This window comes from Bacillus sp. SRB_8, from assembly GCF_003264205.1.
Classification (GTDB): Bacteria; Bacillota; Bacilli; order Bacillales; family Bacillaceae_G; genus Bacillus_A; species Bacillus_A mycoides.
Window position 1 is genome coordinate 1 of record NZ_NADT01000042.1, and the last position, 51,396, is coordinate 51,396.

The window sequence follows — 51,396 nt, forward strand, 5'->3', positions numbered from 1 at the left end:
ATGATTCGGGGTACAGTTCAATTACTTTAGGAGGGTTCTTTTTCTTTATTAATGATTCTTTAACATCACTAACAGCTTCTCTTGGCTATACATCCATACTGTAATGATTAAACAAGCAAGAGCGACTTCTGATAACGCCATAAATCCAATTGCATAATGACCTGTTAGTTGGAATAGTAACGTTAAAATTAATGGTGGGAAGAACCCTCCTAATCCACCTAAAGCTGACACAACCCCATTTACAATCCCTGCTTGCTCAGAGAAGTACATTGGAACAAGCTTAAAGATTGTTCCATTTCCAATACCTGCACAGAATGCAACTAGTAAGCAACCAAATGTATACACGTTCATACTAGGCATGAATGATAAAACAATACCAGATAGTGTTAAGCCGATAAATACGAAGATTAATATTTTAAATGGATTAAATTTATCACCGAGCCAACCACCAATCGGGCGCATCATTGTTGCTAATACGATGAATCCAGCTGTCCGCATGCCTGCATCTACTTTCTCTAATCCGAAGTGAGATACTAAAAAGTTTGGTAAATATACTGTAAATGCAACAAATGATCCAAATGTTAAAAAGTAAAAGATACATAGAAACCAAAGTTTTTCATTTTTATATACACCTTTTATTTGTTCCATTAATGGTGTATTCACCTTTTTTTCCTTACGATCGCCTAATAAAAAGTTCATAAGTGCAAATGCTGCAAGTAAAACTAAATAACACTGTACTGTTGTTCTCCAGCCAACTGATGTCGCAATTACAGGTGCTAAAAATGAAGTAATTGCTGTTCCAGCGTTACCCACACCGTAAATACCATTTACAAAACCGTGACTCTCTTTCGGGAAGTATTTCGGTAGAGAAGTTACTCCTACAGAGAATACAGCACCACCAATCCCTACAAATAATCCACCAATAATTAAATCCATCATAGAATTGGCAACACTAATGTAAAAGACAGGGAATAATAAAAGTATAAAACTAATAAAGAACAATTTTCTTGCTCCGTAACGATTTGTCCAATAACCAATTGGAATGCGAAGAATAGAACCTAAAATAACCGGTACTGCTGTGACCATAGAAATTTGTCCCGCAGTTAATGGAATATCCGCTTTAATATATGGCATTAATGATGATAAGATAACCCATACCATAAAACCGATAACTAGATTAGAAGTTTGTAAACTTAATTGAAAATTAGGACTTTTCATCCTGTTCCCTCCTATGTATGCATAGTTATATTCATTCTCTCCAGCCTAATCACGTCCTAACATGATTAGGCTGAAAAGAATCAACCACCACTTACTGGCGGAATCATTGCTACTACATCGCCAGTTTGAATAATGTCATCCTCATTTGCATACTCTTCATTTACGGCGACCATTATCTCGTTTGAAATCGCTACGCTGTATTTCTTAATGAGAACTTCCTTTAGTTCAGCAACCGTAATATTTTCACAATCTATGTACAAGGCCGGCTTACTTGCTTCTTCTTGCAAATGTGCAAATAATAGTACTTCAATCATGTTCTCATCTCCCTTTCAGGCTCACCATTTGCATATGCTATTTTCTCTAACTGATCACCTATCCATGACTCACCATCTTCCCAAAACTCTTTCTTCCAAATCGGAACAATTTGTTTTATACGCTCCATAATATATTCGTTCGCCTCATAGGCTGCTTTCCGGTGTGGTGTTGAAACGGCGACAACAACAGCAAAATCAGAAATTTGCAATGTACCAATGCGATGTGTAATTGCTACATATGTCCCAGGCCACTTCTCTTCTACTTCATTACCAATTTTCTCAAGCTGTTTTTCCGCCATTGTTTTATATGCTACATACTCTAAATATAGCGTACGACGTCCTTTCGTAAATTCTCTGACGGTACCAATGAAAGTAGTAACCGCACCACACTCACACCGAATTACTTTGTTTGTAACTTCTTCAATTGAAATAGGTGTATCAATTACTTCATAATACGTATGTGTCATTTTGCACCTCTTACCTTTGTATAAGTTAGCAATCTATTTTTCTATTACTTGTATGATCGAAGTGGTTCTTTCCACGGCCACTCACTTCCTATGTTCGATTCCAATAATAATACCGAAACAATTATTCCTGCTTCAAATCCTCTCGTTCCTCCCGGCAGGACGATAAATGCATTCGCCTCTGCAAGTGAAGAAATTGCACTAGATTTATCTAAACCAACTGGTGTAGCTTGCAATTGGCCATCTACAATTTCTACTCTCCCTCTTACAAAACGAGTAAATGGGTTTGCTTTCGGAAAATCTTTCTGTAAAATCGCTTCTGCACGATATACATGCGGATCTTTTCTATGCAAATATGTTCCAATGACTGGCCGAACATATAATTCACATCCGACATAACAAGCTGAAGGATTACCAGATAGACCAAATAATAGTTTTCCTTCTAGCTCAGCTACAGTTGTCACACTTCCTGGTCGCATCGCTATTTTGTTGAAAAGTACATTAGCTCGTAATCTCTCATAAATAGCAGGTAAATAGTCATAGTCTCCTACTGAAACGCCACCAGTTGTAATTAAAATATCGACTTCTTTTATTGCTCTTTTTACGGTCTCATAACACGTCTCTAAATCGTCAGCAAATTGTCCATAATAGCGTACAATTCCACCTGCTCGCTCAATTTGAGCAGCAATCATATAGGAATTACTATTTCGAATCTTCCCCGGTTTAAGCTGTTCATGTACTTCTAAAAGTTCACTTCCTGTCGCTACAATTCCAATAACCGGCTGTTTTACAACATGTACGGAACTATAACCAAACGTAGCAAGAAGCGCCGCTACTCCAGGGTTAATAGAAATCCCTTTTTTCACAAGTATGGCATTTTGTTTTACATCTTCTCCTTTAAAAGAAATGTTATCACCAGCAGCGAAAGAGCGTTTTAATTTCATATAAGTCTTTTCTTTTTCTTCAAATCCTTCCGTTAGCTCTAACATAACAACCGCATTACATCCTGCTGGAATTGCAGCTCCTGTCATAATACGTACAGCTTGAAATGCTTTCACCTCTTCTCTAAAAACAGAACCTGCCCCGATCTCACCAATCACTTCAAACTGAATCGAGTTACTGCTATTTGCTTCTTTTGTATCTTCCGCTCGAATCGCAAATCCGTCGTACGGAGAGCGATCGAAATGCGGGACATCATGATCTGCAATAACATCTTCTCCAAGCATTCTACCGTAGCTGTCTATAAGAGAAACCTTTTCTATTTCACCTTGATGAGCATACTCCATTATGCGTGCAACTGCTTCTGCTACTGGAATTGGTTTACGTTTTTCTAGCATTCTTTTTTCACCTCGTTTTGATAAGGATAAACTCTCTTTCTGTTCATCCTATATATTTTGCGTATAATCGTTTTGCCATTTTTACATCATTTGTCCCATGAATAAATGCCCTACCGTCTGTAAATAAAACAAAACGATATTCATCTACTAGAAACGATAGTAAATATGGAGTTTTTTTGACACTCACGCTTTTTTGTAAGCGCTTTTGAACTTCTTCTAAATTAAGAATTCTCTTTATTCCTGGACGGATTTGAACTGTATTCCGCCCGCATAGCACTTCAGTTTTCATCTGTGATCCAAATGTTAAACTTGGGTACGTGCGTACATTCCCACAAGATGGACATGTACTTTTTTTCTGCCTGTTTACTTTTAATGAGATACATTGATTGTTCCAAATATCAAATGATAACATTGTTCCTCGCAACGCCTTATAATCGTCCACCAATATTTTCATCGCTTCTGTTACTTGGTGAGCAACTACCATTTGTACAGCTGGCTGAATAATTCCTGCTGTATCACATGTTGCACCGCCCATAGGATGATCCATTAGGCAGCGAAAGCATGGTGTTTCCCCCGGAAGAATTGTATACGTTACACCGTAACTTCCAATGCATCCACCGTATATCCAAGGTATATTTTCTTTTTGCGAAATGTCATTTATAAGTAGGCGCGTATCGAAATTGTCAGTCGCATCTAATATAAGATCCACTTCTTTTGTTAACTCTTCTATTTCTTGCATTGTGACATCCGTTACAATTGGTACAATTTCTACTTCAGAATTAATCTTTCTTAAATGTTCTGCCGCTGCAATTGCTTTTGGTTTACACTGCTGTGCATCTTCTTCTGTATATAACTGTTGTCGCTGTAAATTACTCCATTCGACGTAGTCACGGTCAGCAATTGTCAATTTCCCAATCCCCATCCTAACGAGCGCTTCCGCATTTGCAGCTCCTAGTGCACCCGCACCGATTAGGAGCACATGTTTTTTTCTTATTTTTCTTTGTCCCATTTCACCAATTCCAGAAAACAATACTTGCCTTGAATATCGCTCTTGCATAGGGAATCCGCCTTTCGCTATCCACCAATATAAGACATTTCAACTTTTGGACGTTTATTTGTACTTTCAGCCGTTCTTTCATCCGAATACCGATCTGTTCTGCACTCCCATGTATGTTGGAGAATTTTTAATAATGAAGCATCAGAAATATTTTCTCGAAGAAGCGTTCGCAAATCCGTTCCTTTCGTTCCAAATAAGCACGTAAAAAACTTACCGTCTGCCGAAATACGAGCTCTCGTACAAGAGGAACAAAAAGATTCAGAAACAGAAGTAATAAATCCAACTTCTGCATCGCTCCCTACATATCGATACAATTTCGCAACTTCTCCAAAGTAACGAGGTTTAACAGGCTCAATCGGATATACACGATTAATTTTCTCTATTAATTGTTCCTTCGTAATAACTTGTTCAAAGTTCCATCCGTTCGTACTGCCCACATCCATAAATTCGATAAAACGAAGCTGAATTTCTTGTTCTTTAAAATAACGAGCCATTAGAAGAATTTGACTATCATTCATCCCCTTTTTTACGACCATATTTACTTTTACTTCTAATCCAGCTGCTTTTGCTGCTTCAATTCCTTTCAATACAGGTTTTGTACTTACATTTCGTCCATTAATTTTTCGGAAGACATGATCTTCTATCGCATCTAAACTAATGTTTACCCGTTTTAATCCCGCTTCTTTTAATGCCCTTGCCTGTTTTGCTAAATGAATACCGTTTGTTGTGAGTCCAATATCCTTTAAGCCTTCTAGCTTTGCAAGCCTTGCAATTAACTTCGGTAAATCTTTACGCAATAAAGGTTCACCGCCAGTAAGTCTAATTTTATTAACACCCATACTTATAAATAATCTCGCTAACCTTTCTATTTCATCGAATGTTAGTAAAAACTCTTCCTGTAAAAAAGCATAATCAGGTCCGAACACTTCAGCTGGCATACAGTACGTGCACCTAAAATTACAACGGTCAATAACTGAAATACGTAAATCTTGAAGTGGCCGCTCTAAAGAATCTTTCATCTTCTCGTGCATCTATATCCCTTCTTTTCTACTGCAATCATTAGTAAGCTTTCAAATTTTTTATTTGCCTTCATTATAAAAAAGAAGCTACATATTCAATGTGACTTTTCTCACATTACTTTCCCCATTCAAAAATTCTTCACAAATCCGTTCGAATTTTGTTCACATCTCTAGTCCCATTCTCTTTACATACTAAAATTTCTTAAACTAAAAAACTTATATTCGTATAATATAAACCCTTACTATAAGTAGCTTTTTAGACATTTAGGGTCGTTTTTCCTTACGGTCATTGAAATTTTACTTTATTTTCAAAAATATCTCTTGCAATTTCATCATGATTACATCCAAAATAAGAAATATACTGCTTATAAGAAGAAAGGTGATTGCTGTGGCAAACAGTACGACATTATCCAAAGATTTAAAGGAGTTACTTTCATCTGTTGAATATAAAATGCAAATCAATAAGGGGAGTTTTATTTTTCAAGAAGGTATGGAAGCAACAGAAATTTATATCATTCACTCTGGAAAAGTGCAAATCAGTAAACTTAGTGCTGACGGACAAGAATTAACACTTCGCATTTGTTCACAAAATGATATTATTGGGGAATTAACATTGTTCACGGAAAATGCAAGGTATTTATTAAATTCAAAATGCCTTGAAGATGTTGAAGTAGGCGTTATAAAGCGTGAAGCCTTAGAAAAAGCATTACTCCAAAAACCCGCTCTTGTATTTGAATTTATGAAATGGATTAGTGAACATTTAAGAAGAATGCAAACGAAGTTCCGAGATCTAGTATTACACGGCAAAAAAGGTGCCCTATATTCTACTCTCATTCGAATGACAAATAGTTATGGTGTGTTAAAAGAAAATGGGATTCTCATCGATTTACCATTAACGAATCAAGAACTTGCAAACTTCTGTGCAACTTCGCGTGAAAGCGTAAATCGAATGTTAAATGATTTGAAAAAAAAAGGTACGATTTCTATTCATAAAGGAAAGATTACAATCCATGATTTACAATTTTTAAAATGTGAAATTGCTTGTGAAGATTGCTCTGCCTCTGTTTGTAGCATAGAGTAGCATCTTATTTAGATGCTACTCTTTTTTTCTTGCATACAGTTATTTCCTAAAAAAGACGAGGCCTTCCATTAGACCTCGTTTCATGTTAGTTGCTAACTTCTATTCGTTTACTGTGGCATTATTTTTTCAATTCATTAGGAATACGTCTTCTGTAAATCACATAACTACGGCTTAAGTATTTAATTGGGGCACTAAATACATGGACAAGTCTAGTAAATGGCCATACTGCGAATAGACCCATACCTGCAATTATATGAATTTTAAACCATACTGGTACTTCCATCATATATTCAACTTTCGGTTGGAAAATAAAGAGACTTCGGAACCACGGACTGATTGTTGTACGATAATCAAACCCTTTTGAGTCGATATTTAAAAAGGTTGAAGAAAGTCCCGCTAGCATTACGATTAATAATAAAATAAGCGCGATATAATCTCCCCTTGTACTCGTTGCAATGATGCGTTTTACTGTTACACGGCGGTACGTTAATATAATTAAACCGATGATAGAAGCAACACCTGCCGGAAGCCCGAAACTAATTGCTACTACATGATACATATGCTCAGAAATACCTATTGAACGGTATACAGACTCTGGAATTAAAATCCCCATAACATGACCACCAATGACGAACATGATCCCAAAGTGGAATAATAGACTTCCGATTCGGAGCATTTTCTTTTCTAATAGTTCACTAGATTTTGACGTCCATCCAAATTGATCATAGTTGTATCTGAAAATATGTCCACCGATAAAGATTGCAAAAATGATATAGGGAAACAATACCCATAGAAATTGATCCATCATTTTGACAACTCTCCTTTCTAATTTGCCTGTACACCCCATGTATTGATAGCGAGTAGAACAGCGGCGAGAATTGGTTCATACATACAGTTTGCTTCTTTTAATTGCCCGTGCAACGCTTGTATATTTTCCGTGTATTTACTCATAATTGGCTCGCTATCTTTTTCATTCGCGTTTGCAAGAAACTCAAGTAGAAGCGGTAAATAATCAGGTAGTTCTTTATCTGTTACGTTAAAACCAGATTTTTGATAATGCTGTTTTAACTCTAATAATTCAATTCCACGCTCTCTTTGTTCACCTGTTTTCATGTAGGTAAGATACATATTTGTCTTCTTTCCAAAGTCGAATGTATAGACGTAAGAATCAATAAGTTGATTGTCTGTTTTATTTAGCGCTTCTTTTATAAATGTTGTAAGTGATGCTCTGATTTCTTCCTGTTCAATTTCTTGAATCTCTTCCTGTAATTCTAGTAAAGCTTCCCTCCAACCTAGTTCAGGATAGGAGAGAAGAAAAGAAGAACAAGAAAAAGCTGTTTGTAAACTTTGTTTCATAGTTTTCTGCCCCCTTTTTTTTAAGAAATTGTCGTACAAGAGCCTGGCCCACCTGCGAAAGATAAACCACAACTTCCTTGCTCGCTATATAAATCTGCAACTTGTTCGCGGTGAGACGTCGGGATAACAAAGCGATCTTTATATTTCGCAATAGCAAGAAGACGATACATATCTTCTACATCTTCTTTCGTTAAACCGAGTTCTTTTAATACAGCTTTATTTGGTTCTTTATTAATTTGCAATGCTCTCATATGTGTTCGCATGACAGCCAATTTTTTCAATGTAAGACGAATATGTGATTCATCTCCTGCAGTGAGTAAATTCGCTAAATATTGAATTGGAATACGCATATTATCAATAGCAGGGAAAATCTCTTCTGCTTGCCAGTTACTACCTTTCCCCTCCACCATGTTCATAATTGGGCTAAGCGGCGGGATATACCAAACCATTGGCATTGTACGGTACTCTGGATGAAGAGGAAGAGCGATTTTCCAATCGATAATCATTTTATAGATTGGTGACTGTTGTGCCGCTTTAATCCATTCTTCAGGAATCCCTTGTTTTTTCGCTTCAGCTGCTACTTCTGGATCATTTGGATCTAGGAAAACAGTAAGCTGAGATTCATATAAATCTTTTTCATCTTCAACAGAAGCTGCTTCTTTTACTTTGTCAGCGTCATATAGCATTACCCCAATATATCGAATACGTCCTACACATGTTTCAGAACAAATTGTTGGCATACCAGCTTCAATACGAGGGAAACACATTGTACATTTTTCAGCTTTATTTGTTTGCCAGTTAAAATATACTTTTTTATACGGACAAGACGATACACAAAATCTCCATGCACGACATGCATTTTGATCCACAAGAACAATCCCATCTTCTTCACGTTTATACATCGCACCCGATGGACAAGAAGAAACGCAAGATGGATTCATACAATGTTCGCAAATACGTGGTAAATACATCATAAAGACATTTTCAAAATCCGTTTTAATTCCTTCTTCCATTTTCTTGACGTTCGGATCTTGTAACCCTGTTATATGTCCGCCTGCTAAATCATCTTCCCAGTTTGGACCCCATTCAATTTTGTCGATAAATTCACCCGTAATTGCTGATTTCGGACGAGCAACTGGTTGATGCTTACGCTGCGGGCTATTTGTTAATGTTTCATAATCATAATTCCAAGGTTCAAAGTAATCATCAATTGTTGGTTGATCTGGATTGTGAAAAATATTCATAAGACGCTTCATTTTCGAACCAGATTTCAGCTGAATTTCACCATTTTTCAATTCCCAGCCGCCTTTGTATTTCTCCTGATTTTCCCATTGTTTCGGATAACCAATTCCAGGTTTCGTTTCTACGTTATTGAAGTACATATATTCAGCACCTGGACGATTTGTCCAGGTGTTTTTGCATGTTACGCTACAAGTGTGGCAGCCGATGCATTTATCTAGGTTCATTACCATTCCTACTTGCGCTTTAATCTTCAAGCCAATCTACCTCCTTCAGTTTACGGATTACGACATTTAAGTCACGCTGGTTCCCCGTCGGACCATAGTAGTTAAATCCATAGCTTAATTGGCCATATCCACCAATCATATGTGTTGGTTTAACATGAATACGGGTTGGACTATTATGCGTTCCCCCGCGGGTGCTTGTTAATTTCGTACCAGGCACGTTAATGTGACGATCTTGCGCATGGTGCATAAATGCCATTCCTCTCGGTATACGGTGCGTTACGACAGCACGCGCTACGACAACTCCGTTACGGTTAAAGCATTCAATCCAATCATTATCAGCAACACCAGCTTCATTCGCATCATCTTTGTTCATCCAAACAGTTGGACCACCTCTAAACAGCGTTAACATCGGTAATGAATCGAAGTACATACTATGAATCGACCACTTATTATGCGGTGTTAAATAGTTTAGTGTAATTTCTTTCCCTTCTACTTCAGGTCGTGATTTACGGAACGGTTTATGTTGCAAAATTGGTTTAAATGTTGCCATCGTTTCACCAAACTCTTTCATCATGTCGTGATCTAAGTAGAAAGATTGTCGACCAGTTATCGTTCTCCACGGGATAAGACGTTCAACATTTGTTGTAAATGGTGAGTAACGGCGTCCACCTTTTTCAGAACCCGTAAAGGCTGGAGAAGTAATTACTGTTTTCGGCTGCGCTGTAATTTGTTCAAATGTGAAGCATTCTTCTTCACGTTCTTCTGCTAAGTCACGTAGTTTTAAATCGGTTTGTTTTTCAAGCGCTTCCCATGCTTTTACCGCCATATGACCGTTTGTTGTAGAAGAAAGTGTTAATACCGCCTCAGCAGCATTAATTGCTTCTTTTATGTCTGGGCACCCCTTCGCAATAGAATCCGTTCGAACAACTCCTAATCGACTCTTTAATTGCTCATATTCTTTTTCTGCCGACCAAGAAATCCCTTTCGTACCAATCGGTTGTTTTCCAGTATTTGGTCCAAGCGCTGTCATCTTGTCATAAATCGTTTTATAATCCCTTTCGACAACATGAATTTGCGGCATTGTTTTACCTGGGATCGGTTCACACTCACCTTTGCTCCAGTCTTTAATCTTGCCAAGTGGTTGCGCTAATTCTTGCGGTGTATCGTGAAGAAGTGGTGTTGCAACGACTTCTTTCATTGGTTCAAGATCGATTTTCTTCGCTAAATCTGACACAGCTTTAGAAAGAGAGGTGAAAATATCCCAGTCAGAGCGTGCTTCCCACGGTGAACCGATTGCTGGATTAAATGGATGCACAAATGGATGCATATCCGTACTGCTTAAATCATGCTTTTCATACCAAGTTGAAGCAGGTAAGACGATATCAGAATAAAGCGCCGTTCCAGCCATACGGAAATCTAAATTAATGAGTAAATCAAGCTTCCCTTCAGGTGCATCTTCATGCCACTTAATTTCTTCTGGTCGTAATGAGTCACTATCGTCATTCATTAATCCGTTTGTTGTACCTAATAAATGTTTTAAGAAATATTCGTGTCCTTTACCGGAACTTGAAATTAAGTTTGCACGCCATACGAATAAGTTACGCGGGAAGTTGTTTTTATTATCTGGGTCTTCAATCGCAAATTTCAGTTCTTTTTCTTTTAGTTTTTGTGCAACGTATTTTCCGATTTCTTCTTGTGTTGTTGCACCAGCAGCAACAGCTTCTTTATATAATTCAATTCCATTCTTCTCGAATGTTGGATAAGAAGGTAACCAGCCAAGTCGTGCTGCTAATACGTTGTAATCACCGTGATGTTGATAACGAGAGTTGCCCTCAACTGGTGATGCTAAATGTCCAACAGGTGTATCTTCATAACGCCATTGATCTGTTACGAAATAGAAGAAAGATGTACCGTTTTGTAATTTCGGTGGCCCTTGCCAATCTTTCGCCATCGCGATTGTTTGCCATCCTTCTGCTGGTCGTAATTTTTCTTGACCAACATAATGTGCCCAACCGCCGCCGTTTACACCTTGTGCTCCAACGAGAAGTACAAGATTTAAAACTGCGCGATAAATCGTATCAGAGTTAAACCAATGGTTAATACCAGCTCCCATAATAATCATCGAGCGGCCATTCGTATCAACTGCATTTTGCGCGAACTCACGAGCAATTTGAATAATAAGCTCTCGCTTTACTCCGGTCATTTTCTCTTGCCATGCAGGTGTAAACGGTACATCATCATTGAAATCTTTCGGTTCTTGCCCGCCGAGCCCTCGGTTCACACCGTAATTTGCTAACGTTAAGTCATATACAGTTGTAACGCACACTTCGCCTTCTTCTGTCATAACTTTTTTCACTGGAATTCTACGTTCTAATATTGTATTTCCATCATCAGAGAAGTACGGAATTTGCACTGTTTCAACACTATCTTCCATTCCAAGTAAAGAAAGACGTGGATCAATCGTTTCACCTGTCTGTTCATCTTCTAAACGTAAGTTCCATTTCTTTTCGTTATCCCAACGTGATCCCATTGTGCCGTGAGGTGTTGCAAAATCATTCGTATTCTCGTTCCAAATTACAGGTTTCCATTCCCCTAACTTCGTTTCGCGTCCAATATCAGAAGCATTTAAGAAACGATCAGCAACGAATTGATCTCCTTTTTCTTTCAATGTGACAAAGAAAGGAAAATCAGTATATTGCTTCGCATACTTTGTGAAGTATTCCACTTGATTATCTACGTAAAATTCTTGTAAGATCACATGCCCCATTGCCATTGCAAGTGCACCATCTGTACCTTGTTTCACACTAATCCAATCATCTGCAAACTTTGTAGACTCGGCAAAGTCAGGACTTACAGAAACGACTTTCGTTCCTTTATATCGAACCTCTGCTAAAAAGTGAGCATCTGGTGTTCTCGTCATCGGTACGTTTGAACCCCATGTCATAATGTAACCAGAGTTATACCAGTCACTACTTTCTGGTACATCAGTTTGATCACCCCAAATTTGCGGAGAAGCTGGTGGTAAATCTGCGTACCAATCATAGAAACTAAGCATTGGTCCACCCATAAGTTGCATAAAGCGGCTACCAGCTGCATGACTTAACATCGACATTGCTGGAATTGGTGAAAAACCAACATTTCGGTCTGGACCGTATTTAATTACTGTGTATAGTAATGAAGCAGAAACGAGTTGTAATACTTCATCCCAATTCGCACGAATGAATCCCCCTTTACCACGTGCCTGCTTATACGTACGTGCTTTTTCAGGGTTTTCCACAATGCTTTTCCAAGCGTCTAGTGGTGACTCGTTATTTTGTAGTTCCTCTTGCCACATACTCCATAGAACACCACGTACATACGGATATTTCACACGAAGCGGACTATAAATGTACCAAGAAAAGCTCGCTCCACGCGGACATCCTCGTGGTTCAAAATCAGGCATATCAGGACCTGTTGTTGGATAGTTAAGCTCTTGACCCTCCCATGTTACAATTCCATCTTTCACATAAATGTTCCAGCTACAAGAACCAGTACAGTTCACACCGTGTGTAGAACGGATTACTTTATCATGCTGCCAACGCTTTCTGTACACATTTTCCCATTCACGATCTTCATATGTTTCTTGTGTATGATTATCGTTATAACGATCTATTGGTGAAAAATATTTTAAACGTCTCATTAGTGCTGAAGGTTTCTTCTTCATACTGTTCACTCCTTTAATACGTCTCTCTTACATACCCTTACTATAAGAGAGGTTGTAAAATACAGATGTGACATTTCGCACAGTTCAAGAGATTGTCATAAATTCATTTGGAAATCGGTTTAAGGGGAAACATTTATAAGTAAAGATTACTTTGTTTTGTTGTGAAGATTTCGGTCAGCGGTGGGCTTATTAGGAGAATAGTATTTGGAGGATTCACCTTTTTTTGCATAAGAAAAAACGCAGGAGAAATTCCTACGTTTTTATATAAATATATTAAAAAGAGTTTTGATACTACTTCAATAACGCTATAAGGAATTTACTTTTCTGCAACGATACTATTATCAAGACATATTTTATATAAAGTGAAACTTTAATCAGCCCGCAAATAGAGGGATAAAACTACAAATCATTATTTACTGTATTGCCCTTAATTACGGAAACAATTATACTAGATGTTATCTACATTTATAATCTGAATATTCATAAAATTATGAGTAGGATTTCCTTTGGGGACATAGAAATTATAAAGTATATCACCATGATTTTTTAACATTTAAGTTTTTCCTATTTATATAAGTTCTCAATATGAACTTATATAAACCATTCCTACTTACCTCTTAGATTACTATTATACTGCATTAAAATGAAGGAACTCCTTTTCTTTAACATAAAAATGAATTAGAAACGATAATAAAATTAGGAGGATTACGATGCCCCAGCTTGATTCATTACATCCCATAGTAGAAAAAATAATCACCAATATTGAAAAATTAATGGTCGGAAAACGAAAAGAAACGATCTTAGCTTTGACAGCTCTCTTAGCTGAAGGTCACGTACTATTAGAAGATGTTCCTGGCGTTGGGAAAACAATGCTAGTACGTGCTCTTTCTAAATCAATTGATGCTGATTACAAGCGTATTCAATTCACACCTGATTTACTGCCGTCAGATGTAACAGGTGTTTCTATTTATAATCCAAAAGAACTCCAATTTGAGTTCAGGCCTGGACCGATTATGGGGAATTTTGTACTTGCTGATGAAATTAATCGTACATCTCCAAAGACACAATCTGCCTTACTTGAAAGTATGGAAGAAGGCACTATCACAATAGATGGCATTACAAGATCGTTACCAAAACCTTTCTTTGTAATGGCTACACAAAATCCGGTCGAATATGAGGGAACATATCCTTTACCAGAAGCTCAGCTCGATCGTTTCTTGTTGAAGCTAAAAATGGGATATCCTACACCAGAAGAAGAATTTGAAATTTTAAACCGGATGGAAAAAACAAATCCACTCTCTCATTTACAAGCTATTACTACAATAAAAGAATTACTTTATTTACAACAAAGCGTACGGGAAGTAAGCATGGACAAAGCAATCAAGCATTACATTGTAAAGCTTGTTAGTCAGACTCGTTCTTATAGTTCTATACAGCTAGGTGCAAGTCCACGCGGCTCAATCGCTTTAATGAAAGCTTCACAAGCTTATGCATTCATCCATGGCAGAAATTATGTTATTCCAGACGATGTTAAATTTTTAGCGCCTTACGTTTTAGCTCACAGACTCATTCTAAAAATGGAAGCAAGATTTGAAGGAATAACAGGAGAACAAGTTATCGCCAAAATCGTTGCACGAACTACCGTGCCGACTCAAAGGACGAAGAACCTTTGATGAAACGACTACTACGGGCGCTATATCACGTTACGAAGTTATTGCTAATACCTTTATGCCTAGTCTTAACATTTGTATACGCTATGCTTCAAGGAGGATTTGTAAGTTGGTTTTTGTTTTACAGTACGATTCCTATTGGCCTTTATTCACTACTACTTCCCTTCTACGCTTTACGAGACGCTGAAGTAAAACGAATAACAAACCAAAACGAATATGCAGCAGGAGAACAATTTTTAAGCACTATTACAATAAAAAGAAGATTTCCTTTCCCCTTACTTTATTTAATTATAGAAGATGAACTGCCATCACAATTTACAAATTGTAGACAAACGAAGGTGAATAAGGTAATACTCTTTCCAGGATTGAAACGAAATATTTCGTTTCAATATGCAATTGACACAATCCCTAGAGGAGAGCACACTTTTTCAAGCGTACGTGTCAAAACTGGTGATCTATTCGGTATGATGGAGAAAGAAGTAACTTTTTCAGTTCCAGATACATTTTTAATCTATCCCCAGTACGTAGATATAACGTATCGACAATTGGAAAATCATTTCGAACAAGGAGCGCTTTCAGCAAATATAAATTTAGCAAAAGACTCTACAATCTCTGTCGGTGTCAGAGACTATAAACCTGGTGACCGCTTTTCATGGATTGATTGGAAAGCAACTGCCCGAACAAACAATATTATGACGAAAGAGTTTGAACAACAGCGCAGCCATAATATCATGATATTCATGGACAGAACTGAGTCCCCTCTATTCGAATCAGTCGTAACATTTTCCGCCTCTATTGTAAGGGCTGTCTTGAAGCAAAATTCACCAGCGTCATTCGTGTCTGTCGGAAAAGAACGAACTTTTTTCCCTTTAGACAATGGAGATAGTCAGTTACAACAAATCTTTTGTCATTTAGCGAAAGTACAAGCAGACAGTGTATTCCCGCTCTCCCGGAGTGTAGAAATGGAATTAAGAAAAATTTATGAGCCCGTAACGATTATACTCGTGACAAGCGATCTTTCTCCCGATATTCAAAAGGCGGCTGACTATGCCGCTATTAAAAATAGAAAATTAATGGTGTTTGTCGTGAAAGAAAAAGCAAATCAACTCTCACATCGAGAACTAAGTATTCTAGAAACTCTACAAAAACGAAAAATATTTGTAAATGTGGTTTATGGGAACCGGTATACAAACGTGTTTTTTGAGGTGAGCAAATGATAACATTACGAACAAAATACAAATGGGATATGAGCAGATTCTTCATGCATGTATGTGCATTTCTACTTTTACTAGAATGGCTAAGACCCCTTATAGGTATTACAAACGTAGGTAGATTAGATATTTTTGTAATATTTATAGGAATTTGCTTCACTCTCTCTTTTTTTCAAACAAGGTGGCAGATTCCAATAAAGATCGTCACGATCTTATTCATCATTCATTTCCTGTATTATAAAAATGCTTTTATAAATCCATCTTGGCTAACGAAATTTTCTGCTGATATTTCTCGAAATTCCTCTCTGTTTTTCCAGGGGAATTTGCTAGATATTTCTCCCGTTTTTCCAACACTTTTATTTTTTTTATCCTTTTGGTTTTTGAGTGCTTTCATCTCTTTTTGGATGATTCATAAAAAACGTGGGTTGTTATTTCTTATATTGACTATTATTTATATCACCATTTTTCATAACTTACATTTATACAATGCAAACTACGCTATTATTCGTACTGTTGTCATCGGCTTTTTTATGCTTAGTCTTCTTCGCATAGAACGAATAAGAGAGATGGAACACTTACAAAATTTTGCTAGAGAAATCTCAAAATTACTTAGACCTCTTACAATATTTATTGTATTGTCAGCAACTATCGCATACTTTGCTCCAAAATTTGGCCCTCAATGGCCAAACCCAATGGATTTTTTAAAATTCAACACATCTGAAGCAAGTAAAGAACAAGAAGTTTCTAAAATTGGATATGGTCTAGATGACTCGCAATTAGGCGGTCCTTTTAAGCCGGATAATACAATTATTTTTACAGCACAAACGCAAAACAAACAATATTGGAGAGTAGAAACAAAAGATTTTTATACAGGAAAAGGTTGGGATGTTTCTGAAAATCGAAAAAAAGTTTCTTTTAAAAATAAAAACGACGTCGTGAGCTGGTACGAACCAAATACAAAAACGGAGATAACTGAGGCAACAATCACCATGCAAAAAAGTTATCCTCACCTTACCTATCCAGCAGGATTAGTATCAGTTGAGGCTTCTTCTGATGTATCATACAGCGTTGACCCATTTTCAGAAAAAATCTATACGATGCACGGAGACTCTTCTACTACTTTAAATTCGTATAAAGTAACATATGAGGTTCCGGAGTTTTCCATAGAAAATTTGAAATCTGTAAAAACGAATGAAGGTCATGAAACAAGTCCTTATTTCATGACAAAGTACACACAACTTCCCGAATCATTACCGCAGCGAGTAAAAGACTTGGCTGTCAATCTTACAAATGATAAAGACAACCGATATGATAAAGTATTAGCTATTGAAAATTACTTTACAGACAATTCTTTTGTATACGAAACAATGAATGTCTTATACCCTGCCAAAAACCAAGACTATGTAGATCAATTCCTTTTCGATACAAAAAGCGGTTACTGCAATAATTTTTCGACATCTATGATTGTGTTACTTCGTTCTGCTCGGATTCCTGCTCGCTGGGTAAAAGGATTTACAGAAGGAACTCTGGAGAATACACTTGCTAGTACAGAAAGTGAGAATGTTTATACAATCGCGAACAATAACGCACACTCTTGGGTCGAAGTATATTTCCCAGGATACGGATGGATTCCATTCGAACCAACAAAAGGATTTACCAATCCCTATAATTTTACAAATAATACTCCTGCTTCTACTTCACAAAATAACGAAGTAAATAATTCTAATAACGAGCCAATACACCAACGGAACAATGAAGCAAAGCTCAAAAGTTTAATAGAAAATACAGAAGAAGCCTCTACTAAAAAGATCACAAATTCCAAAAATGATTTTTCTTGGTGGTACGTATTCCTCTCTACGATACCGATTAGTATCATCGGATACATTCTCTTCACCACTAAAATGAAATGGATTACATTTTTTATTATTCTTTTCTATAAATACCGAAAAGATGATGCTGTTTATCAAAAAGCTTACGGTACACTTTTAAACCAATTTGCGAGAATCGGCATACCACGGGGTGAAAGTCAAACATTCCGAGAATACGCTCTCCACATCGATACACTTTATAACTCGGCCGATATGCAACAACTTACTTTCAGTTATGAGAACGCTATGTATCAAAAGGAACAGGCCGCAGCCGAATGGAAGACATCCGTACACTTATGGGAAGTGCTTATGAAAAAAGCAGCTTCTCTGCCTAAATCAAACGACTACGATAGAGTGATTTAATCTTGATAATGTGAGTTTAAAGAAAACACCTCAAAGAGCTACATTGTTCTTTGAGGCGTTTGTTAATAAAGTGAAACTCCTAATTATTCCCCAAGTACCTTCTCAATCTCAACCTCTAAATCCATCGGCTTCGTCTGCGGTGCAAAACGTCCTACTACTTTCCCGTCTTTTCCAATTAAAAACTTAGTAAAGTTCCATTTCACTGCTTTCATACCGAGTAAACCTGGCGCTTGTTCTGTCATGTATGTATAGAGAGGATGAGCCTTGTCACCTTTTACATCAATCTTTGCAAACATTGGGAAGTTCACACCGTAGTTCAATTCACAAAAACTAGTAATATCAGCTTCTGTGCCTGGTTCTTGTCCCCCAAATTGATTACAAGGGAAACCGAGTATTTCTAGTCCTTGGTCTTTATATTTATCATATACTTCCTGTAACCCTTTATATTGTGGTGTAAATCCACATTTACTAGCTACATTTACAATAAGAAGTGCTTTTCCTTCGTAATCTTTTAACGATTTTTCTTCTCCTGTTATTGTTTTAGCTGAAAAATCATAAACTGTCATTGTTCATACCCCTCTCTTCACTATCATTCTATGTTTATACTATACTACATTCGTGAATATACAGCTCTTATTACGTATTCACATACCGTAATGATAGCGCTTTATTTTCGTTCGAAAATTCGACACAATATACTAGACTTTTATGATGGAAAGTTTTACAATTAATTTGTGAACAAAATGTGACAGTTTATATTTCCATTATAATAGAAAAGGATGGTGTTCATTATGAAAACTGCACAACATGAAACGATTTCAAATCGCGAGTTTTATTTCGTACTATATATGATGTTATTGTATGTTATTGGCTGGGTAATCGATGTAAATGGTTTATTTTTAAGCTCCTACTTTAATTTAGCAGGAGAAATTATGCTTCCGATCGTTGGTGGCATTGTTGGACTGTTCGTTATGTCTATCAATAAAGAACAAACGAAATAACTACATTACAAAAGGGCAGAAGACGAGCTTTCGTTTTCTGTCTTTTTCTATTTTTAGCGTATAATAGATACATACCGTATATAAGGAGTGGTAAGTATGAAAAAAGTAGAACAACTATCTTCTCATCTATATCTTATTGATGATTATGACTTACAACATGATGAACGCACAGGTACATACGTTTTATTAGGTGACGATATTACTTTAATTGAAACTTGTGCGGCCCCTTCTCTTCCCTATATTTTAGACGGCTTACAGCAATTACATATTAATTTAAATGATGTAAAAAACATTATCGTTACACATGTTCATTTAGATCACGCAGGCGCAGCAGGGTTAATGATGGAAAAGTGCCCAAATGCTACTCTATTTGTGCATCCGCGTGGGGCTCGTCATATGATTGATCCAACAAAACTAATTCTTGGCGCAAAAGCTGTGTACAAAGAAGATTTTGATAAACTTTTTGATCCAATTCTTCCAATTGAAGAAGAACGTGTTCATATTGTACAAAATGGTGATACATTAAAAATTGCAGAAGACCGTACACTCACATTTTATGATACACCGGGACATGCGAAGCACCATATTAGCATTCACGATTCATTAACAAACGGCATTTTTACTGGTGATACAATAGGAATTTATTATAGAGAACTCGCAGACCTTGATGTAGAACTATATCTACCATCAACGTCTCCTTCACAATTCCAGCCAGATGCGATGATTGCTTCTAAAAATCATATTCAAAGTATGAATGTAGATACTATTTATTTCGGTCATTACGGCGCATCATCCAATGTTACAGAAGTATATAACCAACTTGAACATTGGTTACCTATTTTCGTTAATACTGGAAATGAAATTTTTCAAAAACATACTGATTTTGATGAGGCTACTAAGGCATTACAATCTTTACTACTGGAGAAAGTCTCCACTCATCTTACAAAGCTAAATGTTCCATCCAATCATTCTGTTTATAACATTTTACATCTTGATTTAGAAATTAGCGCGATGGGAATTATTGATTACTTAACGAAGCAAACAAAATCCACAATTAACTAATAGAAAACGAAGATATATACAACGCCATTATCGTATATATCTTCGCTCCTTGAATATATTTTTTAATAAAGGATGGTGGAATGGAATGCAAAAAGTGATACTATACCTCTGCTTTACATTATTTATCATCTTATTATTAGTTGTAGGTGTTAAAATTCAATTTTATTTAGATACAGACGCGCAAGTGAACTTTAACGTCTATCCAAGATTATTCTACTTTACACTCTTCCCTCTTTTGGTCGGCATTTTATTACGATTCCTACAATCAATTAATCGCGAAACGAGTAAACAAAACTGGAACTTTCAGCCGGATAAGTTTATCGCTATTACGTTGCCAACACTATTCATTGCCTTTTCTCCAGCTCTACTCTTTTCACCAGTTGGTAAATACCTACCTTATTTAACTAATATTATTCTTGTGAATACAACTTTCATTACCATTATTAGTTTAATAGCTGGTTACTCGCTTTTAGATTGTTTTATACAAAAAGACAAGGAGAATAGTAAGGAATATAACTAAGTGATTTCTCATTTTCACTTTATTAAGCAAGTCAAGGTAATTCTGCCCCTGACTTGTATGCAAAAGAACCTAATGTTCAATTTTTAAGTGCCGTTGGTTATGGTGGGTTATTTATAAGTGCAATAGTCCTTGTAAGAGTTGCTATACATGTGGTAAGGAAATTTAAGTAATAACAAAACGAGTATGAAATCGCATAGATTTTATACTCGTTTTTTATTGTTCATATATTTAATTGGTAATAGGAAATTTATGTTAAACTAAAGAAAGTCGCGCACTAAATCAAAATACATTTCAAACAAGGGAGACTTATTATGAAATTAGGGACTTTCTCGTTTCTAACGTTTATCACAAGTATATGTTCTTTCTTTATTTTAAGAGGACCTAATTCAAATTTAACATTAATTATTGTGCTTCTAAGTATTCTTTCATTACTCGGTATTATTTTTGCGATCGCATCAAAGAATTGGCTATTTAAAATAGTTGGTACGACATTAAATGGAGTCATACTAATATTTGTATATTTCTTATTGCTAGCAAAAGGAATAGGTGGTTAATATATTTACGTTTCAATAAGAAAAGCTCACAGCTTAAGCTATGAGCTTTTTTACTTATCTCACCTTTTCATCTACATACTCCATAAACTGTTCTGCTTTTATAAATCTTTCTTTATAAGCTTCAGGTACTTCTTCTACTGTTATCCCACCACTCGATTTCGCTTTTACTAATACAGTTTGATATGACATTAACGCTTCCATATATTGTTCATACTCTTCTGAAGTTAATACTTCTTTACTAGATTTATGGCCATTTAATTTATCAAAATACGGCTGAAGTTCCATTTCTACCTTTTTCATTTCCTCTTTTTTAGCTGGTGATAATTGATCATAATCAATATTACCGTTCGAATCCCCGTACTCAAGCTTTGCATTCGTTAATTTCTTTAGTTCTTTTGTAAACTCTTCATATTCCTTCGCACCCATTTCGTCTTTCGCTTGTGATAACTTTGCATTAAAACGCATGTATCCTTCTAATGTTATAGCTCCGGCATGTTTTTTTAAGTTCTCAAAAGATCCGTATATACCATCCGCCATAATAGATTGGTAAGCAAAACCAGTCGTTGGGATTAAAAATGCGGCTGCAAGCACTCCTGCGATAAGGCGCTTCTTCCTTTTACTTCCCCCGCTCTTCATTTTTATTTGAACAATTACTTTTTCTTTTAACTCCGGCGGGGCAATAATCCCCTTCGCTTCTTCTTGTATAGATTCTCTAACTCTACAATCTAAACTCATTTTACATTCCCTACCTCTCCTAAAAAGATTTCTTCTACTTGCTCTTTTTGACGTAGTTTCTTTAATGCCGCATGAATTCTAGACTTCACTGTACCGATTGGAATATGTAATATTTGTGCTACTTCTTCTTGAGAGTAATCGTGTAAGTATCTTAAGATAATAACTTGTTTCAATTTATACGGTAACTTATGAATGAGTTCGATTAATTTTTGATTTGATATTTTACTTACAACATCGCTAGAAAAATCAATTTGTACTGGTTTTCTTTGCTCTTCTGCTTTTTTTACAATTCGCAGTCGCATCCACCTCTTTCTTCTATAAGAATGGATTTGTTTAATCGCAAGTCCAATTAACCATGGACGAAATGGCTTCTCACTATCATATTTACGAAGCGATTCATATAGCTGTATGTATATTTCCTGAACGACATCATCTATATCTGCTTTATCCTCTATTAAAAAATGTGCTGTCTTATATACTTCTTGAATCGTTTTATCATACAATTCGCTATACGCTTCTTTATTGCCTGATAAAGTTAATTGGATTAAATCTGTATACACTGTTTCATCTTTCATGTACCATCCCTCCTTTGTCTTACACTATATATTGGCAAGCAAACGATATTTCGTTCGATTTCTTTCAAAGATTTTTCAAATAAATTAATATAATGATGCAATAACTTCATAAGCTTCACTTATAACCCTGCATAACAATTATATAATTTTCCAATTCCTAATGAAGATTTAAAATAATATATATAGTCAAATTTAGGAGGATGTATATGAAAGCTATCGTTGTAACTTCATTCGGTGGTCCTGAAGTGTTGAAATATACGGACATGGATATTCCTACAATTTCAGATAATCAAGTTTTAATTCGCGTTGTTGCTACTAGTGTTAATTTCGCCGATATTAAATCACGTTATGGCAAAAAAGGAAACAAATCCTTACCTTTTATTCCAGGGATAGATGCAGCTGGTATTGTAGAACACGTAGGCTCTCATGTAAAAAACATTCATCCTGGCCAGCGTGTCATTACTTTTCCTCAAAATGGCTCTTACGCTGAATATGTTGTCGCGAACGAAAATCTTACTTTTGTATTACCTGATGAAGTTAATTTCCAAACTGCAGCCGCTTGCCCTATCGTATCTTTTACAAGCTATAATTTACTCGCAAATGTTGCAAGGATTCAACAAGGTGAATCTGTTCTAATTCATGCAGCTGCTGGAGGAATTGGTACTACCGCGATTCAACTCGCAAAATTATTAGGGGCTAAAAAAGTAATCGGGACTGTCGGAAGTGAAGCAAAAAGAAAAATTGCTTTAGATGCTGGCGCTGATTATGTTATTTGTCATCAAGATGAAGATTTTGTAGAGAGGGTAAATCAGCTTACACACGGAGAAGGCGTTAATATTGTTTTAGATTCTATTTCTGGAACTGTTTCTGAAAGAAGTTTAAACTGCCTTGCTTATTACGGTCGCCTCGTCCATTTCGGCAATGCTAGCGGAGAAGTTGGTAGTTTTCAAACGAAAGATTTACACGCAAGTTGCCGTTCTATACTCGGTTTCAGCTTTGGCACTACACGGAAAAAACGTCCTGAATTGCTTCAAGAAACTGCGAATGAAGTTTTCCGTTATTTACGCGATGGAAGTTTACAAATTAAGGCTACGAAATCTTTTCCCCTTCAAGATGCAGGGAAAGCACATGAATGGGTCGAAAGTAGACAAAGTACAGGGAAAGTAATACTACACGTTCAGACAGCTCCCTAAAATGAATACATGAAATAGAGGTGTTATTCATGGGATCACGAATTATGCATATCATTATCGCTAACGGTATTGCTGAGAAACTTTCTATTCAAGATAAAACTTCTTTCTTACTTGGTGGTGTAGCTCCTGATGCTGTTCATTCAAAAAAAGAAAAAGGAACTTCACATTTTTACGCTGGTACAACGAAGAACTATACGAGAAGAATAGATTATGATTCATTTATTCATAAATATGAAGATCATATGGATTCCTCTTATATTTTAGGTTATTATACCCACCTCATTGCCGATGATAATTGGCTAAGTGGATTTTTTCTACCTTGGCTAAAAAATAGAATAGAAAATGACGAAACTATCGCTCCTATGTACTATAACGATTTTAAATTATTGAACGCAAAGTTGCTTCATCATTACGATAAAGAACAACAACTCTTCTCTCTTCTCAATCAAGAGGCTCACATTGTGGATATCGAAGAAGTTTCTAAAGAAAACGTTTTAGCTTTTCGAAAATACCTTTTTGAAGATATGCTATATCCTGAGCAACACTTGCACGAAAACTTACAAGTGTTTTCATTTGATCAAATCGTTGGTTATATTGAGACTGCAATTGAAAAAGGAACATTTTTTATAGAACAACTCGTTAATAAAAAATTGACTTCAAATATTTAATCCCCCTCATTATTTACGAGGGGGATTTTCACATAACTATATAATTATTTATTTTTTCCCATTACTGCAAAGTAATTCCCTTCACTATCAGCAAAGTTAAACACTTTACCAGAAGGCATAGTTACCATTTCTCCAACAGTAACATTTTTATTTTTTAGCTCTTTATATAATTGATCAAGATTTTCTGAGAAGAACATTAAGGACGGTGTACCAAGATTTAATTCTGGGCTCATGTTCGAAATAACTTCTTTATTATGTAGTATAATACTCGTTTCTGCACCCTTAGTCGGAGCGATTTCAATCCATCTCATTCCTTGCTTGTTATCTTCCTCTGCAACTACATGAAATCCTACTTTTTCCGTCCAAAAATTTACTGCCTCATCTTGATTATTTACGTATAACATAATTTGTCCAACTTTATGGATCATTTGTTTTCCCCCTAATGGTTTTTATATTCTATGTAGGTTTCTACAAGTGCTATTGTTATTCCTTTTGAGTTTATATGTACCTCTTCACAAAATTTATCGACTGATTCATCCCGTCAAGTTCGTTAAAATAATCATTTCTTTCAATCATGTAATAACCGTCGAATCCGATTTCATCTAATGCCTTGAAGAATATATTGAAATCTACTTCACCGTTTCCTGCTGCGACTTCTATATACTTACTTGAACTATCGCTTTTCAATTCTTTACAATCTTTAATATGCGTTTGTACTATATAATCTTTTAATAGGAATAAACTTTCTATCGGATTTTCATTTACATCACTTATTAAATTCGCTGGGTCAAAGTTAACTGCTAGTCCTTTTGAGTTTATATTTTCTAAAAATATTTTTAACACTATTGCTTTTTCAGATCCCGTCTCAATAGCAAAGACTCCCCCTAATTTTAATGATAAATCCCCTATCTCATAACAAGCCCTTTGCATCTTTTCATATCGCTCGCTCTTTTCAACATCTGGAATCTTTCCAATGTGAGCCGTTATTATGTTTGCTCCTAATTCTAATCCCTTATCAGCAACACGTTTCAACTGCTCTATTACACTTTCATCTTCCGCCCCTACAATTCCACTTTCTCCAAAACTAATTGCTAATGATGGGACTTTAATCCCATTAAAAGATAAGCTATCCTTTAAAGTAATCCATTCTAACTTTGAAATATTAGCTAAATTGAAATTCTCATTCATAGCATATAGTTGAATATATTCTAAATCCCATTCTCTCGCCTTTCTTATTCCTTCGTTTACTTCAATATGTTTCGTATTTAAAAACATTCCTAATTTCCTAGCCATACATGTACCTTCTTTTTATTATTTCGCATCATGTTAATATTCGACTTTTTTTATGTTACTTCCTTGTACAAACTAAACTAGAAATGCTACACCTTTATCAATATTCCCTGTAGAATCGTTAATATTTTTAAAGTTACGATAGATGAAATTTTAATAGTCGTTAATAAAATTTCATCTATTATTCCACAAAAAAAGACGTAACTACGCATAGTTACGTCTTTCCATTCATTTATCTAGGTTTTTTCTTACCAGTAAAAGCTGGTTTCTTTTTCTTTGGTGCTGGTGGTTTCGATTCTACAAATGTTCCTTTGAACATTTCTTGTTTCGTAAACACGATACCTAATTTTTTCGCAAATTGAAGTAATTTACGCTCTTCTTGTTCTGTTACAAGAGAAACAACTGTTCCTTCTTTGCCCATACGTCCAGTACGTCCTGAGCGGTGAATATATTGGTCTACTGTGTCTGGTAACTCTAAGTGGATTACGTGTGTTAAATCATCGATATCTAATCCACGTGCTGCAATATCAGTAGCAAGTAATATTTCTAATTTCCCGCTACGGAACGCGCGCATCGTTACTTCACGCTCTTGTTTGCTTGCCTCTGCATGAAGTGCTGCTGCTTTCATTTTACGGAACTTCAGTTTTTGAGTAATTTCATCTAAACGGAATGGATCATTTAAGAAGGCAACTGCTTTTACATTTCCCATATGCATAACTCTTCTAATATAATCATTTTTTTCACGACGCTCACAAACGATATACGTATGTTCAACTAGGCTCTGTGCCTCTGAACGTGTTACACGTACTAATTGTGGTTCAACTGTCAAATCACGTGCCGCATCTTCTGCAGCTTTTGTTATTGTCGCCGAGCAGAACACTAATTGACGATCGCGCATCGTTGATTTAATTACATCAAGTACAGCACCCATCATCTTTTGTTTTACAATTTGATCAAACTCATCAAATACAATCGTTTTCACTTCATGCATCTTTAATTTTTTCATGCGAATCAACTCTAAAATACGTCCTGGTGAACCGACAATAACTCTCGGATGTTTCTTTAATTTTTCAACTTGGCGCTTAATATCCGCACCACCAATTAAAGACGCACCTGAAATATCCGTTCCTGCTGTAAACTTTTGAACCTCTTCATGAATTTGCATAACAAGTTCACGAGTTGGCGCTAAAATTACAACTTGAGGTTGTTTAACTTCAGGATTAATTTTATGTAAAAGTGGTAATAAGTACGCTAATGTTTTTCCTGTTCCAGTTGGAGATTCAGCAATAACGTCTTGTCCTTCTAAAATAGTTGGAATCGCTTGTTTTTGAATTTCAGTAAATTCTTTAAAACCAGCCTTTTCCCAAGCTTGTTGTAAAAATGGTTGCATATCTTTTATCATTTGTTTTTCTCCTTTATCTCTATTTTTGAAGAAAATGTTGTATTGTTCGCACCGTTTCTATCATGTGTGAAATAACAGCTATTAAATCATCAACATGGTCTTCTGTAATCGATTTTTGAAATAGAACCTCTACCTTATTATGATATGAAATCGCTTGCTTATTATATTCGTATGAAATTTTTTGCGTAATCATTCGCTCTTTTCCCCATATAGAATGCAATAAAGTTTCAATTTCTTCGCATCCTATCTCTGGTTGCTCCATTTCGAACGAGAATTCCAGCTTCATTTCACAACCTGGTATAAACTGAGGTACTTCTAATATTTCACCTGATAAATTCTTTGCATCAACAGATAGTGAAAATGTCGCCTCTACCATCGTTTTAAATGTTTCTGTTAGTTGAAATGAAATACTATACATACGACTTAATGAAGCAAGGTCCATCACATCTTTTCGATCCGTTACGAGAATATCACCGTGTAAATCGAAATCATAGACAGCTCCTTCCACAATTACCTTTAAATTTTCAAAAGCAGTTGGATCAAACATAATTTCCTCCAAAAAACAGGCGCCTTTCGATGGAAAGGCGCCACTTGATGTATATATAGTTTACAGATAAACGAGATGAATTACAACCTTTTAGAATAAACCTACTGCTTTTCCATCATCATTTACATCCATTTGCAGCGCAGCTGGCTGTTTTGGAAGGCCTGGCATTGTTAACATTGTTCCTGTTAACGCAACGATAAACCCTGCACCGATAGATGGTTTTAATTCACGAATTGTAACGATAAAGTCAGATGGGCGACCTAATTTTGTTGCATCATCTGAAAGAGAGTATTGTGTTTTCGCCATACAAATCGGTAGGTTACTCCAACCTTCTCCCTCATATTGAGCTAATTGCTTACGTGCTTTCGGAGCAAATTCAATATCTTTTGCGCCGTACACTTTTTGAGCAATTGTACGAATTTTTTCTTCTAATGGTAATTCTAATTCATAAAGTGGTGCGTAGTTGTTTTCACCTTTTTCAATTTCTTTTAACACTTTCTCAGCAAGGTCAACTCCGCCTTGGCCACCTTTCTCCCAAACTTCTGTTAAGGATACTGCATAGCCACGCTCATTGCACCATTCTTGTAAGTATGCAACTTCTGCATCTGTATCAGTAATGAATTTGTTAATGGCAATTACGAAAGGAACACCGAAGCTTTGAATTGTTTCAACATGCTTCTGTAAGTTCTCCATACCTTTTGCTAACGCATCTACATTTTCTTCTTTTAATTGATCTCTCGCCACACCACCGTGCATTTTAAGCGCACGAATAGTCGCAACAATAACTACCGCTTCTGGTTTAATACCAGCTGCACGTGCTTTAATATCTAAAAACTTCTCGGCACCTAAATCTGCACCGAATCCAGCTTCTGTAATAACATAATCACCTAATTTTGCTGCCATTGTCGTAGCGATAACACTGTTACAACCGTGAGCGATATTCGCAAATGGTCCGCCATGAATGATAGCTGGTGTATTTTCTAATGTTTGTACTAAGTTCGGTTTTAATGCATCTTTTAATAGAAGTGTTAACGCTCCTTCTACTCCTAAATCTTTAACTGTTACAGGTTGATTTGAAAAATTATAAGCGACAACAATGCGAGATAGACGTGATTTTAAATCTTGAATATCTGTTGCAAGGCAGAATACGGCCATAATTTCAGATGCTACTGTAATATCAAACCCATCTTCACGTGGTACACCTTGAACCGGTCCACCAAGGCCAATTACTACATTACGAAGGGCACGATCATTTAAGTCAACACAGCGTTTCCAAACGATTTTACGCGTATCAATTCCAAGTGTGTTTCCTTGTTGGATATGATTATCAATGAACGCCGCTAATGCGTTATTGGCAGTTGTAATCGCATGAATATCTCCAGTAAAGTGAAGGTTAATATCTTCCATTGGTACTACTTGAGAATAACCACCACCTGCTGCTCCGCCTTTTAATCCCATTGTTGGTCCAAGAGATGGTTCGCGAAGTGCAATTACTGTTTTCTTACCAATTTTATTAAAAGCTTGACCTAAACCAACTGTTACTGTTGATTTACCTTCTCCTGCTGGAGTTGGGTTAATCGCTGTTACTAAAACAACTTTACCGTCTTTCTCATCTTGTAAACGCTTAAAAATATCAAGAGATAACTTGCCTTTATAATGTCCGTATGGCTCTAGTTCTTCTTCTAAAATATTTAAATTAGCTGCAATTTCTTGAATCTTCTTCATACTTGCTTCTTGTGCGATTTCAATATCAGATTTAACTGTTGTAGTAGTTGTCATATACCCTAGTCCCCCTTTAATTGATTCTGATGATATTGTATCAGTTTTTTGTATTTTCTGCACTTATTTACCTCCTAAAACCCTTCAATTTTGTTATACGTTTTTTAACATAAATACCCATAAAAATGTTAACGCTTGTTGTAACTCTGTAGGTAGCTGACCTAACATCTTCTCATTTACTCCGCGCTTATATACGCCGGTACCATCTACAACTTCAAATCCTTGTTCTTTTGCTAACTCTTCAAATTCCCAAGGCATCATCGTATTGCAAACAACGTCTTTGCCATATAGGCGCGGATAACTGTTCTCTCTCGGTTTTGCTGTCGGTCCTAAAATTGCAATACATGCGTATCCATCTTTCTTTAAAACACGCTTTATTTCATTTAATGCTCGCAACGGCTCCTCGGTCCATTCTAAAGAATTAATTGCCATAATTGCTTCAAATTTCTCATTTTCAAATGGTAATGAAGAAAGATCACCTTTTATAAAAGATAAGTTTGGGTCTTCTCCGCGCTCCTTACCCTTTTGAATCATAACTTCCGATAAGTCCACCCCAACCGCTTTGTAGCCAGTAAGACTTAATTTATATGTACCATACCCATCACCACAGCCAACATCTAACACTTGTACTTCCTTTTCCACGTACTGCTCAAAAAATGGAATGATTGTACTCCTGCTCCCGCTATCCCACATTTCTTGACTATTTTGATTCCAAAACTCTGCATTGTTATCCCATTTTTTCTCTGCCGATTCATGCCAATTAAACTTCGCCATACATTCCCCTACCTTCACGTATTATCATTCATTTCATTCTACATCATGTTCCAAAATCCCTGTTTATCTTCATAAGGAGATAAAGTGAAACTTTAATCAGTGGGGGTGTTTGTTCGTCCCCCACTGATTATTATTTGAACCAATCGGGCTTTTACTGGCAGCCCGACTCCCATCTAACTTCTTTGCTCCAGCCGAATTTTGAGGTGGGGGTCTTACTGCACGGCAAATAGCGGGATAAACAGGATAACAACGGAATCTATTTTCTCCAATTTTTGCTTTACTTGGGTTTAACTCATACTCATGTTCTGCTCCTTATGAAAGATACTATAGATACACCCAATTGAAAGAGAGGGATGTACATGCGAAGAAAGAGAAATCATCATTTTAAAAGTGGTGAAAAAAACGAAGAGTATGCAGCTGAAATATCTCCGGCTGGTATTCCGATTAGACATGAGCGCAAAGAAATTGCAAATGAAATAGAAGGTACAAATACCGGTGCAATGATCGGCTATGTCGCATTATTTCTTTCGTTATTCTCCATTGCTTTTTATCCTGTTACACTCGGCTCCCTTGCTATTTTAGTTGGCTTATTAGCTGTCAATTTTGGAGCGAGAACACTTGGATATACCGCAATTGGTTTTGGTAGTTTTTCTGTTTTATTTACTTTACTCTATCCGCTTGCTTTGTCAGCGTTTTAAAAAAAACACACCAAGTTATACTTGGTGTGTTCATTCATGATACAACATGATATGACCGCATCCACAACAATGCTTCGCTGTAATTTCTTGAAAAACTGGATAATTTTCTTCATCTCTATGCTCAATAAACACCTTTTCAAATCGGTACATGTTTGGCGCATATGCCCAATCTTGCTTCGTACGTGCATATAATGTTGAAGAAAAAAACTCCTCACCACCACAAACGATACATCCCTTCTTCATCAATACCCCTCCTATGCTTGTCTTACTTCATCTATATGAACATAAGCATAAAAAAAAGACCTTCTATTACTAGAAAGTCTTCTCTGAAACAAAAAGAAATGTACCGAATATACCTACTCCGCTATATTCTTTCGTAACACCAGCTTCTGTTTTATACGTTTGCTTTACAGTCATAAAGAAAACACCATTTCGTGCATCAATACTTTCAAACTGTAATTTCTCTTTTTTTTCATCTACATTTTGCGTGCATTCAAAGCTACTCTCGTCACATTTCAATGCATACTTATCCTCTAAATACAATTTAAAATCTGATTCTTTCGGACAAGTTATAAGTAATATTGCCACGAGAATAATACTTACAATACCCACAATTGTATAATATTTCTTCATTTGTTCTCCTTTCAAAAGACAAGAAAACTTGACTTCATGCGCCAAGTTTTCTTAGTCTACAACCCATTGCCACTCTTGTTCTTTCTTATCAAAAATGAGCCAACCCGTTTCTGTTACTTCCGCTTTCAATTCATCGATATTATCTAGTACCTCATCCGTACTTTCGAATGATCCTACTACATATACCGGAATTTCAAGACCTCTTCTCGACTCAATTTTCCCCGCTAAATCAATGTATAACCCATCTTCCATTAACGGCATAAGCCCAAGGATAACTTCCTTTGAAATTGCTGGGAAAATTTTTGATTTTTGGAAGAAAGTAAAACGTTTCTTTCCAAACGAACCGAGTTTATATGGAATCACTTTACTTAGCATTCCTACAAAATCACCGATTCTACGGTAATACACTTTGTTGTACCAACCGTCATCATGTGAAAAATAAACGAATCTATTCTTCAACAATGGGAAGAACGTTCTTCCAAGTGGTTCTTTTTTGTGAGCCAAATATAATAATTCTGCAATTTCTTTTGGCTCTAACTCATCTAAATCGCTTGCATCATCGAAATCTACCCAACAAAATTCATCAAATTCATCAATCTCTGCTTGAATGAGTTTATGTATGTTTTCTTCCTCAACATATTCAAATAAAGTATGATAATGAAAATCTGTCCACTCAAAATTATGCTTTAAAAGCAATACTTGATGAAGCGGTGAAGGGATGTTACTTGCAAACTCTTTAAACGTAATTCCAGATGTAATAAAACAATGACCCCGACGATTACCATTAATATATATCATATTGTTTACTTGGTCAGATCCTCCAGACAAAGCACCTAGCCACCTTCGTTTTATATGTTTCAATTCTATAGCATATTTTAACATGAAAAATTTTAGAAACATAGAAAAAACTTCAAAAACTATTTACAATTTCATGTGTTTTATTACATACTGATTACAAGAAAAAACGCCTGCTTATGAGCAGGCGTTTTTAAAGGATTTCATCTGGGTTTTGAGGGTGATGATTTCCCTCTTTCTTTTCATCTGTTTGGAACATCGATTGAATTTTATCAATTGTTTGTGGAGCTAATTCAATTATTTTTTCTGCTAAATGTGTCGCATTTTGTAAATGAAGAATATTTACCCCGTCTTTATTCACGACTAGAAATGCTACTGGTGTAATGGAAACACCACCTGCGCTACCGCCACCAAATGCAGGGTTACCGTTCGCTCTTTGTCCATCATTCGTCTGGAAATCAGAACCTCCTGCTCCAAAACCGAACGCTACTTTAGAAACCGTTAACACTACACCACCGTCAGCCGTTTGAACAGGCTCTCCAACAATCGTATTTACATCGACCATTTCCTTCAAATTTTCCATTGCTGCTTTCATTAATCCTTGAATTGGATGATCCACCGTTCATAACCTCCTTTGTCATATCTTTCCTAGTTTTTCCGAAAGTTTGTGAACTAAACATAAAATTTTATATTGATTTCAAAAATAAAAAGTTGTAATATTTAGAAAAATAAAAAAAAGAGGTCAATTTACTATGCTCAAAAAATTAACTCAAAATGATCATGAACAAGTACTTTCTTTTCTAAAAGAAGAAGCAGCAATGAATTTATTTATTATTGGAGATATTGAGGCTTTCGGTTATGATACAGCTTTTCAAGAATTATGGGGAACATTCAAAGAGAACGGAACATTAAAATCAATTTTACTCCGCTTCCATGATGCATTTATACCGTACAGTAAAGAAGATTTTGTTACCTCTGACTATGAAGCACTTCTTTCCGTATATAAGCCGCTTAAACTCTCTGGCAAGTCAACTATTGTGGAACGATTTGAAACCGCTCCAAGTATACAACTAGGTGCCAAAAATGAAATGTATTTTTGCGAATGTCTAGATGACAACAACTTACCTAGCACGCCTGTTCAAGAAACAATTAAACATGCCACACTAGATGATGTAGAGCGAATTATGAAATTACGAAGTAACATCGCTGAATTCCCGACTGCTAATGAATCAGAGAAAATATTAAGACAAGCTCTCGAAACAAATACAGGACGTACATATTATATTGAAAAAGACGGTGCTATTATCGCATCTGCTTCTACTTCCGCTGAAAATTCACTATCCGCTATGATAGTTGGTGTATGTACACACCCAAATTATCGCGGGAATGGATATGCTTCGCTCATATTACAGAAAATGATCCAAGACTTTACGAAAGAAGGCCGAACGCTTTGCTTATTTTATAACAACCCAGCTGCTGGACGGATTTATAAACGATTAGGATTTAAAGATATTGGGATGTGGACGATGTATCGATAATAATGCATAATACACGCAGAAGAGGCTGCCTATTATAAGTAGCCTCTTCTGCGTATAACTAATATCTATTCACATGTACTCCGCTTGTCGTTACTATATGATATACTATGCTTGTTAACTCTTGTTAATTTCTATAACATAAAAAAACAATTTAAATCTTTTATCTTTACAACTGAACCAATTAGGAACGCTTTATCGTTATTCTCTGTTCTTATTTAGATATATTTTTCGACTTGCTACTGAAATTTTCTAATAAATAGGAAATTCCAATACCTACTCCACCAATAATTAGAGCAACAATAGCTGTTAAAACCCTTTTTCCCATTGGCTGCGGAAAGAAGAAGGAAGAAAAAAATAACACTGCGGTAAAAATACACATTAAAATGCGCCCTTGTTTAAACATGCTTGATTGCTCCTTTTTTCTTTGTTAAATAAAAAATCAGCCCTCCATTACCAGGGAGATAACGTTAAAAGAGGCGACCAGTAGGCCACCACCCAAGTAAAGCTATTAGTCATACATGTTATATATTTTCAACTGATATTCCATGCAATCTATCTCTATTTTACCCTTTTCTTTTTTCGATTTCTAAATATAATCTCTAATACAATTACCGTACTGAATCCTACAGTTAGTTGTAAAACTGTAAACAGCAATTTATCATTTAGAGGCATTGTAGGTACACTCCACAGCAGTACTGGAGGGATAAGTATGCCAATGATTACAAGGGTTCTCATTATTTTCCCCATTTTATTTCCCCTATCTTATTTTTTAAATCTATATGTATTTTTCAACTAATCTACAATTCTAATAATTTCTCACGTAGAACTAATTCACTCTCAGTCATATACCCTCTATGCATTTCCTCTACAATCTTATCATGATTAAAACAAAGTACTTTTTCATCACCTAGATAGCCCACTGGATAAGGAACGCCCACATAATCAAAATCACGTTTATCTGCTGATACAACCATTCTTCCAATGATCATAATAATCGGTTCTACCTCTTCTAGTTTTACTACTGTTCCGATTGGTAAAAGTTTCATTTATTCATTCCCCTTTATATATTTTTTGATAAAAGTGTTCAATAAGCAATTAAGACCACATAGCTATTACACCAAATAAAAGTATTACAAATACATTTATAATTTTTATATTAATGTCTGCAGTTACCATAAAACTTGCAATTACTCAATTATACTTTCTTATTTAAGTACATTAATTATCTCTATTCTTTTTAAATTTATTAGTGATGTATTCTAATAAATTTGTAGTCCCAAGAGACATTACACCTAATACAAGTATAAAAGTGAAAATAATAATTTTCCCTTTTAAATCTAAAGGAAAAAACAAACTAGCAATAGCCATTGCTATAAACCCAACAATTTTAATAATTTTTGACGATTTAAACATTCTCTTATTCCTCTTCCCCACGATTTTTGAATTTTGCAAATAGACCACCACCAACTTTTCCACCACCAACATACGCACCAGTTTCTTGACCTACATGAAACTTATAACCAAACGTCCCCAAACCAAATTCAGCTCGCACTTCGAGATCGTGATCTTTAAAAAATGGAATAATATTTGGAATATCAATTCTATCTAGCTTTGCTTCATATTTTTGTATTGTCACTTCTGCATCATCTTTAAACGTATAATCCTCAACCCCGTATACAACTGAAGCATCTATGAATTTTTGTGTTACTGATATTTCTGAAACATAAGGGTTTTTAAACGAAAGACTATCCTCGAATCCTGTAACTCCGCCCTTCACTCCAAGAATCTTTCCTGTCAATACATCTTCTTTTATCGTATCAAATTTATAAGGAAGTCCCACCTCTAGCTCTGCATGCCCAGCTTTGAACCCTAGCTTACTATTCTCAGAAAGTTCATATTCTCCCTCTAGTAATGACCCTTCTGTTTTAATACGATAGCGATCCTCTGTATTTACTTTTGTTGAACCTGTAAGTGTTTTATAATCCCCTTTAAAAGGTTTCCCCGTTAAAATGGTGGAAGCCATCGCAATAGCAACATCCATATTATCTACCTGCTCAAATTTATTAGCAGAATCAAGAAGAAACTTCTCAAGTGGCTCTAATATGGTTATAAATTGCGCCATCTTAAAAGATGAATCGCGAAAATCCATATTAAATTTCATATAAGTTGAGCCCAACCAATTACTAGAAATCATATCAATATCTCGTTTTAGTCGCTCCTGTGTTGCAGTTGCATTCGTGATAGTTGATCTAATAGTCCCTGCCACTTTTCGCAACTGTTCAGGAGTAACTTTTATATCTCCCATAGTCATTCCCCTTTTAAATATTTATATAGGATATTTTACCATAGAAAATTAATTTTACAGAATAATATTTTTTATACTCTTAAAAATCCGAAAGCTCGCTCTCCTCAAGAGAAGCAATTTTAATCAATACTATTAAATGCACAGATAGCTGATAACGAGACGGAAGCAATTCCTAGTATTCTTTTCCTAGATTATTTGTACATAAAGAAAAGAGCAACCTGTGTGGGCTACTCTTCCTGAAATCGCTCTTCATGGAAAAAATTATCGTGATAATTTTTTCCTATTTTATTAGTCTTATTTATTATTAAGTTTACTATACATCCGTTCGTAAAGTTTATTAGTACCAAGTGCACATGCTCCTAAAATAAGAACACCTATAATAAAGCCAACCTTTTTAGGTAATTCATACGGAGACATAATAGCAACTACAAGAAATATAGCAATCGCGACATATGTAATATATTTTCCAACCTTAAATGGCTGCATAATAATATGCTCCTCTCTTAATCCTCAAACTTAATGGTACCACCTAGTCCATAACTATCTCTAACATATAATCCCGTTTCTTATCCTAATTATTATTCCTCCTTCAATCTAAGTTTCATTTACTCATCCTCCTTTTAATATACTCCATTAAATTAATTGCTCCTATCGCCATTGCTCCCCAAAAGATCACACCAAATGTATATATAATCTTTTCTTTTATTGAATATGGCCCCATCAGCCCGACAGCGACTGAAATTACAACTAGTATTACCATTATAATTTTCGGAATCTTCATCACCTTACTACTCCTTATCTGTCTTCTCAAATTTTACAAATCTACAACTTTGGACTTTACTACTGTTCCCACTTGTAAAAGCTTCATTTTCATTCCCTTTTATCTTTTGTTTTTCCAATAAAGTCCATTAAATAGGTAAATCCAATTGCTAATCCGCCAAAAACAAGTACAAAAAAGAAAGTAAGTATACGATCTCCTAATGACTGCGGAAAAAATAATGAGAGTAGTGCAATAATAGGTACTGTTATTAAATATATAGTTCTCATTCGCTTGAAAGGTAGCATTTATTTACTCCTTTTTCCATTGAATTTCTCCATAAAATTTATAATTAATGTGTTCCATACTAGAGAAAATCCAGTAAATATAAGAACAGCTAGCGAAATAACAATTTTATCCCGCATTAACGGGCAGTAAGACTCCCACCTCAAAGATCGGATGGAACAAAGAAGTTAGGGGGAGATCAACTGCCCGTAAGCGCCCGATTGGTTCAACTAATAATCCGTGGGGGATGAACATCCCCCACGGATTAAAATTTCACTTTATCTTTCCACGTTTCTCCATTTATCATAGCGAGTGTGATTAATAGTACTGCTGCACAGATTACTATTTGCGTAACTTTGTGCATAGTAATCTCCTCCTTACACACCTTAATCATCAAACTTTCCCACTTCTTTCATTAAAACTCCTTTCTCAAGTCCCTCCGACTCAATTACAATTGCCATCAAGCCCTTTTCCGTACTCGTCTCATGTAACTCACCCTTCTCCCAAAATACAGCTTGTCCAGCTTCCACCTTCACTTTTTCTTTATTTGCTCCACACGCATATCCTTCTCCGTCCACAATAAGAAGCAGTTGAGATACAACTGCTTCATGATATCCGATGATTCCATTCTCTTGTAAATGCATAGCGCCGATATGTATATTCCCTTGATGGTTTAATATTTTCGACATTATGAAATTAGATTGAAATAATGATATGTGCTTTCCCACTTTTTCACTAAAATCAAATATTTTCATTTCTGCTCCTCCCTATACGTATAAAACCATCCTTACTGTCTGCATCATATGTCCTTCGAAATCTTCTTCAAATTGCTCTAATTCGGCAAAACCTTTCGCTTCATAAAAGCGCTTTCCTTTTTCATTTGCTGCTTCTACATGTATGTACAGTTTCCGAATCCCTTTTAACCCCTTAATCCCTCTTTTTAACAAAGCACTTCCTATCCCTTTTCCTTGCTGATCTGGCAACAAATAAATCGCACCTAATTCTGCTTCATTTTGCAGTCTAACAGGTGAAAAATTCGCAAACCCAATTACTTCTCCCTCTTCTTCTGCAACGAATAAATGTGTATTTTTAAGACGATATTTCATTTTTTCATCGGAATATGCCTCATCTAAAAAACTATCTTGCATCTCTCTCGGAATAATTCCTTCGTAAGTATCATGCCAAGCTATTTTCGCTACGTTTTGTACAGCATGAATATCTTCTTGCTTCATTTCTCTAATTACATATGTCATCTCGATGTCTCCATTCTCTTTAAATTATATTCTGCTAATATACTAGAAGAAATGGCAAAACCATCTTCATAATTTACCTTAATTAATTTTAACTTCTCAATCGAAGCTATTGTAACATCAAACTTTTCATATATATATTCCATTACACTTAAAAATTGATTTAAATTTAACCCATTTGCAATCGTGCAATGCGGCACCCATTTTCCTGGTACGTAATATGACTGTAGATTATCATGAAAAACTTTGAAATAATCATGATAAGAATGATGAAGTCTTAATAACTCATCAGTAATGGTTGGTGCTAGAAAGATCGTTCCGTTAGTAGGAAAAGTTCCAACAGAAGGAAAAGTTACAGTGGAGATGTTCTCTTGAAAAGCTACAAACTCCTCTAATCTCTTCGTATATAAATTAATATCTAACTCCTTATAATCAGCCAATGTTATATGTGGTTCTACTCCGGCTAGTTCATTTGTTTCAATTATATTCGTTAATTCATTTTGCAATTCTCTAACTTTATTAGTAGACACACAATCAAATGTAGCAATGATAGCGTACATGCTTCCTCACCCCTTCGTTACACATAGCACTTCCCATTCTTCACGAATCATTCCCATTCGAATAGAATCATAGTATGTCCCGTTATAATATCGGCATTTTCGCATTCTTCCTTCTAAGCTCATTCCTATTTTCTCTGCTACTTTCATCATTCTTTCATTGCCAGACCAAGTTGTAAGCCCTACTCTACCAATCTCCATATTTTCAAATAGTAAGTCCCTATATAATGTTAATGCTTCTGTACCATATCCACCGTTCCAGTATGCTGGGTCATAAATTACGATTCCCATTTCTAACCAACGCGTCGGTTTATGCTCCCAATAAAATCCGACTGTCCCTATAATTTGACCGTCATTTTCGACAATTAAATTCGATAGCGGCTCTTCTATTAAACGTTTTTGTGAGTTTTCTTTATATCGCGTGTATTCTTGCATTGTTATTGGAAAGTATGGTGCATCCCATTTTTTCCACTCTGGATTTTCTTCTTTATATATGAAGCTCCATAATGTTTTGATATCTGATTCTTCTATTGTACGAATTGTAACTTTGATCCCCTTTAATATAACGTTTTGCATAATTTCCTCCTACATTCCTCTTTATTTCATATACAATTATAATGTTTTTTCAGAAAAATCAAAACAAAACTCTACTCTATATTGTATAATTTTGTTATAAGATACGAATTATTTATGTAAATTAGCCAATTTTTTCGAGTTTTATCTAGAAACGGAATTTCGGAAAAAATTAGATGAAGTACGAACTCGTAGCATAGTTAATAAAAAACAGGAGGTTATATCCCTCCCATTTTAGCTAAATATTGTATTTCCCTTCTTTTCTACCTCAAGTAGAATCCCTTTCTCTATCCAGCCCTCTACTCCATCTTTTTTAATTAAATCATATCCCCTGCAGCTACCATCAATTAAAGAAACTGTATCCCCTTTTCTAATACTGATTTGCGCACAAGAAATATCCGTTTTCACTGTATACTCACCTGATTCAAGTTGCTTTATATACTCGTTTTTCACATGAAGTAATTCATTTGTTCCTAGTTGTTTACATACGGTAAAACCTTTCATTCTCTCCACAGGTTCTATGTAATAATGTGGATATGTAACCCCGCCCTGCATTACTGAATTCGCATTAAAATCAGCCAATACTTCATACTGTGGAAAATGATCTACATATGTATAAGAAAACGTATCACCTGAAGTTGTCCTCTGAATAATAAATGCATTTAATTGCCCTGCTTCTTTAATCGCATTACCACCATCAATCGCAATAATTTTTTTCTCCTTATCAATAACTGGATTGTTAGACGGCGCCTCCTCGGAATAGTTCACAACAGGCCAATGTCCAACAATTACGTACTTATCCGCACTATGTGACTTATTAAAAAACTCTGGTATTGCAATTGCATTTTTCCTGTCTGTTTGTCTCCAATTCTCTCTATCTTCAAGGCCAGCATGTACAAAGATATAATCATCAGTTTCAATAGCAGTTGGCAATTCTGTTAGCCACTTTATTTCTTTTGAAAAATGGCTCATCAATATTTTTTTCACTTCACAAATATCACTTTCTTCATTAACGGTAACGTTCAATTTCGCTAACCATTCATTAAAAATTGTATTCTTTCTCGTACATAAATAATTTATTAGCGCAGGATTTTCATTTACAAGCGCTTCAACTACAGCTTCACAATTCCCTTCAATTACATAAACATTTGGCTTGCTAACTACTAGATCCATCACATAGTTTACGACGCCAATGCTATTTCTTCCTTTCTCACAAAGATCACCATTAATAATTAAATAATCTTCATCTTTAAAATTAACTTTATGTAATAATTCCTTTAAAAGATTTAATTCGCCATGAATATCAGAGATTACGATAACTCTTACACCTTTTGGGATTAATAGTTTCTGAATTTTTTCCAAGTATGAACTCCCCTAACCTTCTTTACATTCAATATTATCGTCTCAATTATAAAGAAACTATTCGACAAAATAAGCAATTAACCCTCTTCATCTTAAACTTCTAAATAAAAGTAGGTTCTATATGTTACCTCACATAGAACCTACTTAATATTATAACTCTTTATAAAAAGAATAACTTACCTTATCATAGCCTTCTCTTTCATAAAAACGATGGGCATCAACTCTTGGAAACGCTGATGTAAGAACGATAGAACTGCACCCTTTTTCTCTCCCCCATTTTTCTACATATGACAGAAGAACTTTACCATATCCTTTCGATCTGTGAGCTTCCGCAGTTACAAGGTCATATACGAAAACATGTTTCTCATTATAAAAGTTCGTACAAATTGCTACACCAGCAAGACAAACAACTTCATCATCTTCATTCTGTAACGAAAGTAGTTTATAATTTTCTTCTTTCATTTTTTGAAATAAAGAACTTGCTTCTTCTCTTGAAAGTTTCGTTCGTAATTGCTGTAATACGGGGAATACATCATGTAAATCAGCTTCTGTTACTACTTCTCTAATATTCATTATGATTCTCTCCTTACTATTTATAAAATTTTCTAAATGTTATATCATTATTATAAAAAGCAACTGCCCCTCACTTAAGTGACAGTTCGATTATTTTTTATATGGCCAGTTTTTAAAGGAGAATTCATAAAATGGATCTTACTATCTCATTGCAATTAGAAAGTAAAACACCAATTTATTTACAAATTTACGAATATATGAAACGAGAAATCTCTCAGGGATCACTGCCTGCCGGTACACGCCTTCCTTCTCACAGAAATTTAGCGATACAACTTAATGTTAGCCGTATTACTGTTGAATCTGCTTATCAACAATTACTAGCTGAAGGTTATGTAGAAAGTAAACCGAAACGTGGGATTTTTGTTGCAGAAGTTGATATTGATGTCATTAAAAATAAACAACAAGTTGTGTCAAACAGCGCTAACAATATAAAAAAAGAACAATATGACTATGATTGTAGCCAAGGGCTGATTGATCAAAAAGCTTTTCCAATTACAAACTGGAAAAGAGCATTACAAGAAACTTTATTCCAGTATGAAAATGAATTATTTGCTAGAGAAGATCCTCAAGGTGAGTTCGTTTTACGAGAGCATATTTCAAAATATTTATACCATGCCCGCGGGGTACATTCTTCACCTGATCAAATTATTATCGGAGCCGGTACGCAGCCTCTTCTTTGGCTACTACTTCAACTGCTTGGTTCAAAAAAAGAATATGGAATCGAAAACCCTGGATTTCACCGTATAACTGCCATGATTCAAAGTTCTGGTCTTCCTGTTCACCCTATTTCATTAGACGATAAAGGGATTCGTATTTCAGCTTTACGTGAATCACGTTCCAATGTAGCATACGTCACTCCATCACACCAATTTCCTCTTGGAATGATTATGCCATTATCTAGAAGGCTCGAATTATTAAGATGGGCCAATGATTGCGGAGGATATATTATTGAAGATGATTATGACGGAGAATTTCGTTATGTAGGAAAACCTATTCCCTCTTTACAAGGACTAGATTCAAATGAACGCGTTATTTATATGGGAACTTTCTCGAAATCCTTCTTACCTTCTTTGCGAATGGGGTATATCGTTTTACCAACTCATCTATTAAAAATCTATACAGAGCTTGAAGGTAAGTTTAAACAAACTGTTTCCACAATACAGCAACTCGCTTTTGCAACCTTTATTCACAATGGTGATTGGGAGCGCCATTTGAACCGTAGTCGTACGTTATATAAAAGAAAGCACACATTACTAGTTAAATCTATCAAAAATGAAATGGGATCTCGTGTTCAAATACTTGGCGAACAGTCTGGACTGCATATCGTACTTCATGTTCATAATGGTATGAACGAACAAGAACTGATTCATACTGCTGCAAAACAACAAATCAAATTATACCCACTCTCTACATATGATTCTGTACATAATTTAAGCGAGGCGTCATATGTACTACTCGGTTTCGGCAGCATTCCCGAAGATAGTATCGAAATTGTAGTCAAATTACTAAAGGAATCCTGGTTCCCTAAGTAAAATAACTCCACATAAGTATAACTTATGTGGAGTTATTTTACACACTATTTTTCTGATACGTCTCCTGATCGAGCAGTCCTTCCTGGACGCTTAACACCAGTTGTTTCTGTTGAATAGGAAGCTTCAATTATAGCGGTTGGATCTACAGAGAGAACGAGATCTTTCATTTTTGGATAAATGAAACGGTTTGTAATACAATAAATGATTTTCTTGTGCTCTCCTAAAAAACCACCTTCTCCATGTAGATACGTAACGGATAATTGCAATTCTTTCATAAGCAAATCGCCTATTTCTTTATTTTTCCCAGAAATAATCATAACGCTCTTTCCTTGATTAATACCATCTAATATGAAATCAATCATTTTCGTAACAATATAGAAAATAGCTAATGAGAACATCGCTTGTTCGATTGAAAATAAAATGGCAACAAAAATGAAAATAACCGCATTTACAGCAAGTAAAAATGTACTAATTGGTACTTTAAAATGCTTGTTCATCCAAACAGCTAACATTTCTGACCCATCAATTGCTCCACCCATTTTTACAACAATCCCAACACCAACTCCAAATAGAACTCCTCCATAAAGTACAATTAATAATTCCGAAGTTGTAATTGCTGGAAATGGCTTTAAATAAATCAATCCAAGTGTTGTAACAACATTTGCATAAGACGTACGGATAAAGAACTTCTTACCCATTACTTTTGCAGTAAATAACAAAATAGGAATATTAAGTCCTAAAAACACTCCGTAAAGCGGTAATCCTGCAACTTTATTTGCCATAATAGCAATCGCAGTTACCCCACCGTCTACTAGGCCATTAGGCGCTAAAATAAGTTCTAGTGAGCCCGCTACAATAATGGATCCAATTGTTAATAATACGTATTCGAATAATTTTTTCATTCATTACCCCCAAAACTTATATATTTTCTTAGTATTATTTTAACGTAATTTTACTACTAATTCAAAGATATCAGTTTATATACACAAAAGTTTCACCTTTATAGTGATTTTTTATGTAATTTATTTATAAAAACACACTTACGTATTTCAGTAAGTGTGCTCCAAACATTTATTTAAGTTTTAAGTATGAATTCACTTTCATTTTAAATATTTCATCAACTGCTCTATTATACCCACCAGCATTTCGAAGTGACTCTCCAACTTTACGACTATTTTCCTTAAACGTTACATCATACATTACTTTCTTTACAGTCTCACCTAACAATTCAGAAGTTAATTCTTTACAATTAAGCCTTATTCCAGCTCCTACTTCACTCACTCGTTTCGCAACTAAAGGCTGATCTCCTGTTACCGGAATTACAACTAACGGGACACCGTAATATAGTGCTTCACTCGAACTATTCATACCACCGTGTGTCACGAATACATCAGCGTACTGTAATACTTCTAATTGCGGCACATAATTATACAACTTAAAGTTATTCGGAATGTTTTCAAATTGACTTATATTTATCTTCTTACCAACAACTAATACGACTGTCGCTTCTACATCTTTAAACGCTTCAAAACATTTTTCATATAACTCAGGTTGTTCATTAAAAACTGTTCCCATAGAAATGAAAATCAATTGTTTATCTTTTAAATCTTCCATAGGAAAGCTATCTACTTCTTTTCGAGTAGCAATTGATGGACCGACAAACTTATACGATTCATCGAATACATCTGAACGCGGCTGATATTCCTTTGAAGTATATACAATAGTAATATCACCAGGATGATTCATAATATCATACATATTAATACATTTCATTCCATACTGCCTATTCCATTTTTCCATTCCCGCTAAACAAGATTGATATAATGGATTAGTTTCATCTACTTGTCTCGATTCTTGTTCATCATTAAAAGTAATGTACTGATTAAAAGCAAACGTTGTACAAGAAGAAACGCTAGGTAATTTTAAAACATTCGCTATAATACGTCCTACTGGAAAATGATTATCGTATATCAAGTAATCGTACTTTTCCCCTTTTGTTTCTTCTACAATTTGAGTAACAATACGCTCTGATGCTTCAATCATATGAGATAGCATCGTCAAAGGACTCCCACCTTCATTTACTCGTTCCATAATATTAATTTGAGAGAGAAAATTCTCAAACACTCGGAATTCTGCACCTGTTGCTTCAATCTTCTTTCTATAATCTTCAATACAATACGAAACAACTGTTTCCCCTCGCCGAATTAACTCACTTACAATAGCTAAAGTCGGATTTATATGACCTTCTCCAGGGAAATTTATTACGAGTACATTTGCCATAATATTCTCTCCTATCTAATATAATTAATAGTTAATCATATTAATTAATTTAAAACTATTAAGTAATCTATTCTACTTCTTCATATTTTTCTCTTCATTTTATTATTGAGAAATATTTTTTATAACCTACATTATAACTCTTATAAAAGTAGGCTTAACCTTTCATTTATTGAAAAATACGGGATTTACATTCAGGCATTTTTACAGATTTATCATCAGAAACATTATTTTGATAATTCATACAAAACTAGAAAAATATAATTTTCACACTGATTTCTCACCATAAATTTATTTAAGTTCTATGTTGTCCCCATCATTATCCACTTGGTACATATTCTGTTATATAATGAATTTATAGAATTTACAGAAAAAGAAGCTCTTTCATGCTACAACAATTGTTTACTTCACCTATTTTATCCGCTCAAGCTTTGCATCCAGGCTATGAAGACCATGCAAGCGACGTGTTTCTTGTTAAAACAGAAGCTGAAGAAGTTATTGTTCGCTCTTCAAAAATGACTGAAGAGCCCAACAATGATTTTTGGTGGGGATGTAAAAATCTTTTTGGAATTGATCCAAGGCATGTACATCATTTAGAAACAATACACGCATTATTGAAAAAGCATACTACCTTACCCATCCCGACTATTTTGCAAAAACATGTTTTAAATGAGCGAGAGTATGTAATCGTCGAAAAACTAACCGGAAATACGCTGCAATCATTTATCGGACAACCTGATTCTATTTTATTCAGTCTTGGAAAAGGACTAGCAGAAATTCATTCGTTTCAAGCAGAGTTTATAGGAAACCCATCAAATACTTTCCACATTCCACTAGAAGAATTTAAGTCTCACATATTAAAAATCAGTAAAGATCTTGTAAATAAGTTCTATTCCGATAACGCGAGCATCCAAAACGCATTTCATACTTTTGAGTCACAGCTCTCTTCCTTGCCGTCACCGAAGGAATCTACACTTGTTTTAATTGATATGGATCCTACTCAGTTTTTATCAGATGGAGAATCTATTACTGGTTTAGTAGATACAGAGGCTTATGCAATTTCTCCACGAGAGTTTGATTTTATTGGATTAGAATATGTACTTACAGAAAAAGAGGCTCATGCTTTTAAACAAGGTTACGAAACCATTATGCCCATTCCTCGTCTTGAAGAATGTAGACATCCCTATCGATATTTGTACCGGTTATTATCTGTTCAGGGCAGTGTGGAGTTAGACAAGTGGTTGCGTCATCCATCCTATTTTTAAATACGAATGAGAGGGATTATGAAATGAATATTGAACAAAAGAAATCTTTAACAGCAAACGAAATTCAGCAAATGAAAGATTTATCTCATATTTGCGGACAACACGATCAAATTGATTACTCGTCAGATTTACATATAAACTTTTTAACTGCCCGTAATATAGAAGTGGTAAATGATTTTCTATTTTATGATGATACTCAATTAATCGGTGCATTAAGTATATATGACTTTGAGAGACCAACAAAACTGGAGTTAATAGGGTTTGTTCATCCGAACTATAGGAAACAACATATAGGCACTACTCTTTTACAAACCGCAATGAAAGAAATACAAAAAAGAGAGGCTGATGAAGCCCTTCTTATAATTAATGGTGACTCTATTTCAGGGAAATCATTTGCAAAACAAATGAACTTTCCTTATTTATACAGTGAATACGGTATGGAGTTCAAAACAAACGAAGCACAAAAAACAATGAAAAATAATATTAATCTTACCGTTGCATCTTCTGAATTACTTCCTGATCTTATAGAAATCGCTAGTGAAGCTTTTGGAGATTCGGCAGCAAATACATCCACATGGTTACAAAAGATGATGAATTCATCTTCCCATCAAGTTTACAGTGCTCTTATCGATGAAAAAGTGATAGGAACGATTACAGTTACTGAGCAAGAGCAATCTACTACACTATCAGGATTTGCAGTTCATCCTTCTTATCAAGGTAAAGGATATGGTAAAGATATTCTTAGTTATATGGTACATACACTTATTACAGAAGGAGTTTCAACAATTGAACTAGACGTCGAAACGAAAAATAACAATGCTTTAAAACTATATACACAATGTGGTTTTGAAATTAAAAAGAAGCATGACTATTATAATTTAATGAATTTTGAGCAGAATACATATGTCTAAAAAACTAATTTATTCTGATTATGATATTTTTGCAGACATTTATAATAAACATTGGGGACATTTTGCAGAACACTCCTATCCAGCCTATCATAAATTTGTTTTACAAGATGCCGCTTCCCACTCCCGTATATTAGACCTTTGCTGCGGGACTGGTCATCTTACTAGGAAACTAATTGATAATAATTTTATAGTAACTGGTATAGATGGTTCTGCTCAAATGATCGAACACGCACGTCAAAATGCGCCAGATGCAACCTTCATCGTCGATGATGCTCGCTATTTCAATATAAATAAGCAATTCCACTACGTCATCTCAGCCGGTGATAGCTTAAATCACATTATGAAATTAAACGAGCTAAAAGACGCTTTTCATCATGTTTATTCGGCATTATATGATGGAGGTACATTCGCATTTGATATAAATACAGAAAAAGGATTTCTTGAAAACTGGAGTGCTTCGTTTCATATTTCAGAACGAGAATATGTTTGTACCATTGATTCCACGTATGATAGTGAAAGTAACAGAGCAGAAATGAACTTCATACTATTTAAACATGACATAGATGATAGTTGGAAAAGAAGTGACTTTTCTTTTGAGGAAGCCTGTTACTCCAATGAAGAAATAATTTCTTCGTTGGAATCTGTAGGATTTAAAAACATTCAACTACATGGTGCAAATAGAACATTTTTCATTTGTCAAAAATAAAAAAACTGAATCATATCGATTCAGTTTTTTCTTATTTTTTTCTTAATATATTTACAACCGCAGTCGTTTCATCATTTTTTTTATAAACACGTGGAATTCTTCTATCCAACATGCATGTAACTTCATAATTAATTGTACCTAACATATCTGCTATTTCTTCCACCGCAATCTCTTCTTCATCTTGTTTGCCGTAGAATACAACTTCGTCTCCTACTTGTACTGGCATTGCATTTGTAACATCTAGCATAAGCTGATCCATACAAACACGGCCAATTACAGGTACTCGTACTCCGTTTATTAGTGCATGCCCTTTATTAGATAGCTGACGATTATAACCATCAGCATAACCAATCGGTACAGTTGCAATCCATTCTTCGCCCGTTGTTACATAAGTATTCCCATAGCTAACACCACGATTTTTCTTCGCATGTTTAACATGAGCTACTTTTGATTTTAAAGACAACGCTGGCTGTAAGGAAGCAACTGTATGATCCACTTCTCTTGAAGGATACATACCGTAAATTCCAATACCGACACGAACCATATTTTGAAATGTGTTACTAAGTTCCATTGATCCTGCACTGTTTGAACTATGAATATATGGAAAATGAATTCCTAATTCTTCCGCTGTATTTACAGCTTTCTCAAACAAACTTGTTTGCATATTTGTATAAGTTTTATCTATTTCATCAGCGGTAGAGTAATGTGTAAACATCCCTACTACTTCTACATATCGCATACGTTTTAACTCTTCAAAAAACGGTTTAACTTCTTCTTCCTGTAAACCAATACGGCTCATTCCTGTATCAATTTTCACATGAATTCGCACTTTCTTTTGAAGATGGTTTGCAACTTCATCTATACCTTGTAAATCTTCTACTCTATAAACAGTCATCATAACGTCATATTGAATTACATCTTCTACAGCTGCTACTGGTGTATATCCTAAAATTAAAATAGGTACAGTGATTCCAGCTTCTCTTAATTCAATTGCTTCATCTACAAATGCAACTGCAAGTTGGTTTATTCCTGCTTCAATAGCCGATTTCGCAACTTCAACTGCCCCATGACCATACCCATTCGCTTTTACAGCAGCCATCATTGCAATATTTTCATCATTCACACGTTTTTTAAATTCTTTTACATTATGTTTTACCGCATTTAAGTCAACTTCAACAATTGTATCTCTTCCATATTTCAAGCTCATTGGTCTAACTCCTAACTCAATAATTACATTCCATTCTATTTCACGTTTCATATGACCTTTTACAATATAATACTTTTCACTATGCTAGTCAAACTACTAGAATTTTCGGAATTTTGAGTATGATATAATACCCTTAAGAAACTATTATATACGGAGGTGAGAATAATTACAATGTTTGTTCCATCTGCATTGAATCAAGTTAAAATTGCTATCGATACTTCCATTCAAATACTGAACCAATATACTGAAAGTGATTTGAAAATAAAGCCTATTTAATCAAAGCGGTCATTATTTGAAATGTGCACACATCTTTCCCTTATTTTCCATGCTGATTTACTCATATTAAATGGTATTACGGAAAAATACTTACATACCTTTTATATAGAACAAACACCAGAAACAATTACTCAAATACAGCAAACGATGATACAAGGGTACGATTTACTTTCTAAAACTTTTTTATCCTATTCCAATGAAGAATTAGCGGAAATTATGACTGCTTATTGGGGTATTTCTTACTCTCGATTCGAATGGTTGCTTGAAATCGTTGCACATTTTTATCATCATCGCGGGCAAATTCATATTTTATTAGTTGAGCATATTAAAGATCCTTGCATTCCTTTATTTGAATAAAAAGAGTGGAAACAAAACCAATAAAGAGTATCAATCCTAATAAAATAAACGTCTGAGCATAGTCCCCTATTTTCATAAGATAAATAGAAATAATAGGTCCTATACTAGTTCCTAAAAATAAAACGAAAGTATAAATAGAAACTGCTATTCCCCTTGATTTTCCTCCTAATTGGCCGACAAGAGAAACTAAAGACGGAACGGATATAGCAATACCTATTACAAAACAGATACTCATCATTACAAGTAGCGGCAGGTTGGAAATAAAGCCCATTGAACTTAAACTAAAAATAGCAACCAACAATCCGCCCTGAAGAACTTGCCTTACTCCGAACCTCTTTGTTAAACGACCCGCAAGTGGTGACAGCAACATACCAAATAGCCCCGCTAAGCGAAAATAAAGAATTTGTTCTGGAATTAAATTGTAAGTAGGAGAGCTCAAATAATCCCCTAAAACAGTATACATGTTAACAAAAGCCATTAATAAAACAAATGCAATCATATAGCTCAATACTAAGCTTTTATGTGTAAAAACTTTACCCATCTGTTTAATTGGTCCCAAAATATCAGTATTGGATTGAGACATTTCCCCTTTCGGAAGAGAATAATGAATCCATACAGCAGTAATGATATAGACAATACTAAGAAGAAAGAACACCATATGCCATCCAAAATGCTGACTAACAGCTGTACTTATTACTTGCCCTGCAATTCCAGCTACTAAAAAACCGGTACTAACAAATCCTATTGTTGTAACCTTTTTTTCTACTGGAAACATTTCTACAACGTAAGCTAACGCTACTGGAGAAAATGTAGCTGCTGCTATCCCCTGTAACCCTCGAAGAATAACAAGCCAAAATAAACTATCCACAATCCCTAAGAAAAAAGAAACAATCGACAGTGCAAGCAGTCCAATAAAGATCACTTTTTTTCTCCCATATTTATCAGAGATTGCCCCAAATAACAAACAACCTATAGCAAAGCCAACAGAAAATATACTGCCTGTAGCCGCAGATTGTGCTAATGAAACCTTAAAAAGGTCTGAAAATAGAACGGTTAAAGGAATCGTCACATATAAGCTGGACATAACCACCATGCCCGCCCAACATAACACCGCTGTCATTATTGTGTAATTCCTTTCACTATTTACTTCTTTTGATATTTCCATCATAAAATCTCCCCCTTACAATGATTTTCCCCATCGGTTTAAAACATCTAAAGTAAACTACTCAAAACGCCATTCCTTTAACACTTACTTAATTTGTTTACGTTAAAAGACATATCACCACCTCGTATGATTAAGTTAGGTTTTTTA

General features: G+C 35.2%; 57 protein-coding genes and 1 pseudogene. 17 read left to right on the forward strand and 41 right to left on the reverse strand.

Features of this window, described 5'->3' with window-relative positions:
- Nucleotides 1-48: 48 nt before the first annotated feature.
- The 6 genes from narK to moaA form a co-directional block, all read right to left on the reverse strand.
- Nucleotides 49-1,218, reverse strand: a complete 1,170-nt coding sequence (gene narK / locus B5P40_RS26185; RefSeq protein ID WP_002031603.1) for a nitrate transporter NarK — start codon at nt 1,216-1,218, stop codon at nt 49-51.
- Nucleotides 1,219-1,298: 80 nt separating this feature from the next.
- Nucleotides 1,299-1,532: a molybdopterin converting factor subunit 1 gene (gene moaD, locus B5P40_RS26190; protein ID WP_002127098.1), complete on the reverse strand. Its 234-nt coding sequence runs from the start codon at nt 1,530-1,532 to the stop codon at nt 1,299-1,301.
- On the reverse strand, nt 1,529-1,999 hold the full coding sequence (locus B5P40_RS26195) for a molybdenum cofactor biosynthesis protein MoaE (RefSeq protein ID WP_105589742.1): 471 nt from the start codon (nt 1,997-1,999) through the stop codon (nt 1,529-1,531). The genes moaD and B5P40_RS26195 overlap by 4 nt, the downstream gene beginning before the upstream one ends.
- Nucleotides 2,000-2,043: 44 nt before the next feature.
- Entirely contained in the window at nt 2,044-3,333 is a 1,290-nt protein-coding gene (locus tag B5P40_RS26200) for a molybdopterin molybdotransferase MoeA (protein ID WP_105589741.1), read from the reverse strand.
- 43 nt (nt 3,334-3,376) lie between these two features.
- Complete coding sequence (locus B5P40_RS26205; RefSeq protein ID WP_105589740.1) at nt 3,377-4,390, reverse strand: molybdopterin-synthase adenylyltransferase MoeB; 1,014 nt, start codon at nt 4,388-4,390, stop codon at nt 3,377-3,379.
- Between the two features lie 17 nt (nt 4,391-4,407).
- Nucleotides 4,408-5,421 (reverse strand): GTP 3',8-cyclase MoaA, encoded by a 1,014-nt coding sequence (moaA, locus tag B5P40_RS26210; RefSeq protein WP_002168528.1) that lies wholly within the window; start codon nt 5,419-5,421, stop codon nt 4,408-4,410.
- A 376-nt stretch (nt 5,422-5,797) separates the two neighbouring features.
- Between moaA and B5P40_RS26215 the strand changes: the two genes are divergently transcribed.
- A complete protein-coding gene (locus B5P40_RS26215; protein ID WP_113710157.1) occupies nt 5,798-6,490 on the forward strand; it encodes a Crp/Fnr family transcriptional regulator in 693 nt (230 codons plus the stop codon).
- Nucleotides 6,491-6,608: 118 nt separating this feature from the next.
- Here B5P40_RS26215 and narI read toward each other — a convergent pair whose 3' ends face one another.
- Genes narI through B5P40_RS26235 form a run of 4 tightly spaced genes read right to left on the reverse strand, consistent with a single transcriptional unit; the run spans nt 6,609 to nt 13,015 of the window.
- Nucleotides 6,609-7,298: a respiratory nitrate reductase subunit gamma gene (gene narI, locus B5P40_RS26220; protein ID WP_105589739.1), complete on the reverse strand. Its 690-nt coding sequence runs from the start codon at nt 7,296-7,298 to the stop codon at nt 6,609-6,611.
- 17 nt (nt 7,299-7,315) lie between these two features.
- A complete protein-coding gene (narJ, locus tag B5P40_RS26225) occupies nt 7,316-7,846 on the reverse strand; it encodes a nitrate reductase molybdenum cofactor assembly chaperone (RefSeq protein WP_002031591.1) in 531 nt (176 codons plus the stop codon).
- A gap of 20 nt (nt 7,847-7,866) precedes the next feature.
- Nucleotides 7,867-9,342, reverse strand: a complete 1,476-nt coding sequence (gene narH, locus B5P40_RS26230) for a nitrate reductase subunit beta (RefSeq protein ID WP_113710158.1) — start codon at nt 9,340-9,342, stop codon at nt 7,867-7,869.
- Nucleotides 9,332-13,015, reverse strand: a complete 3,684-nt coding sequence (locus B5P40_RS26235; protein ID WP_113710159.1) for a nitrate reductase subunit alpha — start codon at nt 13,013-13,015, stop codon at nt 9,332-9,334. The genes narH and B5P40_RS26235 overlap by 11 nt, the downstream gene beginning before the upstream one ends.
- 710 nt (nt 13,016-13,725) lie before the next feature.
- Here B5P40_RS26235 and B5P40_RS26240 point away from each other — a divergent pair.
- Genes B5P40_RS26240 through B5P40_RS26250 form a run of 3 tightly spaced genes read left to right on the forward strand, consistent with a single transcriptional unit; the run spans nt 13,726 to nt 18,127 of the window.
- A complete protein-coding gene (locus B5P40_RS26240) occupies nt 13,726-14,688 on the forward strand; it encodes an AAA family ATPase (RefSeq protein WP_113710160.1) in 963 nt (320 codons plus the stop codon).
- On the forward strand, nt 14,688-15,902 hold the full coding sequence (locus B5P40_RS26245; protein ID WP_113710161.1) for a DUF58 domain-containing protein: 1,215 nt from the start codon (nt 14,688-14,690) through the stop codon (nt 15,900-15,902). Before B5P40_RS26240 ends, B5P40_RS26245 begins: the two co-directional genes overlap by 1 nt.
- Nucleotides 15,899-18,127, forward strand: a complete 2,229-nt coding sequence (locus tag B5P40_RS26250) for a transglutaminase TgpA family protein (protein ID WP_113710162.1) — start codon at nt 15,899-15,901, stop codon at nt 18,125-18,127. The genes B5P40_RS26245 and B5P40_RS26250 overlap by 4 nt, the downstream gene beginning before the upstream one ends.
- A gap of 83 nt (nt 18,128-18,210) precedes the next feature.
- Here the strand turns inward: B5P40_RS26250 and bsaA are convergent, their stop codons facing one another.
- Entirely contained in the window at nt 18,211-18,693 is a 483-nt protein-coding gene (gene bsaA, locus B5P40_RS26255) for a glutathione peroxidase (RefSeq protein WP_105589733.1), read from the reverse strand.
- A 225-nt stretch (nt 18,694-18,918) separates the two neighbouring features.
- On the opposite strand from bsaA, the gene B5P40_RS26260 reads away from it, so the two are divergent.
- From B5P40_RS26260 to B5P40_RS26280, 4 genes are all read left to right on the forward strand, one after another.
- Complete coding sequence (locus tag B5P40_RS26260) at nt 18,919-19,128, forward strand: DUF3925 family protein (protein ID WP_002127081.1); 210 nt, start codon at nt 18,919-18,921, stop codon at nt 19,126-19,128.
- Between the two features lie 96 nt (nt 19,129-19,224).
- On the forward strand, nt 19,225-20,190 hold the full coding sequence (locus B5P40_RS26265) for an MBL fold metallo-hydrolase (RefSeq protein WP_002141446.1): 966 nt from the start codon (nt 19,225-19,227) through the stop codon (nt 20,188-20,190).
- A gap of 85 nt (nt 20,191-20,275) precedes the next feature.
- On the forward strand, nt 20,276-20,710 hold the full coding sequence (locus B5P40_RS26270; protein WP_113710163.1) for a hypothetical protein: 435 nt from the start codon (nt 20,276-20,278) through the stop codon (nt 20,708-20,710).
- Between the two features lie 311 nt (nt 20,711-21,021).
- Nucleotides 21,022-21,264, forward strand: a complete 243-nt coding sequence (locus B5P40_RS26280; protein ID WP_002135917.1) for a hypothetical protein — start codon at nt 21,022-21,024, stop codon at nt 21,262-21,264.
- A 54-nt stretch (nt 21,265-21,318) separates the two neighbouring features.
- Here B5P40_RS26280 and B5P40_RS26285 read toward each other — a convergent pair whose 3' ends face one another.
- A complete protein-coding gene (locus tag B5P40_RS26285; protein WP_002127077.1) occupies nt 21,319-21,999 on the reverse strand; it encodes a DUF3600 domain-containing protein in 681 nt (226 codons plus the stop codon).
- Complete coding sequence (locus B5P40_RS26290; RefSeq protein WP_002135915.1) at nt 21,996-22,574, reverse strand: sigma-70 family RNA polymerase sigma factor; 579 nt, start codon at nt 22,572-22,574, stop codon at nt 21,996-21,998. Before B5P40_RS26290 ends, B5P40_RS26285 begins: the two co-directional genes overlap by 4 nt.
- A gap of 206 nt (nt 22,575-22,780) precedes the next feature.
- Here B5P40_RS26290 and B5P40_RS26295 point away from each other — a divergent pair, with 206 nt between their 5' ends.
- Nucleotides 22,781-23,767, forward strand: coding sequence for a quinone oxidoreductase family protein (locus B5P40_RS26295; protein WP_002141439.1), 987 nt, complete (start codon nt 22,781-22,783; stop codon nt 23,765-23,767).
- 29 nt (nt 23,768-23,796) lie between these two features.
- Nucleotides 23,797-24,435, forward strand: coding sequence for a zinc dependent phospholipase C family protein (locus B5P40_RS26300; RefSeq protein ID WP_113710165.1), 639 nt, complete (start codon nt 23,797-23,799; stop codon nt 24,433-24,435).
- Between the two features lie 44 nt (nt 24,436-24,479).
- On the opposite strand, the gene B5P40_RS26305 is transcribed toward B5P40_RS26300, so the two are convergent.
- From B5P40_RS26305 to B5P40_RS26330, 6 genes are all read right to left on the reverse strand, one after another.
- Entirely contained in the window at nt 24,480-24,863 is a 384-nt protein-coding gene (locus B5P40_RS26305; protein ID WP_113710166.1) for a VOC family protein, read from the reverse strand.
- Nucleotides 24,864-24,933: 70 nt separating this feature from the next.
- On the reverse strand, nt 24,934-25,728 hold the full coding sequence (locus B5P40_RS26310; RefSeq protein WP_113710167.1) for a sugar phosphate isomerase/epimerase family protein: 795 nt from the start codon (nt 25,726-25,728) through the stop codon (nt 24,934-24,936).
- 229 nt (nt 25,729-25,957) lie between these two features.
- Nucleotides 25,958-27,127 (reverse strand): DEAD/DEAH box helicase, encoded by a 1,170-nt coding sequence (locus B5P40_RS26315; protein WP_002012513.1) that lies wholly within the window; start codon nt 27,125-27,127, stop codon nt 25,958-25,960.
- A 19-nt stretch (nt 27,128-27,146) separates the two neighbouring features.
- Nucleotides 27,147-27,674 (reverse strand): hypothetical protein, encoded by a 528-nt coding sequence (locus B5P40_RS26320; protein ID WP_002065080.1) that lies wholly within the window; start codon nt 27,672-27,674, stop codon nt 27,147-27,149.
- A 90-nt stretch (nt 27,675-27,764) separates the two neighbouring features.
- Nucleotides 27,765-29,453: a formate--tetrahydrofolate ligase gene (locus tag B5P40_RS26325; RefSeq protein WP_113710182.1), complete on the reverse strand. Its 1,689-nt coding sequence runs from the start codon at nt 29,451-29,453 to the stop codon at nt 27,765-27,767.
- A gap of 93 nt (nt 29,454-29,546) precedes the next feature.
- The gene (locus tag B5P40_RS26330; protein ID WP_113710168.1) at nt 29,547-30,227 is read right to left on the reverse strand and encodes a class I SAM-dependent methyltransferase; all 681 of its coding nucleotides are present in this window, start codon (nt 30,225-30,227) and stop codon (nt 29,547-29,549) included.
- 359 nt (nt 30,228-30,586) lie between these two features.
- Between B5P40_RS26330 and B5P40_RS26335 the strand changes: the two genes are divergently transcribed.
- A complete protein-coding gene (locus B5P40_RS26335) occupies nt 30,587-30,925 on the forward strand; it encodes a hypothetical protein (protein WP_001253195.1) in 339 nt (112 codons plus the stop codon).
- 30 nt (nt 30,926-30,955) lie between these two features.
- Here B5P40_RS26335 and B5P40_RS26340 read toward each other — a convergent pair whose 3' ends face one another.
- The 4 genes from B5P40_RS26340 to ytfJ form a co-directional block, all read right to left on the reverse strand.
- Nucleotides 30,956-31,168 carry a hypothetical protein gene (locus B5P40_RS26340; RefSeq protein ID WP_002012518.1) on the reverse strand — a complete coding sequence of 71 codons (213 nt, stop codon included), beginning with the start codon at nt 31,166-31,168 and terminating at the stop codon, nt 30,956-30,958.
- A 69-nt stretch (nt 31,169-31,237) separates the two neighbouring features.
- Nucleotides 31,238-31,558 (reverse strand): hypothetical protein, encoded by a 321-nt coding sequence (locus tag B5P40_RS26345; RefSeq protein ID WP_002118741.1) that lies wholly within the window; start codon nt 31,556-31,558, stop codon nt 31,238-31,240.
- Nucleotides 31,559-31,609: 51 nt separating this feature from the next.
- Nucleotides 31,610-32,386, reverse strand: a complete 777-nt coding sequence (locus tag B5P40_RS26350) for an oxalate:formate antiporter (RefSeq protein WP_113710169.1) — start codon at nt 32,384-32,386, stop codon at nt 31,610-31,612.
- Nucleotides 32,387-32,546: 160 nt separating this feature from the next.
- The gene (ytfJ, locus tag B5P40_RS26355) at nt 32,547-32,972 is read right to left on the reverse strand and encodes a GerW family sporulation protein (protein ID WP_002127061.1); all 426 of its coding nucleotides are present in this window, start codon (nt 32,970-32,972) and stop codon (nt 32,547-32,549) included.
- Nucleotides 32,973-33,105: 133 nt separating this feature from the next.
- Here ytfJ and B5P40_RS26360 point away from each other — a divergent pair, with 133 nt between their 5' ends.
- Nucleotides 33,106-33,891, forward strand: a complete 786-nt coding sequence (locus B5P40_RS26360) for a GNAT family N-acetyltransferase (protein ID WP_113710170.1) — start codon at nt 33,106-33,108, stop codon at nt 33,889-33,891.
- A gap of 211 nt (nt 33,892-34,102) precedes the next feature.
- Here the strand turns inward: B5P40_RS26360 and B5P40_RS26365 are convergent, their stop codons facing one another.
- The 14 genes from B5P40_RS26365 to B5P40_RS26435 all read right to left on the reverse strand — a co-directional run bounded on the left by B5P40_RS26365 (nt 34,103) and on the right by B5P40_RS26435 (nt 41,553).
- Nucleotides 34,103-34,294 (reverse strand): hypothetical protein, encoded by a 192-nt coding sequence (locus B5P40_RS26365; protein ID WP_000476179.1) that lies wholly within the window; start codon nt 34,292-34,294, stop codon nt 34,103-34,105.
- A 155-nt stretch (nt 34,295-34,449) separates the two neighbouring features.
- Nucleotides 34,450-34,638 carry a hypothetical protein gene (locus tag B5P40_RS26370; protein WP_000516426.1) on the reverse strand — a complete coding sequence of 63 codons (189 nt, stop codon included), beginning with the start codon at nt 34,636-34,638 and terminating at the stop codon, nt 34,450-34,452.
- Between the two features lie 50 nt (nt 34,639-34,688).
- A complete protein-coding gene (locus tag B5P40_RS26375; RefSeq protein ID WP_000771626.1) occupies nt 34,689-34,937 on the reverse strand; it encodes a DUF4176 domain-containing protein in 249 nt (82 codons plus the stop codon).
- Nucleotides 34,938-35,109: 172 nt separating this feature from the next.
- Nucleotides 35,110-35,304 carry a hypothetical protein gene (locus B5P40_RS26380; protein WP_000477204.1) on the reverse strand — a complete coding sequence of 65 codons (195 nt, stop codon included), beginning with the start codon at nt 35,302-35,304 and terminating at the stop codon, nt 35,110-35,112.
- A 4-nt stretch (nt 35,305-35,308) separates the two neighbouring features.
- Nucleotides 35,309-36,196, reverse strand: coding sequence for a WXG100 family type VII secretion target (locus tag B5P40_RS26385; protein ID WP_113710171.1), 888 nt, complete (start codon nt 36,194-36,196; stop codon nt 35,309-35,311).
- Nucleotides 36,197-36,490: 294 nt separating this feature from the next.
- Entirely contained in the window at nt 36,491-36,682 is a 192-nt protein-coding gene (locus B5P40_RS26390; RefSeq protein ID WP_001182258.1) for a hypothetical protein, read from the reverse strand.
- A 115-nt stretch (nt 36,683-36,797) separates the two neighbouring features.
- Complete coding sequence (locus B5P40_RS26395; RefSeq protein WP_000701193.1) at nt 36,798-36,977, reverse strand: hypothetical protein; 180 nt, start codon at nt 36,975-36,977, stop codon at nt 36,798-36,800.
- Nucleotides 36,978-37,066: 89 nt separating this feature from the next.
- Nucleotides 37,067-37,261, reverse strand: a complete 195-nt coding sequence (locus tag B5P40_RS26400; RefSeq protein ID WP_088007896.1) for a hypothetical protein — start codon at nt 37,259-37,261, stop codon at nt 37,067-37,069.
- A gap of 363 nt (nt 37,262-37,624) precedes the next feature.
- A complete protein-coding gene (locus B5P40_RS26410; protein WP_113710172.1) occupies nt 37,625-37,993 on the reverse strand; it encodes a cupin domain-containing protein in 369 nt (122 codons plus the stop codon).
- Between the two features lie 12 nt (nt 37,994-38,005).
- Nucleotides 38,006-38,491 carry a GNAT family N-acetyltransferase gene (locus B5P40_RS26415; RefSeq protein ID WP_113710173.1) on the reverse strand — a complete coding sequence of 162 codons (486 nt, stop codon included), beginning with the start codon at nt 38,489-38,491 and terminating at the stop codon, nt 38,006-38,008.
- Nucleotides 38,488-39,048, reverse strand: coding sequence for a 2'-5' RNA ligase family protein (locus B5P40_RS26420; RefSeq protein WP_113710174.1), 561 nt, complete (start codon nt 39,046-39,048; stop codon nt 38,488-38,490). Before B5P40_RS26420 ends, B5P40_RS26415 begins: the two co-directional genes overlap by 4 nt.
- A gap of 6 nt (nt 39,049-39,054) precedes the next feature.
- Nucleotides 39,055-39,621: a GNAT family N-acetyltransferase gene (locus B5P40_RS26425; RefSeq protein WP_113710175.1), complete on the reverse strand. Its 567-nt coding sequence runs from the start codon at nt 39,619-39,621 to the stop codon at nt 39,055-39,057.
- 231 nt (nt 39,622-39,852) lie between these two features.
- Nucleotides 39,853-40,980 carry a metallophosphoesterase gene (locus B5P40_RS26430; RefSeq protein ID WP_113710176.1) on the reverse strand — a complete coding sequence of 376 codons (1,128 nt, stop codon included), beginning with the start codon at nt 40,978-40,980 and terminating at the stop codon, nt 39,853-39,855.
- 150 nt (nt 40,981-41,130) lie between these two features.
- Nucleotides 41,131-41,553 (reverse strand): GNAT family N-acetyltransferase, encoded by a 423-nt coding sequence (locus B5P40_RS26435; RefSeq protein ID WP_003188852.1) that lies wholly within the window; start codon nt 41,551-41,553, stop codon nt 41,131-41,133.
- A 131-nt stretch (nt 41,554-41,684) separates the two neighbouring features.
- Here B5P40_RS26435 and pdxR point away from each other — a divergent pair, with 131 nt between their 5' ends.
- On the forward strand, nt 41,685-43,085 hold the full coding sequence (gene pdxR / locus B5P40_RS26440) for a MocR-like pyridoxine biosynthesis transcription factor PdxR (RefSeq protein ID WP_113710177.1): 1,401 nt from the start codon (nt 41,685-41,687) through the stop codon (nt 43,083-43,085).
- Nucleotides 43,086-43,129: 44 nt separating this feature from the next.
- Here the strand turns inward: pdxR and B5P40_RS26445 are convergent, their stop codons facing one another.
- The gene (locus tag B5P40_RS26445) at nt 43,130-43,987 is read right to left on the reverse strand and encodes a YitT family protein (RefSeq protein ID WP_002031506.1); all 858 of its coding nucleotides are present in this window, start codon (nt 43,985-43,987) and stop codon (nt 43,130-43,132) included.
- A 169-nt stretch (nt 43,988-44,156) separates the two neighbouring features.
- Entirely contained in the window at nt 44,157-45,365 is a 1,209-nt protein-coding gene (locus B5P40_RS26450; protein WP_113710178.1) for a macrolide family glycosyltransferase, read from the reverse strand.
- Between the two features lie 383 nt (nt 45,366-45,748).
- On the opposite strand from B5P40_RS26450, the gene B5P40_RS26455 reads away from it, so the two are divergent.
- From B5P40_RS26455 to B5P40_RS26465, 3 genes are read left to right on the forward strand one after another with little or no spacing between them, the layout of a single operon-like run.
- Nucleotides 45,749-46,627, forward strand: coding sequence for a phosphotransferase (locus tag B5P40_RS26455; RefSeq protein ID WP_113710179.1), 879 nt, complete (start codon nt 45,749-45,751; stop codon nt 46,625-46,627).
- Between the two features lie 23 nt (nt 46,628-46,650).
- A complete protein-coding gene (locus B5P40_RS26460) occupies nt 46,651-47,538 on the forward strand; it encodes a GNAT family N-acetyltransferase (RefSeq protein WP_113710180.1) in 888 nt (295 codons plus the stop codon).
- Nucleotides 47,531-48,244 carry a class I SAM-dependent methyltransferase gene (locus B5P40_RS26465; protein ID WP_113710181.1) on the forward strand — a complete coding sequence of 238 codons (714 nt, stop codon included), beginning with the start codon at nt 47,531-47,533 and terminating at the stop codon, nt 48,242-48,244. Before B5P40_RS26460 ends, B5P40_RS26465 begins: the two co-directional genes overlap by 8 nt.
- Nucleotides 48,245-48,275: 31 nt before the next feature.
- Here the strand turns inward: B5P40_RS26465 and alr are convergent, their stop codons facing one another.
- Nucleotides 48,276-49,451, reverse strand: coding sequence for an alanine racemase (gene alr, locus B5P40_RS26470; protein WP_016120086.1), 1,176 nt, complete (start codon nt 49,449-49,451; stop codon nt 48,276-48,278).
- A 171-nt stretch (nt 49,452-49,622) separates the two neighbouring features.
- Between alr and B5P40_RS26475 the strand changes: the two are divergent.
- Nucleotides 49,623-50,084, forward strand: a pseudogene (locus tag B5P40_RS26475) (DinB family protein).
- On the opposite strand, the gene B5P40_RS26480 reads toward B5P40_RS26475, so the two are convergent.
- Nucleotides 50,053-51,249 (reverse strand): MFS transporter, encoded by a 1,197-nt coding sequence (locus B5P40_RS26480; protein WP_113710183.1) that lies wholly within the window; start codon nt 51,247-51,249, stop codon nt 50,053-50,055. The pseudogene B5P40_RS26475 and the gene B5P40_RS26480 overlap by 32 nt on opposite strands.
- Nucleotides 51,250-51,396 lie beyond the last annotated feature (147 nt).

Excerpts from the sequence above, each read along its gene's own strand:
- narK (WP_002031603.1), bottom strand. The coding sequence starts at position 1,218 with ATGAAAAGTCCTAATTTTCAATTAAGTTTACAAACTTCTAATCTAGTT.
- moaD (WP_002127098.1), bottom strand. The coding sequence starts at position 1,532 with ATGATTGAAGTACTATTATTTGCACATTTGCAAGAAGAAGCAAGTAAG.
- B5P40_RS26195 (WP_105589742.1), bottom strand. The coding sequence starts at position 1,999 with ATGACACATACGTATTATGAAGTAATTGATACACCTATTTCAATTGAA.
- B5P40_RS26200 (WP_105589741.1), bottom strand. The coding sequence starts at position 3,333 with ATGCTAGAAAAACGTAAACCAATTCCAGTAGCAGAAGCAGTTGCACGC.
- B5P40_RS26205 (WP_105589740.1), bottom strand. The coding sequence starts at position 4,390 with ATGCAAGAGCGATATTCAAGGCAAGTATTGTTTTCTGGAATTGGTGAA.
- moaA (WP_002168528.1), bottom strand. The coding sequence starts at position 5,421 with ATGCACGAGAAGATGAAAGATTCTTTAGAGCGGCCACTTCAAGATTTA.
- narI (WP_105589739.1), bottom strand. The coding sequence starts at position 7,298 with ATGATGGATCAATTTCTATGGGTATTGTTTCCCTATATCATTTTTGCA.
- narJ (WP_002031591.1), bottom strand. The coding sequence starts at position 7,846 with ATGAAACAAAGTTTACAAACAGCTTTTTCTTGTTCTTCTTTTCTTCTC.
- B5P40_RS26235 (WP_113710159.1), bottom strand. The coding sequence starts at position 13,015 with ATGAAGAAGAAACCTTCAGCACTAATGAGACGTTTAAAATATTTTTCA.
- B5P40_RS26240 (WP_113710160.1), top strand. The coding sequence starts at position 13,726 with ATGCCCCAGCTTGATTCATTACATCCCATAGTAGAAAAAATAATCACC.
- B5P40_RS26245 (WP_113710161.1), top strand. The coding sequence starts at position 14,688 with ATGAAACGACTACTACGGGCGCTATATCACGTTACGAAGTTATTGCTA.
- B5P40_RS26250 (WP_113710162.1), top strand. The coding sequence starts at position 15,899 with ATGATAACATTACGAACAAAATACAAATGGGATATGAGCAGATTCTTC.
- bsaA (WP_105589733.1), bottom strand. The coding sequence starts at position 18,693 with ATGACAGTTTATGATTTTTCAGCTAAAACAATAACAGGAGAAGAAAAA.
- B5P40_RS26260 (WP_002127081.1), top strand. The coding sequence starts at position 18,919 with ATGAAAACTGCACAACATGAAACGATTTCAAATCGCGAGTTTTATTTC.
- B5P40_RS26265 (WP_002141446.1), top strand. The coding sequence starts at position 19,225 with ATGAAAAAAGTAGAACAACTATCTTCTCATCTATATCTTATTGATGAT.
- B5P40_RS26270 (WP_113710163.1), top strand. The coding sequence starts at position 20,276 with ATGCAAAAAGTGATACTATACCTCTGCTTTACATTATTTATCATCTTA.
- B5P40_RS26280 (WP_002135917.1), top strand. The coding sequence starts at position 21,022 with ATGAAATTAGGGACTTTCTCGTTTCTAACGTTTATCACAAGTATATGT.
- B5P40_RS26285 (WP_002127077.1), bottom strand. The coding sequence starts at position 21,999 with ATGAGTTTAGATTGTAGAGTTAGAGAATCTATACAAGAAGAAGCGAAG.
- B5P40_RS26290 (WP_002135915.1), bottom strand. The coding sequence starts at position 22,574 with ATGAAAGATGAAACAGTGTATACAGATTTAATCCAATTAACTTTATCA.
- B5P40_RS26295 (WP_002141439.1), top strand. The coding sequence starts at position 22,781 with ATGAAAGCTATCGTTGTAACTTCATTCGGTGGTCCTGAAGTGTTGAAA.
- B5P40_RS26300 (WP_113710165.1), top strand. The coding sequence starts at position 23,797 with ATGGGATCACGAATTATGCATATCATTATCGCTAACGGTATTGCTGAG.
- B5P40_RS26305 (WP_113710166.1), bottom strand. The coding sequence starts at position 24,863 with ATGATCCATAAAGTTGGACAAATTATGTTATACGTAAATAATCAAGAT.
- B5P40_RS26310 (WP_113710167.1), bottom strand. The coding sequence starts at position 25,728 with ATGGCTAGGAAATTAGGAATGTTTTTAAATACGAAACATATTGAAGTA.
- B5P40_RS26315 (WP_002012513.1), bottom strand. The coding sequence starts at position 27,127 with ATGATAAAAGATATGCAACCATTTTTACAACAAGCTTGGGAAAAGGCT.
- B5P40_RS26320 (WP_002065080.1), bottom strand. The coding sequence starts at position 27,674 with ATGTTTGATCCAACTGCTTTTGAAAATTTAAAGGTAATTGTGGAAGGA.
- B5P40_RS26325 (WP_113710182.1), bottom strand. The coding sequence starts at position 29,453 with ATGACAACTACTACAACAGTTAAATCTGATATTGAAATCGCACAAGAA.
- B5P40_RS26330 (WP_113710168.1), bottom strand. The coding sequence starts at position 30,227 with ATGGCGAAGTTTAATTGGCATGAATCGGCAGAGAAAAAATGGGATAAC.
- B5P40_RS26335 (WP_001253195.1), top strand. The coding sequence starts at position 30,587 with ATGCGAAGAAAGAGAAATCATCATTTTAAAAGTGGTGAAAAAAACGAA.
- B5P40_RS26340 (WP_002012518.1), bottom strand. The coding sequence starts at position 31,168 with ATGAAGAAGGGATGTATCGTTTGTGGTGGTGAGGAGTTTTTTTCTTCA.
- B5P40_RS26345 (WP_002118741.1), bottom strand. The coding sequence starts at position 31,558 with ATGAAGAAATATTATACAATTGTGGGTATTGTAAGTATTATTCTCGTG.
- B5P40_RS26360 (WP_113710170.1), top strand. The coding sequence starts at position 33,106 with ATGCTCAAAAAATTAACTCAAAATGATCATGAACAAGTACTTTCTTTT.
- B5P40_RS26365 (WP_000476179.1), bottom strand. The coding sequence starts at position 34,294 with ATGTTTAAACAAGGGCGCATTTTAATGTGTATTTTTACCGCAGTGTTA.
- B5P40_RS26370 (WP_000516426.1), bottom strand. The coding sequence starts at position 34,638 with ATGGGGAAAATAATGAGAACCCTTGTAATCATTGGCATACTTATCCCT.
- B5P40_RS26375 (WP_000771626.1), bottom strand. The coding sequence starts at position 34,937 with ATGAAACTTTTACCAATCGGAACAGTAGTAAAACTAGAAGAGGTAGAA.
- B5P40_RS26380 (WP_000477204.1), bottom strand. The coding sequence starts at position 35,304 with ATGTTTAAATCGTCAAAAATTATTAAAATTGTTGGGTTTATAGCAATG.
- B5P40_RS26385 (WP_113710171.1), bottom strand. The coding sequence starts at position 36,196 with ATGGGAGATATAAAAGTTACTCCTGAACAGTTGCGAAAAGTGGCAGGG.
- B5P40_RS26390 (WP_001182258.1), bottom strand. The coding sequence starts at position 36,682 with ATGCAGCCATTTAAGGTTGGAAAATATATTACATATGTCGCGATTGCT.
- B5P40_RS26395 (WP_000701193.1), bottom strand. The coding sequence starts at position 36,977 with ATGAAGATTCCGAAAATTATAATGGTAATACTAGTTGTAATTTCAGTC.
- B5P40_RS26400 (WP_088007896.1), bottom strand. The coding sequence starts at position 37,261 with ATGCTACCTTTCAAGCGAATGAGAACTATATATTTAATAACAGTACCT.
- B5P40_RS26410 (WP_113710172.1), bottom strand. The coding sequence starts at position 37,993 with ATGAAAATATTTGATTTTAGTGAAAAAGTGGGAAAGCACATATCATTA.
- B5P40_RS26415 (WP_113710173.1), bottom strand. The coding sequence starts at position 38,491 with ATGACATATGTAATTAGAGAAATGAAGCAAGAAGATATTCATGCTGTA.
- B5P40_RS26420 (WP_113710174.1), bottom strand. The coding sequence starts at position 39,048 with ATGTACGCTATCATTGCTACATTTGATTGTGTGTCTACTAATAAAGTT.
- B5P40_RS26425 (WP_113710175.1), bottom strand. The coding sequence starts at position 39,621 with ATGCAAAACGTTATATTAAAGGGGATCAAAGTTACAATTCGTACAATA.
- B5P40_RS26435 (WP_003188852.1), bottom strand. The coding sequence starts at position 41,553 with ATGAATATTAGAGAAGTAGTAACAGAAGCTGATTTACATGATGTATTC.
- pdxR (WP_113710177.1), top strand. The coding sequence starts at position 41,685 with ATGGATCTTACTATCTCATTGCAATTAGAAAGTAAAACACCAATTTAT.
- B5P40_RS26445 (WP_002031506.1), bottom strand. The coding sequence starts at position 43,987 with ATGAAAAAATTATTCGAATACGTATTATTAACAATTGGATCCATTATT.
- B5P40_RS26450 (WP_113710178.1), bottom strand. The coding sequence starts at position 45,365 with ATGGCAAATGTACTCGTAATAAATTTCCCTGGAGAAGGTCATATAAAT.
- B5P40_RS26455 (WP_113710179.1), top strand. The coding sequence starts at position 45,749 with ATGCTACAACAATTGTTTACTTCACCTATTTTATCCGCTCAAGCTTTG.
- B5P40_RS26460 (WP_113710180.1), top strand. The coding sequence starts at position 46,651 with ATGAATATTGAACAAAAGAAATCTTTAACAGCAAACGAAATTCAGCAA.
- B5P40_RS26465 (WP_113710181.1), top strand. The coding sequence starts at position 47,531 with ATGTCTAAAAAACTAATTTATTCTGATTATGATATTTTTGCAGACATT.
- alr (WP_016120086.1), bottom strand. The coding sequence starts at position 49,451 with ATGAGCTTGAAATATGGAAGAGATACAATTGTTGAAGTTGACTTAAAT.
- B5P40_RS26480 (WP_113710183.1), bottom strand. The coding sequence starts at position 51,249 with ATGGAAATATCAAAAGAAGTAAATAGTGAAAGGAATTACACAATAATG.